Source organism: Streptomyces panaciradicis (assembly GCF_023516615.1).
GTDB lineage: Bacteria > Actinomycetota > Actinomycetes > Streptomycetales > Streptomycetaceae > Streptomyces > Streptomyces panaciradicis.
In genome coordinates this window covers 1-55526 of the sequence record NZ_JAMGBF010000059.1, presented here as the reverse complement: position 1 = coordinate 55526, position 55526 = coordinate 1, and the positions used below count along the sequence as shown (strand labels likewise).

General features: G+C 71.6%; 55 protein-coding genes and 1 pseudogene (1 of these 56 running past the window's edge). 28 read left to right on the top strand and 28 right to left on the bottom strand.

Annotated features, from left to right (window positions below):
- From M8J74_RS20825 to M8J74_RS20815, 3 genes are all read right to left on the bottom strand, one after another.
- On the bottom strand, positions 1–59 hold the 5' portion of the coding sequence (locus M8J74_RS20825; RefSeq protein ID WP_249837878.1) for a methyltransferase domain-containing protein. The gene continues 673 nt to the left of window position 1, outside the view; 59 of the gene's 732 nt are visible here — the first part of the coding sequence; it begins with the start codon at positions 57–59; the stop codon falls past the left edge of the window.
- 42 nt (positions 60–101) lie between these two features.
- Positions 102–1295 carry a lycopene cyclase family protein gene (locus tag M8J74_RS20820; RefSeq protein WP_249837877.1) on the bottom strand — a complete coding sequence of 398 codons (1194 nt, stop codon included), beginning with the start codon at positions 1293–1295 and terminating at the stop codon, positions 102–104.
- Positions 1296–1373: 78 nt separating this feature from the next.
- A complete protein-coding gene (locus M8J74_RS20815; protein WP_249837876.1) occupies positions 1374–1973 on the bottom strand; it encodes a sigma-70 family RNA polymerase sigma factor in 600 nt (199 codons plus the stop codon).
- A gap of 338 nt (positions 1974–2311) precedes the next feature.
- Here M8J74_RS20815 and M8J74_RS20810 point away from each other — a divergent pair, with 338 nt between their 5' ends.
- The 8 genes from M8J74_RS20810 to M8J74_RS20775 all read left to right on the top strand — a co-directional run bounded on the left by M8J74_RS20810 (position 2312) and on the right by M8J74_RS20775 (position 10567).
- Complete coding sequence (locus M8J74_RS20810) at positions 2312–3553, top strand: polyprenyl synthetase family protein (RefSeq protein ID WP_249837875.1); 1242 nt, start codon at positions 2312–2314, stop codon at positions 3551–3553.
- The gene (gene crtI, locus M8J74_RS20805; protein WP_249837874.1) at positions 3550–5094 is read left to right on the top strand and encodes a phytoene desaturase family protein; all 1545 of its coding nucleotides are present in this window, start codon (positions 3550–3552) and stop codon (positions 5092–5094) included. The genes M8J74_RS20810 and crtI overlap by 4 nt, the downstream gene beginning before the upstream one ends.
- Positions 5091–6122, top strand: a complete 1032-nt coding sequence (locus M8J74_RS20800) for a phytoene/squalene synthase family protein (protein WP_249837873.1) — start codon at positions 5091–5093, stop codon at positions 6120–6122. The genes crtI and M8J74_RS20800 overlap by 4 nt, the downstream gene beginning before the upstream one ends.
- Entirely contained in the window at positions 6119–7114 is a 996-nt protein-coding gene (locus M8J74_RS20795) for a Rieske (2Fe-2S) protein (protein ID WP_249837872.1), read from the top strand. Before M8J74_RS20800 ends, M8J74_RS20795 begins: the two co-directional genes overlap by 4 nt.
- Before the next feature lie 125 nt (positions 7115–7239).
- The gene (locus M8J74_RS20790) at positions 7240–7410 is read left to right on the top strand and encodes a DUF5670 family protein (RefSeq protein ID WP_058927432.1); all 171 of its coding nucleotides are present in this window, start codon (positions 7240–7242) and stop codon (positions 7408–7410) included.
- Between the two features lie 157 nt (positions 7411–7567).
- Positions 7568–8455, top strand: coding sequence for an oxygenase MpaB family protein (locus tag M8J74_RS20785; protein WP_249837871.1), 888 nt, complete (start codon positions 7568–7570; stop codon positions 8453–8455).
- Positions 8456–8534: 79 nt separating this feature from the next.
- Positions 8535–9404, top strand: a complete 870-nt coding sequence (locus M8J74_RS20780; RefSeq protein ID WP_249837870.1) for an alpha/beta fold hydrolase — start codon at positions 8535–8537, stop codon at positions 9402–9404.
- Positions 9405–9460: 56 nt separating this feature from the next.
- Positions 9461–10567, top strand: coding sequence for an AI-2E family transporter (locus M8J74_RS20775; protein WP_249837869.1), 1107 nt, complete (start codon positions 9461–9463; stop codon positions 10565–10567).
- A 14-nt stretch (positions 10568–10581) separates the two neighbouring features.
- Here M8J74_RS20775 and M8J74_RS20770 read toward each other — a convergent pair whose 3' ends face one another.
- Positions 10582–10965: a hypothetical protein gene (locus tag M8J74_RS20770; RefSeq protein WP_249837868.1), complete on the bottom strand. Its 384-nt coding sequence runs from the start codon at positions 10963–10965 to the stop codon at positions 10582–10584.
- A 9-nt stretch (positions 10966–10974) separates the two neighbouring features.
- On the bottom strand, positions 10975–11604 hold the full coding sequence (locus M8J74_RS20765; RefSeq protein ID WP_249837867.1) for a phosphatase PAP2 family protein: 630 nt from the start codon (positions 11602–11604) through the stop codon (positions 10975–10977).
- A 160-nt stretch (positions 11605–11764) separates the two neighbouring features.
- Between M8J74_RS20765 and M8J74_RS20760 the strand changes: the two genes are divergently transcribed.
- Positions 11765–12643, top strand: a complete 879-nt coding sequence (locus M8J74_RS20760; RefSeq protein WP_249837866.1) for an SDR family oxidoreductase — start codon at positions 11765–11767, stop codon at positions 12641–12643.
- 100 nt (positions 12644–12743) lie between these two features.
- On the top strand, positions 12744–13631 hold the full coding sequence (locus tag M8J74_RS20755) for an SCO4651 family lipoprotein (RefSeq protein ID WP_249837865.1): 888 nt from the start codon (positions 12744–12746) through the stop codon (positions 13629–13631).
- Positions 13632–13756: 125 nt separating this feature from the next.
- Here the strand turns inward: M8J74_RS20755 and M8J74_RS20750 are convergent, their stop codons facing one another.
- A complete protein-coding gene (locus M8J74_RS20750) occupies positions 13757–15298 on the bottom strand; it encodes a lysyl oxidase family protein (protein ID WP_249837864.1) in 1542 nt (513 codons plus the stop codon).
- Between the two features lie 420 nt (positions 15299–15718).
- Between M8J74_RS20750 and xynA the strand changes: the two genes are divergently transcribed.
- From xynA to M8J74_RS20730, 4 genes are all read left to right on the top strand, one after another.
- Positions 15719–16381, top strand: a complete 663-nt coding sequence (xynA, locus tag M8J74_RS20745) for an endo-1,4-beta-xylanase XynA (RefSeq protein WP_249837863.1) — start codon at positions 15719–15721, stop codon at positions 16379–16381.
- Positions 16378–17073 carry a polysaccharide deacetylase family protein gene (locus tag M8J74_RS20740; RefSeq protein WP_249837862.1) on the top strand — a complete coding sequence of 232 codons (696 nt, stop codon included), beginning with the start codon at positions 16378–16380 and terminating at the stop codon, positions 17071–17073. The genes xynA and M8J74_RS20740 overlap by 4 nt, the downstream gene beginning before the upstream one ends.
- Positions 17074–17273: 200 nt before the next feature.
- Positions 17274–18461: a T6SS phospholipase effector Tle1-like catalytic domain-containing protein gene (locus tag M8J74_RS20735; protein WP_249837861.1), complete on the top strand. Its 1188-nt coding sequence runs from the start codon at positions 17274–17276 to the stop codon at positions 18459–18461.
- A gap of 152 nt (positions 18462–18613) precedes the next feature.
- Entirely contained in the window at positions 18614–19546 is a 933-nt protein-coding gene (locus tag M8J74_RS20730; protein ID WP_249837881.1) for a L,D-transpeptidase, read from the top strand.
- A 39-nt stretch (positions 19547–19585) separates the two neighbouring features.
- Here M8J74_RS20730 and phoU read toward each other — a convergent pair whose 3' ends face one another.
- Positions 19586–20260 (bottom strand): phosphate signaling complex protein PhoU, encoded by a 675-nt coding sequence (phoU, locus tag M8J74_RS20725; RefSeq protein WP_249837860.1) that lies wholly within the window; start codon positions 20258–20260, stop codon positions 19586–19588.
- A gap of 174 nt (positions 20261–20434) precedes the next feature.
- On the bottom strand, positions 20435–21538 hold the full coding sequence (locus tag M8J74_RS20720) for an ABC transporter substrate-binding protein (RefSeq protein ID WP_249837859.1): 1104 nt from the start codon (positions 21536–21538) through the stop codon (positions 20435–20437).
- Between the two features lie 217 nt (positions 21539–21755).
- On the opposite strand from M8J74_RS20720, the gene M8J74_RS20715 reads away from it, so the two are divergent.
- Together M8J74_RS20715 and M8J74_RS20710 are read left to right on the top strand one after the other, a co-directional pair.
- The gene (locus M8J74_RS20715) at positions 21756–22535 is read left to right on the top strand and encodes a 2-phosphosulfolactate phosphatase (protein WP_249837858.1); all 780 of its coding nucleotides are present in this window, start codon (positions 21756–21758) and stop codon (positions 22533–22535) included.
- Between the two features lie 146 nt (positions 22536–22681).
- Entirely contained in the window at positions 22682–23947 is a 1266-nt protein-coding gene (locus M8J74_RS20710; RefSeq protein ID WP_249837857.1) for a cytochrome P450 family protein, read from the top strand.
- 36 nt (positions 23948–23983) lie between these two features.
- Here M8J74_RS20710 and M8J74_RS20705 read toward each other — a convergent pair whose 3' ends face one another.
- From M8J74_RS20705 to M8J74_RS20695, 3 genes are all read right to left on the bottom strand, one after another.
- On the bottom strand, positions 23984–24640 hold the full coding sequence (locus tag M8J74_RS20705) for a hypothetical protein (protein WP_249837856.1): 657 nt from the start codon (positions 24638–24640) through the stop codon (positions 23984–23986).
- A gap of 41 nt (positions 24641–24681) precedes the next feature.
- A complete protein-coding gene (locus tag M8J74_RS20700) occupies positions 24682–25056 on the bottom strand; it encodes a Het-E N-terminal domain-containing protein (RefSeq protein WP_249837855.1) in 375 nt (124 codons plus the stop codon).
- Between the two features lie 131 nt (positions 25057–25187).
- Complete coding sequence (locus M8J74_RS20695; RefSeq protein ID WP_249837854.1) at positions 25188–26042, bottom strand: alpha/beta fold hydrolase; 855 nt, start codon at positions 26040–26042, stop codon at positions 25188–25190.
- Between the two features lie 143 nt (positions 26043–26185).
- Between M8J74_RS20695 and M8J74_RS20690 the strand changes: the two genes are divergently transcribed.
- Positions 26186–27064, top strand: a complete 879-nt coding sequence (locus M8J74_RS20690; RefSeq protein WP_249837853.1) for an AraC family transcriptional regulator — start codon at positions 26186–26188, stop codon at positions 27062–27064.
- A gap of 160 nt (positions 27065–27224) precedes the next feature.
- Positions 27225–28094, top strand: coding sequence for a class II glutamine amidotransferase (locus M8J74_RS20685; RefSeq protein ID WP_249837852.1), 870 nt, complete (start codon positions 27225–27227; stop codon positions 28092–28094).
- 15 nt (positions 28095–28109) lie between these two features.
- On the opposite strand, the gene M8J74_RS20680 is transcribed toward M8J74_RS20685, so the two are convergent.
- Positions 28110–29087: a helix-turn-helix transcriptional regulator gene (locus M8J74_RS20680; protein ID WP_249837851.1), complete on the bottom strand. Its 978-nt coding sequence runs from the start codon at positions 29085–29087 to the stop codon at positions 28110–28112.
- A gap of 142 nt (positions 29088–29229) precedes the next feature.
- Here M8J74_RS20680 and M8J74_RS20675 point away from each other — a divergent pair, with 142 nt between their 5' ends.
- The gene (locus M8J74_RS20675) at positions 29230–29643 is read left to right on the top strand and encodes a VOC family protein (protein ID WP_249837850.1); all 414 of its coding nucleotides are present in this window, start codon (positions 29230–29232) and stop codon (positions 29641–29643) included.
- 758 nt (positions 29644–30401) lie between these two features.
- Here M8J74_RS20675 and M8J74_RS20670 read toward each other — a convergent pair.
- The 4 genes and pseudogenes from M8J74_RS20670 to M8J74_RS20660 form a co-directional block, all read right to left on the bottom strand.
- Positions 30402–30788 (bottom strand): DUF1214 domain-containing protein, encoded by a 387-nt coding sequence (locus M8J74_RS20670; RefSeq protein ID WP_249837849.1) that lies wholly within the window; start codon positions 30786–30788, stop codon positions 30402–30404.
- 176 nt (positions 30789–30964) lie between these two features.
- Positions 30965–31084 (bottom strand): annotated as a pseudogene (locus tag M8J74_RS45025) (DUF1254 domain-containing protein); the annotation flags it as partial.
- A gap of 81 nt (positions 31085–31165) precedes the next feature.
- Positions 31166–31831 (bottom strand): hypothetical protein, encoded by a 666-nt coding sequence (locus M8J74_RS20665; protein ID WP_249837848.1) that lies wholly within the window; start codon positions 31829–31831, stop codon positions 31166–31168.
- A gap of 140 nt (positions 31832–31971) precedes the next feature.
- Positions 31972–32988: a YihY/virulence factor BrkB family protein gene (locus M8J74_RS20660; protein WP_249837847.1), complete on the bottom strand. Its 1017-nt coding sequence runs from the start codon at positions 32986–32988 to the stop codon at positions 31972–31974.
- Positions 32989–33538: 550 nt separating this feature from the next.
- Between M8J74_RS20660 and M8J74_RS44850 the strand changes: the two genes are divergently transcribed.
- The 3 genes from M8J74_RS44850 to M8J74_RS20645 all read left to right on the top strand — a co-directional run bounded on the left by M8J74_RS44850 (position 33539) and on the right by M8J74_RS20645 (position 37082).
- Complete coding sequence (locus tag M8J74_RS44850) at positions 33539–34342, top strand: glycoside hydrolase family 15 protein (protein ID WP_249837846.1); 804 nt, start codon at positions 33539–33541, stop codon at positions 34340–34342.
- Between the two features lie 160 nt (positions 34343–34502).
- The gene (locus M8J74_RS20650) at positions 34503–36182 is read left to right on the top strand and encodes a chloride channel protein (protein WP_249837880.1); all 1680 of its coding nucleotides are present in this window, start codon (positions 34503–34505) and stop codon (positions 36180–36182) included.
- Positions 36183–36317: 135 nt separating this feature from the next.
- Positions 36318–37082 carry a DUF4142 domain-containing protein gene (locus M8J74_RS20645; RefSeq protein WP_249837845.1) on the top strand — a complete coding sequence of 255 codons (765 nt, stop codon included), beginning with the start codon at positions 36318–36320 and terminating at the stop codon, positions 37080–37082.
- A gap of 30 nt (positions 37083–37112) precedes the next feature.
- Here M8J74_RS20645 and M8J74_RS20640 read toward each other — a convergent pair whose 3' ends face one another.
- From M8J74_RS20640 to asnB, 5 genes are all read right to left on the bottom strand, one after another.
- Positions 37113–37652: a MarR family winged helix-turn-helix transcriptional regulator gene (locus M8J74_RS20640; RefSeq protein ID WP_249837844.1), complete on the bottom strand. Its 540-nt coding sequence runs from the start codon at positions 37650–37652 to the stop codon at positions 37113–37115.
- Positions 37653–37684: 32 nt separating this feature from the next.
- Positions 37685–38407: a flavodoxin family protein gene (locus M8J74_RS20635; RefSeq protein ID WP_249837843.1), complete on the bottom strand. Its 723-nt coding sequence runs from the start codon at positions 38405–38407 to the stop codon at positions 37685–37687.
- Between the two features lie 131 nt (positions 38408–38538).
- The gene (locus M8J74_RS20630) at positions 38539–39603 is read right to left on the bottom strand and encodes a YihY/virulence factor BrkB family protein (RefSeq protein ID WP_249837842.1); all 1065 of its coding nucleotides are present in this window, start codon (positions 39601–39603) and stop codon (positions 38539–38541) included.
- Positions 39604–39671: 68 nt separating this feature from the next.
- Positions 39672–40403, bottom strand: a complete 732-nt coding sequence (locus tag M8J74_RS20625) for a hypothetical protein (protein WP_249837841.1) — start codon at positions 40401–40403, stop codon at positions 39672–39674.
- Between the two features lie 107 nt (positions 40404–40510).
- Positions 40511–42352 (bottom strand): asparagine synthase (glutamine-hydrolyzing), encoded by a 1842-nt coding sequence (asnB, locus tag M8J74_RS20620; RefSeq protein WP_249837840.1) that lies wholly within the window; start codon positions 42350–42352, stop codon positions 40511–40513.
- A 412-nt stretch (positions 42353–42764) separates the two neighbouring features.
- Here asnB and M8J74_RS20615 point away from each other — a divergent pair, with 412 nt between their 5' ends.
- Positions 42765–43553 carry an SAM-dependent methyltransferase gene (locus M8J74_RS20615; RefSeq protein WP_249837839.1) on the top strand — a complete coding sequence of 263 codons (789 nt, stop codon included), beginning with the start codon at positions 42765–42767 and terminating at the stop codon, positions 43551–43553.
- A gap of 15 nt (positions 43554–43568) precedes the next feature.
- Here M8J74_RS20615 and M8J74_RS20610 read toward each other — a convergent pair whose 3' ends face one another.
- Positions 43569–44096 carry a hypothetical protein gene (locus tag M8J74_RS20610; protein ID WP_283948381.1) on the bottom strand — a complete coding sequence of 176 codons (528 nt, stop codon included), beginning with the start codon at positions 44094–44096 and terminating at the stop codon, positions 43569–43571.
- Between the two features lies 1 nt (position 44097).
- Positions 44098–44553, bottom strand: a complete 456-nt coding sequence (locus M8J74_RS20605; RefSeq protein WP_249837838.1) for an ATP-binding protein — start codon at positions 44551–44553, stop codon at positions 44098–44100.
- A 252-nt stretch (positions 44554–44805) separates the two neighbouring features.
- Between M8J74_RS20605 and M8J74_RS20600 the strand changes: the two genes are divergently transcribed.
- Together M8J74_RS20600 and M8J74_RS20595 are read left to right on the top strand one after the other, a co-directional pair.
- On the top strand, positions 44806–45027 hold the full coding sequence (locus M8J74_RS20600) for a DUF397 domain-containing protein (protein WP_058928632.1): 222 nt from the start codon (positions 44806–44808) through the stop codon (positions 45025–45027).
- 94 nt (positions 45028–45121) lie between these two features.
- Positions 45122–46042, top strand: coding sequence for a helix-turn-helix domain-containing protein (locus tag M8J74_RS20595; RefSeq protein ID WP_249837836.1), 921 nt, complete (start codon positions 45122–45124; stop codon positions 46040–46042).
- Positions 46043–46153: 111 nt separating this feature from the next.
- On the opposite strand, the gene M8J74_RS20590 is transcribed toward M8J74_RS20595, so the two are convergent.
- On the bottom strand, positions 46154–46972 hold the full coding sequence (locus M8J74_RS20590; protein WP_249837835.1) for an SAM-dependent methyltransferase: 819 nt from the start codon (positions 46970–46972) through the stop codon (positions 46154–46156).
- Between the two features lie 261 nt (positions 46973–47233).
- On the opposite strand from M8J74_RS20590, the gene M8J74_RS20585 reads away from it, so the two are divergent.
- Positions 47234–49426, top strand: a complete 2193-nt coding sequence (locus M8J74_RS20585; protein ID WP_249837834.1) for an MMPL family transporter — start codon at positions 47234–47236, stop codon at positions 49424–49426.
- 21 nt (positions 49427–49447) lie between these two features.
- Here M8J74_RS20585 and M8J74_RS20580 read toward each other — a convergent pair whose 3' ends face one another.
- The 4 genes from M8J74_RS20580 to M8J74_RS20565 form a co-directional block, all read right to left on the bottom strand.
- Positions 49448–52081 carry an alpha-L-rhamnosidase-related protein gene (locus M8J74_RS20580; RefSeq protein ID WP_249837833.1) on the bottom strand — a complete coding sequence of 878 codons (2634 nt, stop codon included), beginning with the start codon at positions 52079–52081 and terminating at the stop codon, positions 49448–49450.
- Between the two features lie 201 nt (positions 52082–52282).
- A complete protein-coding gene (locus M8J74_RS20575) occupies positions 52283–52456 on the bottom strand; it encodes a hypothetical protein (RefSeq protein WP_249837832.1) in 174 nt (57 codons plus the stop codon).
- A gap of 34 nt (positions 52457–52490) precedes the next feature.
- A complete protein-coding gene (locus tag M8J74_RS20570; protein WP_058928630.1) occupies positions 52491–52847 on the bottom strand; it encodes a PRC-barrel domain-containing protein in 357 nt (118 codons plus the stop codon).
- 132 nt (positions 52848–52979) lie between these two features.
- Complete coding sequence (locus M8J74_RS20565) at positions 52980–53297, bottom strand: hypothetical protein (RefSeq protein WP_058927397.1); 318 nt, start codon at positions 53295–53297, stop codon at positions 52980–52982.
- A gap of 298 nt (positions 53298–53595) precedes the next feature.
- On the opposite strand from M8J74_RS20565, the gene M8J74_RS20560 reads away from it, so the two are divergent.
- Positions 53596–54111 (top strand): GIY-YIG nuclease family protein, encoded by a 516-nt coding sequence (locus M8J74_RS20560; RefSeq protein WP_249837831.1) that lies wholly within the window; start codon positions 53596–53598, stop codon positions 54109–54111.
- Between the two features lie 170 nt (positions 54112–54281).
- On the top strand, positions 54282–55526 hold a 1245-nt coding region (locus tag M8J74_RS20555), incomplete at its 3' end, for a PAS domain-containing protein (protein WP_249837830.1).

The following is a 55526-nucleotide window of genomic DNA, read 5'->3' as shown; positions in this document are numbered from 1 at the left end:
TACGAGTGCGCCGCATGGTCGAACGCGGTGGCCAGGTCCGCGTCGCGCAGCAGGGTCATGCGTTCTCCCGGGTCGGTGGGGTGGGCGGGGCGCACCGCGGTTCAGGAACCGGTGAAGGGGCGCCGGGGCAGCCGCGGGACCTCCGCGGCCGCGCGGAGCATGGGCAGGACGGGGGTGTGCAGGCCGATGCCGAGGTCCTCGGGCAGCCGGGTGGTGCCGTCCAGGAAGCGCAGCAGTCGCGCCATGGGGACGCGGGCGAACAGGCCGGAGAAGAAGGCGGCGCCGTCGACCAGGCCGCTGTCGAGTGCGTGCAGCAGTACGGCGTCCATGGCGCGCGAGCGCGCCGAGTGGGGCTGCGGCGGCACGGGGCGGCGCCCGCGGCGCAGGGCTGCGGCGACGGCCGCGGTCTGGCGCTGGAGGCCGGCGAAGGTGTAGCCGGTCGAGGGGCGGGTGGCCCCGCCGGCCGCGCCGATACGGAAGACGGAGGGCGCCGTCTGGCGCGCGAACGGGGCGTCGGTCATGGGGATGACACCGGTCTCGGTCCCGACGATCTCGTAGTCCTTCAGGCCGAGGACGGCGTCGGTGTAGTGGCTCAGCGCGGCGTCGTAGGCGTCCTGGGACAGGACGGAAGGGGAGAACTCCGTGTACTCCACCAGGGCCTGCCGTGTGCCGGTGGGCAGGACGTAGCCGAAGGAGAGGCCTTTGGCGGGCTGGGCCGTGCGGAAGTCCATGAGGTCGGCGCGGGACGGGTCAAAGACCGGGCGGTGGGTGCGCAGGAACCAGCCGCGGAAGTGCTGGAGCAGGGTGGTGCGCGCCGCGGGCAGGCTGCCGGGCGGACGGGAGTCGAACACCCAGCGGGCCCGCACGGACCGTTCCCGGCCGTCCGCGGCGCGGGCGTGGATCTCGGCGCCCTGCGGAAGTGATTCGATGTGGTCGACCGCGGCCTCCAGGCGCTCCACTCGGCCGCTGCGCGCGAGGTCGCGGGCGACCAGGGCCTCGAAGTCCTCGGAGCGGATCATCTTGTAGCTCAAAGGCGAGATGTCGTCCTCGATGGGCTCACCGGTGGGCGGGTGCACGCGCAGGCGGCGCCAGGACGCGGTCAGGGCGGCGTCGTAGCGTCCGCGGCCGGCTTCCCAGAAGCACCAGGTGCGCTGGGTCGGCCGCAGCGGGCCGGGCGGGGCGTCCAGCAGGATCGCGGACGGGGGACGGCCGCCGGTGAGGGGTCGGGACAGCCGGTGGGCCAGGGACAGCCCCGCCGCTCCGGCTCCGATGATGGCGACCTCCGCCTCGAGCACGTCCGCCTCAGCCCCTCTCGTGTCACTGCTCGGCCTGTCGACAACATTTCGGGAGCGGTACCCGTGCGGATGCGTTGGTCACCTGCCCGTGCGGGGTGAATTTTCGGCGTCGTCCGTGTCGAGGCGGCGGGCGAGGCGGTGCAGCCCCCGCCGGACGTGGCTCTTGACGGTGCCCAGCGGCCATCCGGTGAGCTGGGCGATCTGGGTCTGGGTCAGGTCGTCGTGGAAGGCGAGGTTGAGCACGCGGCGTTGCGGGGCGGGCAGCCGTGACAGTTCGTCGTCCAGGAGCACGCGGTCGAGCGACGCCTCCGGCCGCACCGTCTCCTGGGGAGCCGTCACCATCAGTCTGGCACCGGCGGCGGCGACGAGTTCGGAGCGCCGGGTGCGCGCCGCGAGCGCGTCGGCGATCTTCCGGCGGGTGATGCCCACCAGCCAGCCCGGCAAGGTACCCCGGTCGGGTGCGAATCCGGCGCGGCCCCGCCACGCCGCGAGGAAGACCATCTGGGTGACGTCCTCCGCGTCCCTCGCGTCTCCCAGCGAGCGCATCGCGAGGCCGTACACGAGCGAGCGCCAGCGGTCGTGCACGACCTCCAGGCATGCCTCGTCGCCGGCGAGGAACCCGTCGACGAGTTCGGCGTCGTCGAGGAGGTCTGCGCTGATCTGGGGGGCGGTCGTCATGACTACTCCTCTGCATCGCCGGTTGCGCCGCCTGGAGCGACGGTGACTGCTCCACCCTCCGAAATCGATGCAGCGAGGACAACTTGCATCGTCTGTGCGTCGAAACCAGCGCCCTGCGATCGCCGCCCATCCGTGTCACATTCGCGAACAGAACCCGTGCACGCACCGACCCGACAGCTCACCGGCCAGAAGACGTGTTCGCGCAAGCACAGCGGCCGAAACCCTGCCCACCCACGTGTCGTTTTCCGGATCGCACCGCATCCGTCGTGCGCGCCCGGCCGGAACCCATGACGACGAAGCCAGCTCTGATCACGAGGATCTCGATGACGGGAACCGGCATGAGCCCCACCGCGGCACAGGAACACCGCCCCCACGGCACTCGACGGCACAGCGCACATCCGACCGGATCGGACGCTCTGCGCGCCGTCGACGCGGACGTGCCGGGCGCCGTACGCGGTGTGCTCGCCGAGCTGCTCGCCCGGCGGCTCACGGCGGCCGAAGCCGTCGATCCGCTCTTCGCGCGGGACCTGGCCGCCCGCGTCGCGCGCTTCACGGAGGACGGCGGCAAGTTCAGCCGCTCGAGCCTGGTGTGGTGGGGGATGCGCGCCTGCGGCGGCGATTCGTCGATGCTGCGGCCCGCCCTGCGCATCGGTGCCGCCCTGGAACTGATCCAGACCTGCGCCCTGGTCCACGACGACGTGATGGACGGCGCGCCCCTGCGCCGCGGACGCCCCTCGCTGCACGCCGAGATAGCGGACCGGTACGCGGGCGAGACCTCCGGTCCACGCGCCGCGCGCCTGGGGCAGGCGTCCGCGATCCTGGCCGGCGATCTCGCCCTGGCCTGGGCGGACGACGTCGTGGCGGACACCGAGCTGCCCCGGGCGACCGCCCGGGAGGTACGGGACCTGTGGCGCACCATGCGCATGGAGATGGTCGCCGGGCAGTACCTCGACATCCACGGTGAGGCGACCTCGGCGCGCTCACTCTCCCGGGCGATCCGCGCCGCCTGCCTCAAGAGCGCCCTGTACTCCGTGGAGCGCCCGCTCGCCCTGGGGGCCGCGCTGGCGGGAGCCACCCCCACCACGACGCGTGCCCTGTGTTCGGCCGGCCGCTGCGTCGGCATCGCCTTCCAGCTGCGCGACGACCTGCTCGACGTCTACGGCGACCCCCGCGACACCGGCAAACCCCCGGGCGGCGACATCCGCAGCGGCAAGCCCACCTACCTCGCCGCCGTCGCCGAGGCGCGGGCCGAGTCCGCGGGCGACCGGCACGCCCTCGCCGTCCTGCGGACGTCCCTCGGCCGGGCCGACCTCTCCGAGGACGAACTGGCCGCCGTGCGCGAGGTGTTCGAGGTCACCGGAGCACGCGACACGGTCGAGGCCAAGATCGACCGGCTCGTGGCCCAGGGCCTGCGCCATCTCGACGGCGCCCTGCTCGCGCCGCATGCCGGTAACCGGCTCCGCGCGCTGCTGCGCTCCGCGGCCGGCACCCCGCCGCCGCAGGCGCCCGACGCCACCCCGGACGACGTCGTCCCCGTATCCCTGTCGCTGACCACCGCGGAAGAAGGGGCCCGCCGATGACCCGAACCGTTCCCGGCCGCACCGACCACGTCGTCGTCGTGGGCGCCGGCCTGTCCGGACTGGCGGCGGCCCTGCACCTGCTCGGCGCCGGCCGCCGGGTCACCGTGGTGGAGCGCGACGACACACCCGGCGGCCGCGCCGGACGGCTGGTGCGCCACGGCTACCACATCGACACCGGCCCCACCGTGCTGACCATGCCCGACATCGCCGACGAGGCCTTCGCCGCCGTCGGCGAGAGCCTGCGCGACCGCGTCGACCTGGTGCCCCTGCACCCGGCCTACCGGGCGCGGTTCGCCGACGGCAGCACGCTGGACGTGCACACCGACGCCCAGGCGATGGAGGCGGAGGTCGAACGCTTCGCCGGAGCGCGCGAGGCCGCCGGCTACCGCAGACTGCGCGTCTGGCTGGAGAAGCTCTACCAGGCGCAGCTGCGGCGCTTCATCGACGTCAACTTCGACTCCCCGCTGCAACTGCTCACCCCCGACCTCGCCCGGCTGGCCGCACTGGGCGGATTCGGCCGCCTGGACGCGCGCATCGGCCGCTTCCTCGACGACGAGCGACTGCGCCGGGTGTTCTCCTTCCAGTCGCTGTACGCGGGCGTGGCGCCGGAACGCGCCCTCGCCGCCTACGCGGTCATCGCCTACATGGACACCGTGGCCGGCGTGTACTTCCCGCGCGGCGGCATGCACGCCCTCCCCCGGGCCATGGCGGACGCCGCCGAGGCGGCGGGAGCCGACCTGCGCTTCGGCCAGAACGTCACCCGTCTGGAGCGTTCCGGCGACCGCGTCACGGCCGTAGTCACCGAGGACGAGCGGATCCCCTGCGACGCCGTCGTCCTCACCCCCGACCTGCCCGTCACCTACCGCCTGCTCGGACAGGTCCCCCGGCGGCCGCTGTCCCTGCGCTTCTCCCCCTCCGCCGTGATCCTGCACGCCGGCACCGACCGCACCTGGCCGTGGCTCGCCCACCACACCATCTCCTTCGGCGCGGCCTGGCAGCGCACCTTCCGCGAACTCACCCAGACCGGACGCCTGATGAGCGACCCCTCGCTGCTCATCACCCGCCCCACCACCACCGACCCCACCCTCGCGCCACCCGGCCGGCACCTGCACTACATCCTCGCCCCCTGCCCGAACACCCAGCTGGGCCCGAGTGCCACCGCCTGGGGCGACCTCGCCGCCGACTACCGGCACGACCTGCTCACCGAACTCGAGCGGCGCGGCATGGACGGCATCGCGTCCTCCATCGAGGAGCAGTGCCTGGTCACCCCCGCCGACTGGCACGCGCAGGGACACGCGGCCGGCTCCCCCTTCTCCGCCGCCCACACCTTCGCCCAGACCGGGCCCTTCCGGCCGCGCAACCTGCTGCGCGGCACCGTCAACGCGGTCCTCGCCGGCTGCGGCACCACGCCGGGCGTCGGCGTGCCGACCGTGCTGCTGTCGGGCAAGCTGGCCGCGGCGCGGATCACCGGCGGCCCTGCCTCCCCTCGCGCCGGTGTCCGCCCGCGGCCTGCCGCCCGCCGGGAAGGGAGGCCCGCGTGACGGACCGCGAACTCGACGCAGCCGGCATCACCGACCCCGGCCTGCGCCAGGCGTACACCCAGTGCCGGCAGCTCAACGCCCGGCACGGCAAGACGTACTTCCTCGCCACCCGCCTCCTGCCGGTGCGGCGCAGGTCCGCCGTGCACGCCCTGTACGGATTCGCCCGCTGGGCCGACGACATCGTCGACACCCTCGACCCGGCCGCCACGGACCAGGACCGCCGGGCCCAGCTGACCCGTCTGCAGCAGGACCTGCTGGCCGGACTGCGCGACGGCGACAGCGCCGAACCCGTCGTCCGCGCCCTGGCCGACACCGCCCACCGGTACGCCATCGACCACCGGTACTTCACCGACTTCATGGCCGCCATGCGCGCCGACCTCGACGTCACCGACTACGCCACCTACGCGGACCTGCGCCGCTACACCTACGGCTCGGCCGAGGTGATCGGGCTGCAGATGCTTCCGGTCCTCGGCACGGTCGTACCGCGCGAGGAAGCGGCACCGCACGCGGCGGCGCTGGGCGTGGCCTTCCAGCTCACCAACTTCCTGCGGGACGTCGGTGAGGACCTCGACCGCGGCCGCGTCTACCTGCCCGCCGACCTGCTGTCCGCACACGGCGTGGACCGGCCGCTGCTGCGCTGGAGCCGCGACACCGGCCGGACCGACCGGCGCATCACCGCAGCCCTGCGGGAGTTCGCGGAACTGAACCGCCGGGTCTACGACGAGGCGGCCCCCGGCCTGGCCATGCTCGAACCGGTGTCACGCCCCTGCATCCGCACCGCGTTCGTCCTCTACGGCGGAATCCTGGACGCCGTCGCCGAGGACGGCTACCGCTCGGTGCAGCGCCGGGCGGTGGTCTCCCGCCGCCGGCGCGCCGCCGTGGCCCTCGACGGCCTGACCCGCGTCGTGGCGGCCCGGCTGCGCAGCCGGGCGGCCGCGGTCCCTGCCCCTCCCCCGCACCCCGCGCCGCCCGCACCGGTGGTCACGCCCACGCCCGAGCCGGTGCACGAGCACGAGAAGGTCACATGAAGCCGCGCCGCTACCCCCTCTCCCTGCGGCGGAACCCGCCGCGCTGGGAGAAGCAGCAGCCCACCTGGCGCCAGGCCCGTCCCGGTGCCATCGCCGAGGCCCTCAAGCGGGCCCAGGCCCGTCCGTCCGGCAACTGGTACGTCGTCGGCGCGACCCGTGACGTACGCGAGGACCGGCCGCTGTCCGGCACGGTGGCTGGACACGAGATCGTGGTCTGGCGGGCCGCCGACGGGCGCCTCGTCGCGGGCCCCGGCATCTGCCCGCACCTGGGCGCGCCGCTCGCCGAGAGCCCGGTGCGCTGCGGCACGCTGGTGTGCCACTGGCACGGCATGGCCCTGAAGGGCACGTCGTTCGCCGGCTGGGACCCGGTGCCGGTGCACGACGACGGGGTCCTCGTCTGGGTGCGCCTGGACGCGGTCGGCGGCGAGGAACCGCTGGATGCGCCCGTCGTCCCCGCCCGCCCCCGGCTGTCGGGTTCCGTCGCCGCCGTGTACAGCGGAATCGGGATCTGCGAACCCGAGGACATCGTCGCCAACCGGCTCGACCCCTGGCACGGAGCCTGGTTCCACCCGCACTCCTTCGTCGACCTGACCGTGGCCCACGCGCCCGACGCGGACACGCCGGACGACGACGGGTTCACCGTCGACGTCTCCTTCAAGGTCGCCGGACGGCTGGTCGTCCCGGTACGGGCGGTGTTCACCAGTCCCGAACCGCGCACGATCGTCATGCGCATCACCGAGGGCGAGGGCCGCGGATCCGTCGTCGAGACGCACGCCACGCCCCTCGGGCCGGACGAGCGGGGGCGGCCGCGCACCGCCGTCGTGGAGGCGGTCGTGGCCTCCTCGGAGCGTCCCGGCTTCGCCGTGGCCCGCACGGCGGCACCGGTGCTGCGCCGGTTCATGGTGTCGGCGGCCGGCCGGCTCTGGCGCGAGGACCTGGCCTACGCGGAGCGCCGCTGGCTGCTGCGCTCCACCGGCCGCTTTCCCGGCTGATCCGGCGAAGGAACGACGATGCGAAAACAGAGCGAATTCCCGGCCGAGCCCGGCTCAAACAACTGTGAATTCCCTGCTTAGGGCGCCTCTTCCGGGGCACATGAAGCGCCGGAGGTGGACAACAAATGGTTCCTTTGCTTCTTGTTCTGCTGCTTGCTCTGATTCTTTTCGGTGCCGGTTTCGCCCTCAAGGCACTGTGGTGGATCGCGGTCATCGTCCTGGTGCTGTGGCTGCTGGGATTCGTGGTCCGGCCGGCCGGGAACGGCGGCCGCAAGGGCCGCTGGTACCGCTGGTAGGGAAAGCGGTACGACAGAGCGGGTCCGCGGCTGCCCAGCCGACGGGCCCGCTTGTCCGTTCTCGGGCGTCCCCGCTGTTCCGCCCGGCCGGACCGCCCTCCGACACCGGAGGTCCCGCCTCATTTCCCCCAGCGACCGAGAGAAGGGCCCACCGCTGATGAGACTGCTTCCTTTCGGCGGCCCCGGACTGCGACAGCAGCTGGGCCACGGCCTCTTCACCCGTGTCGCCGGGCCCGACGGCCCCCGCAACCGCGCCCGCATCCACGGCACGCCCGGCCCGCGCTGGTTCGGGCCGGAGCGGCCCATCCGGCGGGTGCACGCGGACGCGTCGATGTTCATCGGCGGACTGTCCGCCCTGCTCCTGCAGTCCCTGCACCCGCACGCCATGGCGGCCGTCGCCGCCCACTCCGGCTACCGCGGCGACCCGTGGGGCCGGCTGCAGCGCACGAGCACCTTCCTCGCCACGACCACCTTCGGGACGGTCGAGCACGCGCAGGAGGCCTGCGCCCAGGTCCGGGCGGTGCACGAACGCGTCCGGGGCTTCACCCCCGACGGCGACGCCTACCACGCCGCCGATCCCCATCTGCTCGGCTGGGTGCACGCCGCCGAGGTCGACAGCTTCCTGCGCGCGCACCAGCGCTTCGGCACCGCGCCCCTCACCGACGACGGCTGCGACGGCTACATCGCCGACGCCGCGCGCATCGCCGCCGAGCTGGGCGTGCTCGACCCGCCCCGCGACCGCGCGGAACTCGCACGCCTCCTCGACGACTACCGCCCGGAGCTGCGGGCCTCCCCGCAGGCCAGGGAGGCCGCCCGCTTCCTGCTGCTCAACCCGCCCGTGCCGCTCGCCGCCCGGCTTCCCTACGGAGTGCTGGCCGCCAACGCCGTCTCCCTGCTGCCCGACTGGGCCGCCCGCGAACTGCGCCTGCCCAGGCTGCCGTTGGTCGACGAGTGGTGCGTCCGGCCGCTGGGGCAGGCCGTCACCTCGGCGGTCCGCTGGGCCATGGCGCCGTCGCGGCCGGTGACGGCGTCGACCGTGAGCTGACGGCCTCGCCGGCCCGTGTGCCGGACCGGCTGCGGGGTACCGGGGATGCTCGGTCGGCAGGAGGCGGGAGGGCACAGCCTTGTTCGAGGACTTCGAGACCAGGCAGGTGGACGTCGGCGAGGCGTCGGCGTTCGTCCGGTACGGCGGGCAGGGACCGGCGGTGGTGCTGCTCCACGGCCACCCCCGCACGTCCGCGACCTGGCACCGGGTCGCCCCGCGCCTCGTCCGGCGCGGCTTCACCGTCGTCTGCCCCGACCTGCGCGGATACGGCCGGTCGACCGGCCCGGCGCCCACCGCGGACCATGCCGCGCACTCCAAGCGGGCCGTCGCCGGGGACGTGGTCGCGGTGCTGCGCGCCCTGGGCCACGACCGGTTCGCGCTGGCCGGGCACGATCGCGGAGGCGCCGTCGCCCTGCGCCTGGTCCTCGACCATCCGGACGTCGTCTCGCGCGTGGCGCTGATCGACTGCCTGCCCATCACGGAGCACCTGTCCCGGATCACCGCCGAGTTCGCCACCCGGTGGTGGCACTGGTTCTTCTTCGCGCAGCCGGACATTCCCGAGCGCGTCATCAACGCCGATCCCGACAGCTGGTACCGCGGCGACCCGCACCGCATGGGACGCGAGAACCACGACGAGTGGCGGGCGGCCATGCGGAATCCCGACGTGGTGCGGGCCATGCTGGAGGACTACCGGGCGGGGCTGACCATCGACAGGCAGCACGAGGACAAGGACCGCGCCGCCGGAGTGCGCATCGGCTGCCCGGCCCTGATCCTGTGGTCGCTGCAGGACGATCTCGAGGACCTCTACGGCGACCCGCTGAAGATCTGGCAGCAGTGGGCGGCAGACGTCCGCGGCCACGGCATCGACTCCGGGCACCACGTCGCCGAACAGGCCCCTCAGGCCCTCGCGTCCGCACTGGCGGACTTCTTCACCGGGCGCACCGAGTGAGACGTACGACGGCGCACGACCCGTTTCCGCCGGCGGCTGCCGGGCACCCTGTGGCCATGGAAAGGCGCCCCGTTCCGGTACGCACCATTCTCGCCGCCATCGGTCTGGTGCTCACTGCCTACGTCGCACTGCAACTGGTGGTCCAGACCCGCCGGGTCCTGGTGTGGATCGTGATCGCGCTGTTCTTCGCCGTCGCCCTGTACCCGGCGGTCGACGCGCTGGAGCGACGGGTCACGCGCTGCCGGCGCTCGGTGGCCACGCTGCTGGTCTTCCTGCTCGCGGTCGTGGTCGTCGGCGGCCTGGTGGCGCTCTTCGTCACGCCGCTGGCTCAGGAGGGCTCCCGGCTCGCCGGCCGGCTGCCCCACCTCATCGAGGACGCCCGCGCCGGCCGCGGACCGGTCGGGGACCTGCTGGAGCGCACCCATGCCCTGCGCTACGTCCAGCAGCATCGCGGGCAGATCCGCTCCTTCGCCACCGGCCTCGGCACACCCGCCCTGGCGTTCGTCCGCAGCGCGGCCACCACCGTCGCGGGCGCCGTCACCATCTTCGTCCTGGCCTATCTGATGGTCCTCGAGGGACCCAAGGTCGTCGGCGGCGCGCTCGCCCTGACCGACGAGGCCCGCGCCGCGCGCATCCGCCGGGTGGGCGCCGAGTGCGCCCGGACCGTCAACGGCTACCTGACCGGAAACCTGCTGATCAGCGTCATCTGTGGCGTCCTGACCTATGTGATGCTGCTGATCGCCGGGGTGCCGTTCGCCGGACTGCTGGCCCTCTTCGTCGCCATCACCGACCTCATTCCGCTCGTGGGAGCCACGCTGGGCGCCGTCGTCGCCTCCGTCGCGGCGTTCGTCCATTCCCTTCCGGCCGGCATCGCCGCCATCGTCTTCTTCGTCGTCTACCAGCAGGTCGAAAACCACCTGCTGCAGCCGCTCATTCTCTCCCGGACCGTGAAACTGAATCCGCTGACCGTTCTGGTCGCGATTCTGCTGGCCGTCGAGATCGCGGGAATTCTCGGAGCCCTGCTCGCCATTCCCGTCACCGGAATGATTCAGGTGATCCTTCGTGACATCTGGTCCCACCGCGAAGGCCGGCCGCTGAAGCTGCCCATGCGGGGTGACGAGACCCGCGACAAGCCCGTCCGGGCCACCAGCGACGCCGACTAGAGCACGGTCTGCTGTCACCACAGGTGCAGGAAACTCCGGACATCGTCATGGCCGTCGAGGGCCCGACCGTCCACGTCCGACGGATCCGCCTCGGCTCGCGCAGCCAGTGACTCCACCAGGGCCCGGGCCTCCGCACTGAGACACCCGAAGCGACGAGCGGCATGGCCCAGGCACAACCCGGCCAGCCCGAGCAGCGGACTTCCCGGCACCGCCCGCGTCCCGACCTGCACGCACCAGTGCTCGACGAACTCCGCGTCGTCGTCGTGCAACGCGGTGCCGACGAGGACTCCAGCCGCCTCACCCTCTGCCGAACGGTCACGCAGCGCCCGCTCCAATGTCTCGGCCACCACCTCGTGAGGTAGCGCGGGAGGGTTGTGGAAGCTGCGATGCGAATGCATCCCGCGAGACTACGCGGACCGCGTCCAACGCCCGTATGCCACGGGTCGCTTGTCCGGTGGGCGAGGTGAACGTTGCCCGGTGCGGCACCAGCCGGTCAGCGAGCGTCGCAGCAGGCGCGGCGTGGAGCGCCCCAGAGCGGCACTGGCGAGACCGATGGCGGCGCCGGCCGCGACGTCGGTGGGGTAGTGCGCTCCGCTCCACACCCGCTCGACGGCCACCAGGGCAGCGGGCACGGCGCACAGGGCGCCGGCGACCGGCCAGGCGGGAACGACGGCGCCGGCGAAGGCGGCAGCGACGGCGGTGTGACCCGAGGGAAACGACGACGAGTCGGGGCGGTCCTCGACCTCGTCGTGCGGAAACCATTCCGCTGGGGGGCGGGGCCGGTCGTTGAGCCGTTTGCACAGACCGCTGCAGATCACCTGGGCCACCACGACGGCGCCCAGTCCGCCGGCCGCGGCCCGGCGACCGCGCCGACCGCCGAACAGGGCCATCGTCCCGGCGGCACAGCACCACAGCTTCGTTTTCTGCGCGGCCTTCTCCACCATCGTCAGCGCCTTGCCGACACGCGCCGGCATTCGAACGGCAACCCGCCGTGTCACGATCCGGTCGCCCTCGCGCAACTCCGTCAGCACCCTCATGAACTGCGGGTTTCCCCAAGACCGCGGTCCATGACGGAGTCCGGGCGCTCGGCGATCTCCGGTGTGGTCCGTGCCGGCTCGGGTACCTGGGGGCACCCCACCACGCACATCGCGCCGGGCGCCGTACCGGCGTCGCGGCGGCACACGAGGAGGACGCACCGTGGCCCAGCCACAGCACCCCACGCATCAGCACCCGCAGCCCGACTTCCCCTCCCAGGACCAGCAGCATCCCGGCTGGACCGGACCGATGGACCCGCCTCCGGACCACGGGGAGGAGTCCTACCGCGGCAGTGGCCGCCTGGCGGACCGCAAGGCCGTGGTCACCGGCGGGGATTCCGGGATCGGCCGGGCGGTGTGCCTGGCGTTCGCCCGGGAGGGCGCCGATGTCCTCTTCACCTACCTGGAGGAGGAGAAGGACGAGGCCCGGGAGACGGCACGGCTGGTGGAGGACGCCGGCCGGCGCGCGCTGCCGGTCGCCTGCGACATCCGCGAGGAGGACAACTGCCGGGCTCTCGTGGACCAGGCGGTCGCCGAGTTCGGCCGCATCGACGTGCTGGTGAACAACGCGGCCTACCAGATGTCCCAGCCGGACGGCATCGAGGCCATCTCCACCGAGCAGTTCGACCGTGTGCTGCGCACCAACCTATACGGCATGTTCTGGCTGACGAAGTTCGCCGTGCCGCACATCCCCGGGGGCGGCAGCGTCATCAACTCCACGTCCGTGCAGGCGTACAAGCCCAGCCCGCATCTGCTCGACTACGCCATGACCAAGGGCGCCATCGTCACCTTCACCCAGGGACTGGCCCAGATGCTGATCGACCGCGGTATCCGCGTCAACGCGGTGGCTCCGGGCCCGGTGTGGACCCCGCTGATCCCGGCGACGCTGCCGGACACCGCGGAGTTCGGCAAGCAGTCCCCGATCGGCCGCCCGGCGCAGCCGGCGGAGATGGCCCCGGCCTACGTGTTCCTCGCCTCTCAGGAGGCATCCTTCATCACGGCCGAGATCGTCAACGCCACCGGCGGCACCCCGCTGCCGTAGAACCGTCTCCGCGCCCTCGATCGGGGTTTCGCCGACGCCGGTCCTGGTACCGGAGGAACCCATGGAACAACGGCGTTGAAAGAAGCAGGAGTTGAACCGAATGAAACGGTCCTTACGCGCATCCCGCCCGGCCGTGTGGGGCACGAGCGGTCTGCTGTCCGTCGCGCTGCTGACGGGATGCGGCAACGACAGCGGCGGGAAAGGCGCGAGCGGCGCCGGCGGAACGGTGTCGGAAGGCAGGACGCAGCAGTCGTCGGCGAAGGTGGTCCAGGCGACCCACGCGAAGACCAGCCAGGCGAAGACCGCGCGGATCAAGCTGTCGACCACCGTCTCCGCCGGCTCCGACGAGCAGACGATCACCGGCTCGGGAGTGCTCGATCTCCGCGACGGCACCAGTCGCCTGCGCCTGGGCCAGGGCAACCGGCAGCTGGAGCAGCGCATCGTCGACCACGTCCTCTACGAGAAGGCCCCGGCGGCGGTCGGCCGGCTCCCCCACGGCAAGAGCTGGATGAAAGTCGACCTGCGCCGGCTCGACACCTCGCAGGGCAGCGGCGCCACGATGAGCGACCCGGCCGACTCCTTCGCCTACACCGAGTCCCTGTCCGGGAAGGACGTGCGCAAGGTGGGCGAGGAGACGGTGAACGGCGTGTCCACCACGCACTACCGCGTTCTGCTCGATCTCTCCAAGCTGGCCAAGGGCGACTCGGCACAGGAGCGGAAACTGCGCGCGCGGCTCGGAGACAGCGTGCCCGTGGACCTCTGGATCGACAAGGACGGGCGCACCCGCCGCCAGCAGATCCTGATGACGGTCAAGAACTCCGCGCGGACGGGCTCCAGTGCCACTCCGCGCCAGGCCCGCGCGAGGGTCGTCATGGACCTGAGCGGCTTCGGCACCGCCGTGGACGTCACCGCTCCCCCGGCCGGTCAGACCGTCGACGTCACCGCCAAGGTGTCGCAGCGGGCGGGGACGGACCCGTCGGCGAACTGACCGACCCGGGCGCCGGAACAACGTCACCGTCGTCGGCCGACGCGTATCCGGTCAGGTCGACGACGGCATGACGCAGGGTCGGGCGGTCCCGCCGGACCGCCCGACCCTGCGGTGCGGCTGTCGGATCAGGGCGCGTCGACGAGGCCGACCGCCGGCACGGTCACCGTGCGGGCGCCGGTCGTGCCGCCCAGGACGACCTTGCGCAGGGAGACGTTGTTCGTGGTGCTCGTCTCCTTCAGGCGGTGGTCGGGGTTGGCGATGACCTGGATGTAGTACGTGCCGTTCGGCAGGCCGGTGACGTCGAACGACTGACCGGGACGGATCTGGCTGTAGGTGTCGCCGTTGCCGACGTCCAGCACCTCCCGCACGGACACCGAGTTCTCCTCACCGCAGGCGGTGGCGAGGTCGGTGTTGTCCGGGTGCCAGTTGGCGTTCTTCACCGTGTAGTCGATGGCGTCCGTGTTGGCCAGGCAGAACGCCTCCTTGCCGCTGCGGACGATCTCCTTCTTGTCCGCACCCAGCAGCCGGTAACTGGCGAAGTCGTGGAAGTGCCAGTGCTGGTGACCCTCCCTGGGGTCCCATTCCATGCTGCCGGTGGGCGTGTACCCGACCTGCTTGCCGTTGGCGTCGTAGAAGTACTGGTAGGCGTCCATCGTGTCGGCGCCGGGCTTGCGGAAGCCGTCGACGACCAGCGGAGAGGGGCCGCCGTTCCACACGGTGGCGCCGAAGGCCAGGTAGTCCTTGCCCGCGGCCGCTCCCTCGCCGCCGTCGGAGCCGTCGTTGAGGGAGATGCCGTACGCCGGCAAGGCCCGCAGGTCGGGCTTGGGCAGGGCGGCCGCGTCGGTACGGGCGCCGGTCGGGCGGTGCTTGTTGGGCTTCAGCACGCGTGAGGCCGCCCCCGAGGAGGCCTTGCCCGTCACCGCGCCGTCGGCGGCAGGGGTGCGCGGGGCCGCGCCCGCGCCGCCCTCGCCGGCGTCCTGCACGGTCACCTTGATCGTCTGCGGTGCGTCGGTCATGCCGAAGAGGTCACGGTACTTCTTGGCCACCCGCACCGTCGCCGTGTACTGGCCGGCGGCCAGGTCCGCGGGTGCGCTGTCCCAGCTCTGGCCGACCCCGGCCGCCCAGCCCTGCTCGGTGCCCCAGACACCGCCGAGGGTGAAGGGGTTGTCCGAGCAGCCGCCGGGGTAGCGGGAGGTCGCCGGGGCGTCCGGGCGGATGCGTCCGGCCCGGTTGTTCGGGCAGAAGGCCTGTTTCGTGCTCAGCACCTTCGCGCCCGCGGCGTCGGTGACGGTGACCTCGAGGAACCCGGGCAGGCCCGTGAAGTCCTTGACCAGGCCGGCCGGAAGGGTCTTGGTGTGCGTGGTCCCGCCGCTGCGGGTGATCTGCTGGGCGACGACGGGGTCGTTGTAGGACTTGCGGGTCACCCGGAACTCCAGGGCCGCCTTGTCGACGGTGATGTAGGTCCCCAGGTCCAGGTAGACGCCCGGCTCCCCTCTCCACCGTTCGAGGGTCACGGACTTGGCCGCGGCGATCAGTTTGAGCTTCGGCGCGACGGGCGTCGCCGCCCCCGCGGTGGGAGCGACCCCGGCCGCGGTGGCGGCCATGGTGAGCGTCGCAGCGGTGACGATCGCCGAACGACCTAACGTGCTTCTGTGGTACGTGGTCATCGAATCCTCGTTCACAAGTGCCTGACGGCATCTGGCGGTTGGTGAGGCACGTCGGAATCTGTGTGCCATATGTGAACAGGGGTGAGGGAGCCTGTTGGTTGCCTCGCCGCAGGCGCGAACTGCGCGCTCTTCGGGCTTGGTTGACGGTGTTCTTCGGCGCGGGATCGCCCCTGTTCCCGACGTCATATGCATTCGGGTCGCCCTCTTCGAACCGGAAGAACTCCGAAACATTCGATTGATCAGTTCTCTCCAATTGATCTAGAACCGCGATTCCATTCTTGGCTAAAACTCATCTGACCGTGGCGAATCAATGGCGAATGTTTCGAAATAACTACCGAAACTATTGACGCTTGACGGGTGCAGGCCAAAACTGGCGGACCGAACCGCAACCCCGCCTCTCTGGACGAGGAGGACCCCCACATGACGCACGAGATCACCCGCAGGGGCGTCGGCGCCCTGCTGCTGGGCGGCGCGGCCGCGCTGGCACTGCCCGGTACCGCCCGCGCGGCCACCGTCGTGACGACCAACCAGACCGGCACGAACAACGGCTTCTACTACTCGTTCTGGACGGACGCCCAGGGCACGGTCTCCATGACCCTGAACTCCGGCGGCAACTACAGCACCAGCTGGCGCAACACCGGCAACTTCGTCGCCGGCAAGGGCTGGAGCACGGGCGCCCGCAGGAACGTCAGCTACTCGGGCAGCTTCAGCCCCTCCGGCAACGGCTACCTGTCGCTGTACGGCTGGACGTCCAACCCGCTGGTCGAGTACTACATCGTCGAGAACTGGGGCACCTACCGGCCCACGGGAACGTACAAAGGGACCGTCAGCAGCGACGGCGGCACCTACGACATCTACCAGACCACCCGCTACAACGCCCCGTCCGTCGAGGGCAACAAGACCTTCAACCAGTACTGGAGCGTGCGCCAGTCCAGGCGCACGGGCGGCACCATCACCACCGGCAACCACTTCGACGCCTGGGGCCGGGCCGGGATGCCGCTCGGCAGCTTCAAGTACTACATGATCCTGGCGACGGAGGGATACCAGAGCAGCGGCAGCTCCAACATCACGGTGTCGGGATGAGCAGCGCGACCCGGCGCTCGCACCGCCCCGTGACGACGGCCCTCACGGCCGTCACGCTGGCCGCCGCGGCCACCCTCGCCGTCCAGACCGCGCACGCCGGTCCCGCCCGGGCCGCCACGTGCAACGGCTATGTCGGCCTCACCTTCGACGACGGCCCGTCCGGGAACACACCCAACCTGCTGAACGCGCTCAGGCAGAGCGGGCTGCGGGCCACGATGTTCAACGAGGGGCAGTACGCGGCCGCCAACCCTGCCCAGGTCAGGGCCCAGGTCGCGGCAGGCATGTGGGTGGGCAACCACACCTACACGCACCCGCATCTGACCACGCTCGGCCAGGCCCAGATCGACTCGGAGATCTCCCGCACCCAGCAGGCCGTCTCCGCGGCGGGCGGGGGCACGCCCCAGCTGTTCCGGCCCCCGTACGGCGAGACCAACTCCACGGTCCGGACGGTGGCGGCCAAGTACGGCCTGACGCAGATCATCTGGGACGTGGACTCGCAGGACTGGAACGGCGCCGGCACGGACGCGATCGTGGCGGCCGCCGGACGCCTGACCAACGGCCAGGTGATCCTCATGCACGACTGGCCCGCCAACACGGTCGCCGCGATCCCGCGCATCGCGCAGGGGCTCGCCGCCCGCGGCCTGTGCGCGGGGCGGATCTCGCCCCAGACCGGCCGCGCCGTAGCACCCTGACCCTGACGGCACCCGTGGTCCGTAGCGACCGCGCATCGGGAGAGCAGCGGCGTCCGTCCCCGGCGTCTTCGATGCGCGGTCGCTCGGCTCGCCTCGGGCGACGGCGAAGTCCCGTACGGACGGTTCGCAAGGCCCGTCGGCGGTGCGACCATGAAAGCGGCACCCCTGTGCCGTGTGAGGCGCCCGAAAGGAGGCCCGACATGGCCAGACGTCTGGTCGTCTGCTGCGACGGGACATGGAATCTCGCCGACCAGCCCAGCAAGACCAATGTCACCAAGGTCGCCCTGGCCGTTCTCCCCCGCTCCGCCGACGGGACACCTCAGCGCGTGTACTACCACAGCGGCGTCGGCACCCGCCGGCGAGAACACCTGCGCGGCGGGGCGTTCGGCGTGGGCCTGTCCCACAACGTCCTGAGCGCCTACCGCTTCCTCGTCGAGAACTTCGAACCCGGCGACGACGTCTACCTGTTCGGCTTCAGCCGGGGCGCGTTCACCGCCCGCAGCCTGGCCGGGCTGATCAACAACAGCGGAATCCTGCGCCGCCGCAACGCCCACCGCACCAAGGAGGCGTGGGCGCTGTACCGCAGCCGGATCGAGAAGCCGAACGGCGCGGCCTCCACCCTCTTCCGGCGGGCCTACGCGCACGAGACGGACATCCACTTCATCGGAGAATGGGACACGGTCGGCGCCCTCGGCATCCCCGTACCGGGTCCCCCTTGGCTGGCTCCGGTCGTGCGCGTGGTCAACCGCCGCTGGGCGTTCCACGACACCGACCTCGGCCCTCGGGTCCGGGTGGCCCGGCACGCGCTGGCGATCGACGAGCGGCGCGAGGCGTTCCGGCCGACGCTGTGGAATCAGCGGCCCGAGGCCGCGGCGGGCGGCCAGACGCTGGAGCAGGTCTGGTTCACCGGCGTGCACTGCGACATAGGCGGCGGCGAGCGGGAGACCGGGCTGTCCGACATCGCCCTGCTGTGGATGGTGGACCAGGCGCGCCTTGCCGGCCTGGAGTTCGACGCGGAGGCGTTCAGCGCGCGCGGACCGGCCGTGATGAAGCCGGACCGGAGCATCGACTTCCGCGTGCAGGCGGACCCCATGGGCCCGGTGCACGAGTCCCGGACGGGCCTGTATCGCCTCTTCAGGCCGCTGCACCGGCCCATCGGCCATCGAGAGGACAGGCAGTACGTCTCGGCGACCGCCCGCCGACGCTACGACGACGATCCGGCCTACCGCGAGAGCTCCCCGGCACTGGCCCGGTACCTCACCGAGCCGACCCGCCTCGACATCGCCCAGGTCCCCCTGACGGCCGCCGCGGCGGGCCTCGTCCCGCAGCGCGTACCACGGCCCGCTACGCCGGCCCGATCCGGCAGCTCAAGTGACGTGGATCACTAAAGATCTGTGTGCCGCACGCAACTGCGCCCCCGTGCATCACTGTCTGACAGAAAGGCGGGCCCGTCAGGGCCGGGGAGCAAGAGAGAGCGGAGCACGGCGTGGGACGGCGCAAGGGCAGCATAGGGATCGCACTCGTCACGGTCGCGACGCTGATGGGCGCGAGTGCCTGCGGCGGGGGCAGCGGCGACAAGGCGAGCGCCAACGACGGGAAGGCCTCGGGCAAGGCCAGCGCGAGCAGCTCGCCCAAGCCGACGAAGCCCGCGGGCCCGCCGATGCTGCTGGACACCATCACCCCGCAGACGGGCAACACGGTCGGCGTGGCCATGCCGATCTCGGTGATCTTCAGCAACCCGGTGGCGGCGAAGGCGCGGGCCACGGTCGAGAAGCACATGAAGGTGAGCGCTTCCCAGCCGGTCGAGGGCGCCTGGCACTGGATGGGCGACAGGCGCGCCGACTGGCGGCCGAAGAACTACTGGCCCTCCGGTACGACCGTCAAGATCGACGCCGATCTCAAGGGCGTCGGCAACGGCAACGGACGCTACGGCGTGCACGGCTACACGCACACCTTCAAGATCGGCGACGACGTGCGCGCGGACGTCTCGGTCACCGGCCACACCATGAAGGTGACCCGCAACGGCAAGCTGGTGCGCACCCTGTCGATCAACGCGGGCAGCGCCGAGTACCCGACGTGGAACGGCACGATGGCCGTCATCGACAAGCAGGAGAAGGTCCACATGACCTCCTGCAGTGTCGGCATCAGCTGCGACAAGGGCAGTGCCAACTACTACGACCTCACGCTGCCCTGGGACGTCCACCTCACCCAGTCCGGCACGTATGTGCACTACTCGACGGGCGACCCGTACCCGGGCAGCGGCAGCGCCCGCGGCTCGCACGGCTGCGTCCACCTGTCCATGTCGGACGCCAAGTGGTTCTACGGCCAGGTCAAGCAGGGCGACCCGGTCACCATCACCGGCTCCCCCCGCGCCAAGGCGCCGGCCGACAACGGCTACGCCGACTTCAACCTGTCGTGGGACCAGTGGCTGACGGGCAGCGCGGCCGGGGAGCAGACGACCGCGACCCTGTGACGGGCGGCGGAGCCCGCCGGTCGCGCGGGCCCGCCGGGCTCAGTGGATGACGGGAGTCTCCGGGAGGTAGTCGTCGGCGTGTTCGCCGGTGACCAGGTACACCACCCGGCGGGCGATGGAGACGGCGTGGTCGGCGAAGCGCTCGTAGTAGCGGCCCACCAGGGTGACGTCGACGGCCGTCTCCACGCCGTGGTGCCAGCGTTCGTCCATCAGGTGCTGGAAGATCATGCGGTGCAGCTCGTCCATGCGGTCGTCGTCCCGCTCCAACTGCAGGGCGGCGTCGAGGTCCTGGGTGATGAGGACCTCGGCCGCCTGTGCCATGAGGCGCTGGGCGAGCTGGCCCATCTCCAGGATCGTCCGGCGCAGATCCCGGGGCACGGCGTGCTGCGGGTGGCGGCGCCGGGCCAGCTTGGCCACGTGCTGTGCGAGGACGCCGCAGCGCTCCAGGTCCGCGCTCATCCGCAGTGAGGTGACCACCACGCGCAGGTCCGTGGCGACCGGCTGCTGGCGTGCCAGTACCGCGATCGCCTGTTCCTCCAGATTCCGCTGCAGCTCCTCCACCTGGCCCTCGGTGTCGATCACGCTCTCCGCGAGCCGGAGATCGGTGTCGAGGAGGGCGCCGGTGGCGCGGCCCATGGCCGAGCCGACGAGGTTCGCCATCTCCACCAGCGCCTCGCTGATCGACTCCAGTTCCTTGTGATAGGCCTCCCGCATCGCCCTCATCCTCCACTCTCACGGCGCGTCTGCAACGCTGCCCAGACTCGCACACCCCCTCGACGCCCTCGGCGCCCGCCTCCACCCGTCGCTCGCGCGAACAGCGCCCGGAGGGGGAAGGAGGGTTGGTGTGCCGGGTGCGGTCGACGCCCCTGAGAGGGCCCACGAGGTGGGCTACCCGACGGTGTGCAGGACGCGGAAGCGGTCGGGCTGCGCCGGATCGCGGTCGACGACCTGAACCGGTGCCCAGGCCCACTGCCAGACGCCGATGCCGGGCCGGCGGGTGAACCGGACCCGTCCACGGGTGCCGTCGACGGCGACGCGCGGCCAGGACGCGGCCGTACGCGCCCGGTCCGTGCCGTGCGCTCGCAGCAGCTCGGCGAGGACGACGACGGTGTCGTAGCCCTCGAAGGCCACGAAGGAGGGCGCCCCGGCCAGCCGCTGGCGCAGCGCCGCGTCGACGCGGGCGCCCAGCGGGGTCATCCGCTCGGGCAGGTAGCGCAGGAACGGGACGCCGGCACCGGCGTCGCCGAGCAGTGCCGCCCACTCGGCCAGCTCCGGCTGCCCGGCGGGAGCGCCCAGCGTGATCCCGGCCAGGCGCGGGTCGTCGCGGACGCGTCTGACGATCGGCACGGCCGGTTCGGGGAAGCCGACCAGCAGCAGGAGGGCGGTCGCCCGATGGCCGGCGATTTCGTCGCACAGGGCGGCGGGGGTGAGCGTACGCGCATCGCATTCGGTCAAGGTCGCGCCGTGGGAGGCGAGTCGGTCGCGGAGGATGCCGACTCCCGAGGCCCAGTACACGCTCGGTTCGGTCGCCACGGCGACGCGGCGGTGGCCCGCGCCGAGGAGGAAGTCCGCGTAACCGCGCCAGCCGTACGACTGCGCCGGGGCAATGCGCGCGACCCAGTCCGTCGGCCGCTCGGTGAGCGCGTCGAGCACCGCCGACGAGCAGAGGAAGGGCAGACCGAGGGCGTCGGCGCGGGCGGCGGCGGCGCGGGCGACGACGCTGTGGTACTCCCCCGCCAGGGCGGCGACGCCCAGCTGAGCCAGTTCCTCCACGGCCGCCGTGGCCTTGCCCGGGTCGGCCGCGGTGTCACGGACGACCAGCTCCAGAGGTCTCCCGCCGATCCCTCCGGCCTCGTTGACCTCCTCGGCGGCCAGTTCGAGTCCGGCGAGCAGGTGCCGGCCGGACTCTACCCAGCCGGGCCGGGTGAGCGGAACGAGGACACCGATCCGGACGGCCCGCTCGGTACCGGACGGAGAGGGTGAGGTGTTCATGCGTCGGCAGCTCCCGCCTCGCGAGTCGTCCCCGGTCCGCCCCGGCCGCCGCGGACCAGGGCTGGCCGATGCGCGTCTCGGCCCTGTGGGCGCACCTGGGTGACCATGCGGTCATTGCATCCACGACCGCCGCCGGGAGACAAGCGATTATCCGCTCCGCTGCCTTGATCCGCGGCGGGAGGAGAATCCGGGATCTCCCTCCTCATGGATCGAGCCGATGTCAGACTCTGCCGCCATGAGCGACTGGTTCCTGCAAGGGCAGTCCGGGGTCCGGTTCGAGTGGGGCCCCGTCGGCGCCCGGCACCTCGCGTCCGACACCGGCTGCCTGGTGGTCGTCGACGTGCTGTCGTTCACGACATCGGTGACCGTCGCCGTCGAGGCGGGCACCCAGGTCTTTCCCTGTGCGTGGCGTGACGAGACGGCAGCCGCGTTCGCCCGGGACAAGGGGGCGGCACTGGCCGTGGGCCGGCGCGCCGCCACCCCTGCCTCGCCGTGGTCGCTGTCTCCCGCGGCCCTCCGGCGGGCGCCGTTCACGCCCCGTCTCGTGCTGCCCTCGCCCAACGGGTCGGCCATCTCCGCGGCGGCGGCCGGTTCGACGGTCGTGGCGGGCTGTCTGCGCAACGCCGCGGCGGTGGGCCGTCTGCTGGCGCGACAGGGGCACGGCACCGCGGAGCGTCCCCTCGTGGTGATCGCCGCGGGTGAGCGGTGGCCGGACGGAAGCCTGCGCCCAGCGCTGGAGGACCTGCTGGGCGCCGGGGCCGTCATCGACGCACTGGCGGCGCGAGGCGCCGGCCCCCTCTCCCCCGAGGCGGCCGCCGCCCGGGCCTGCTTCACCCAGGCGTCCGACGTCGCCGCCGCCGTGGCCTCGTGCGCCTCGGGCCTTGAGCTGGCCCGGAGCGGTTTCGCCGACGACGTGGCCGTCGCGACCGAACTCGACGCGTGCGCCGTGGTGCCGGTCCTCACCGGCGGAGCCTTCCACGACGGCACCGGGTGGTAGCGGCACCGGGCCTGTGCCGTTCGGCCGGATCGTGCCGGTCGCGGGCACGAATCGTGACGGTTCGTGCCGTGCGGTCTCGTGCGGCCACGCCACGGCGCCGTAACTTGCCGTCCGTACGGTGAGGTTCCTGATCCTCGGAGGCTGCGATGGCACACCCCGATCCCCTGGTCGTCGACCCGGACCCCTTGGTGATCGACCCGACCGGCGGCGACATCCACGGCGAGGCCGCCCGGATCCGTGACCGCGGCCCGGTGACGCCGGTCGCGCTCCCCGACGGCGTCGAGGCATGGGCCGTCAGCGACCCCGGCCTGCTCAAGCGCCTGCTCACCGACCCCCGCGTCTCGAAGGACGCCCGTCGGCACTGGTCCCGCTTCATCAAGGGCGACATCGCGCCGGATTGGCCCCTGTTCAGCTGGGTGTCCGTGCAGAACATGTTCACCGCGTACGGGGACGAGCACAAACGCCTGCGCGCCCTGGTCTCCAAGGCGTTCACCGCGCGCCGTACCGCGGCGCTCCGGCCGCGGGTCGAGGAGATCACCGAACTCCTGCTGGACGAGGTCGAGTCGGCGGGCGAGGGCGGACGAACCGTCGATCTGCGCGAGGAGTTCTGCTACCCCCTGCCGATCCGGGTGATCGGCGAACTGCTCGGCCTGCCCGAGGAACTGGGCGCCGAACTGCGGGCCGTCGTGGACGGTGTCTTCCACACCTCCGCCACGCCCGAGCAAGTCACCGACACGTACGCCCGGTTCTACGCCGTGCTCGCCGAACTCGTCGCGTTGCGGAGGGACTCGCCCGGTGACGACCTGACCACCGCCCTCATCGCGGCCCACGACGACGAGGACGGCACCCGCCTGAGCGAGCAGGAACTCCTCGACACGCTGATGCTCATGGTCAGCGCGGGTCACGAAACCACGGTCAACCTCCTCGACAAGGCCGTCCACGCCCTGCTCACCCACCCCGATCAACTCGCCCTGGTGCATGGCGGCGACGCCTCCTGGGACGACGTCGTCGAGGAGACCCTGCGCGTCGAGGCACCGGTCGCCAGCCTGCCCCTGCGGTACGCCGTGGAGGACCTGGCGATGGCGGAGTTCGGCGGTCCCGAAGGAGTCGTGATCGGCAAGGGCGAGGCCATTCTGGCCGCGTACGCCGCCGCCGGACGCCACCCGGGCCGCCACGGCGTCGACGCGGACCGTTTCGACGTCACCCGCCCGGACAAGGAGCACCTGGCCTTCGGCTACGGAGCGCACTTCTGCCTGGGCGCGCCGCTGGGACGGCTGGAGGCGCGGATCGCGCTGCCGGCGCTGTTCGGCCGTTTCCCGCAGCTGCGACTCGCGGTGGGCCAGGAGGAGTTGAAGCCGGTCGATTCCTTCATTTCGAACGGCCACCGTTCCCTTCCGGTCCGCCTGCGCTGATCGCGGCCGCCTCGCGAGCGGCGTCGGCGGGCCCGCTCATCGCAGATGAGCGGTGTCGACGATCGTGGACTCGCTGTCGGAACCGGTCACCTGGATGTACCCCGGGTTGCCGTCGCGGTCCACGTAGCAGGTGACGTCGAGAGAGTAGAGCACGGTCTGGCGGACCGGATGTCGGGCGACCGCCTTACGGCAGTCGGACGCCGTGGGCAGCTTCTTCGAATCCCAGTCGGCCAGCTTGCCGTTGGTGGCGTTCAGATAGCCGCCCGAGACATAGATCGCGTCGGTGTTCGTGCCCGCCCGCGAGGGCGGGGTGTGGGAGAAGTCGTACCCGACGGGTGCGCCCCCATTGCTGTCCTGCAGGTGGAAGCCGCGTACCAGTGCGGTCGACACGGCGGCGGGCGGGTCGGACAGGGCGGCCTTGGTGGCGAGGCCGCCGCCCCCGACGACCACGAGGGCCGTGGCGCCGGCGATCACTGGATGTGCGGCTGTCATGGACAGCAGAGGCCCGATCACGGGGATCGAGAATTTCAGGTGGGTGTTCTTCTGGTTGATCGTGGCGTGGTCGCCCGCGGTGACGGTCGCCGAGGAGTCGTGGACCCGCGAGCGGTGCCCGCCTCTCTGCGGGGGCAGGTAGGTGTTGTTCTGCACGTTCCCGTCGCCGACCTGGGCGCCCTTGATCCGGCTGTTCTTCATCAGCTGCGTGCTCTTTCGACTCTCCGGGTGCGGACGGCCGCTCAGTGGAAGGTGTTGTTCTGGGTGGTGCCGTTGCCGACCTGGACGCCCTTGGCCTCGCGGAGATCGATCCCGCCGGCCGAGGGGGGTGCCGCGGGCGGGGCGAGGAGGGCCAGCAGGCGCTGGGCGTGCTCCATCACCTCCGTGTCCACGGCCCCCGTCACCACGAGTTCGCGGACCAGCCCCTCGGCGGGCGCCCCCGGCCGCCGTTCCAGAGCGCTGAGCTGTTCCAGGGCTCCGGGGCGGCCGGAGAGTCGGCTGCTCAGCGCTTCCTTCAGCGCCCGGTAGGCATCCGTCACGGCGGCGGAAGCGGCGCCGCCGAGACCCGTCGTCGCGCCCGTGACCAGGGCCTGCACCACCAACGTCGCCGGATCCATCGGCGCACCTCCGTACGGCTTCCTCGGGATCGCACAGGGACGATCACCCGGTGTGACAACATGAGGAAGCTATCCGGCAGCCGGCCGCAAGGTCTGGGTTTGCCCGCAACCGCCGCCAATCGCCCGTTCGGTCACCTGATGCCGGCGCCCTTTGTCGTTTCTCCGCCGTCGGCCGCTGCCTCCGCTCGGCCCGTGATGTGGGCCAGGAAGTCATGGAGAGCCGCCGCGACGGCCTCCGGTGCTTCCAGGGGGAGGAGGTGCCCGACCCTCGGGACGGTGGTCAGGGTGGCGTGCGGGAGGTGCGGCAGAAGGCACTCGCGCAGCACCCGCGACGGTTCCACCACGTCCTTCTCCCCCGCCAGCACCGTCACCGGAACGTCGATGCCTCGTACGACCGTGGTGATGTCCTGTGCGATCCCCCGCAGGGGCCACTCCTGCCGGGCCGCGTCACCGGCGGCGAGACTGTCGTGCACCACGGCGCCCAACTCCGTCTCGGGCAGCGGGGTGGCGGCCAGCACATGCTCCACGGCGTGGCGCACCGTCTCCGGCGAGTCGTACGCGTGGGACAGACCCCGGCGGTACTCCTCCGTCACCATGGCGGGCGGCTGCGGCGGCGCCGGGGCGACGAGGACCAGTCCCGCCAGTCCGGTGGGCCGACGTGCCGCGAGAAGCTGGCTCACCTTGCCGCCCATCGAGTGCCCGACCAGGACGTACGGCCCCGACACGCACGTCTCGACGACGCGAGCGAGATCGTCGGCGAGCTGGTCGAGGTGGTAGGGGCCGGGCAGGGCCCGCGAGGCCCCCCAACCGCGCTGATCGAAGCGGACGGTCGCCTGCTCCGGTCGCAGCCGGCCGATCACACCGTTCCATGTCCCGGCGGAGCCGCCCCAGTAGTGGACGAACACCAGCGCCGGCCCGCTCGTGCCTCCGGCGCGTACCTCCATCGCTCCGCCCGCGACCGTCACCGGGATTGTCGTTTCCGTCATCTGCTCGCCTCTCACCGGCTCGGCGAAGCGCCTGCTCATCGCCCTGCCGTACGCTCGACCGCACTGTCCGACCTGTTCTTCAGGTCCCGTTCGACGGTATGCGGGGCGCTTCCCGGCCCTCGGTGAAAAGGGGCTCGACAATTGTGGAAAACGGACACGATGCGGTACGACAGCTGCGCTATCTGCCCGCCATCGGCTCACCTCATGGCGTGGAGGTGCTCGACTTCGCCGGGCTGCGCTCCATGGACCCCCGCCGCCGGCGCGCACTCCCCCAGCGCCCCGACTTCCACGTCTTCGCCCTCGTCCGCTCCGGCACCGGAAGCCACGAGGCGGACTTCCACGCCTTCACGCTGTCGGAGGGAAGCGCCGTCTGGATCCGGCCCGGGACGGTGCACCGCTGGAGCGACGTGGACGCCTGCGAAGGGCCGCTCGTCCTCTTCCGACCCGGTTTCCTCCCCGGCTTCACCAGCGCGGAGACCACCGCGCCGGTGAGCTGGCAGGTGGACGGGCAGCGCCTGGACCTCGCCCTGCTCGCGGCCGAGCACCTGGGCCGCGAGCACGAGACGGCGGCACACGCGCCGCACCTGGCCTCTCCCGCCCTGCTCTCCCACCTGCTGGCCGCGCTGCTCCTGCGCGCGCTGCCCGAGACACCGCCCGCGACCGACGCGCCGGAACCCGGCACACGGCACACGGCTGTCTTCCGCGCCTACCGAACCGCCGTCGAGGAGCACTTCACCGACTGGCACCAGGTGACCGACTACGCCCGGGCGCTCGGCTACGACGCGCGCACCCTCACCCGGGCGACACGCGCCGCCGCCGGCACGGGCGCCAAGGCCTTCCTCGACCAGCGCATCCTGCTGGAGGCGAAGAGGCTCCTCGCCCACACCGACCTCCCGGTCACCGGCTGCGCACGGCGCCTCGGCTTCCGCGACGTCGGCAACTTCACCACCTTCTTCCGACGCCAGGAGGCCATGCCTCCCGCCGCATGGCGCACGGCGTACGGTCAGGCCGGTTCCCCGTGAGGCGGGAACCGCCCAGGGGGACCCGGCGGCGAGTGCGGGATTCACACCGGGCCTGAGGGGACACTCCTGATAGAGCCCTCCCGTCGCCTCACCCACAGAAAGCGCCGTTCGCCGCCGACCCGCACACGGAACCACAGACCGGCTGTCCTGGAGGAACCTCATGTGCCGCCTCTTCGGCCTCACCAGCGCCCCGCTCCGCACCCACGCCACCTTCTGGCTCCTCGACGCCCCGGACAGCCTCAGCCGGCAGAGCCACCGCGACCCCGACGGCACCGGCCTCGGCCTCTTCGCCGCCGACGGCACCCCGCGCGTGGACAAGGCCCCCATCGCGGCCTACCGCGACCGCGCCTTCGCGCAGGAGGCCCGGCAGGAGGAGTCGGCGACCTTCGTCGCCCATGTCCGCTTCGCCTCCACGGGCAGCCTGGACGTCCGCAACACCCACCCCTTCGAACAGGACGGCCGGCTGTTCGCGCACAACGGAGTCATCGAGGGGCTCGACCGGCTCGACGAGCATCTGGGCGAGGACCGCTCCCTGGTCCGGGGCGACACCGACTCCGAGCGGTTCTTCGCGTTGATCACCCGGGAGACGCGCCGGCACGACGGTGACCTCACGCCCGGCCTGCGGGACGCCGCCCGCTGGATCGCCGCGCACGTGCCCCTCTTCGCCCTGAACCTGATCCTCATCACCCCCCGCGAGCTGTGGGCGCTGCGCTACCCGGACACCCACGACCTCTACGTCCTGGAGCGCCCGGCGGGCGGTCAGCACGGCAGCAGGCATCTGGACCACAGCGGCAGCCACGGCCGTATGCGCGTCCACTCGGCGCACCTGGCCGCGCACCCCGCGGTCGTCGTCGCAAGCGAGCGCATGGACGACAACCCGCACTGGCGCCCGCTGGAGCCCGGCGAACTGCTCCACGTCGGCCCCGACCTCCACGTCACCCGCCAGGTCGCCCTGCCGGATCCCCCGGCGCACCCGCTCACCCTGGACGACCTGCACCCCGACGCGGCCGCCTCCCAGCAGGCCGCCTGACCGCTCCACCGCATGTCAGCTCCGGTGGGCGAAGGACGCGAGCCGGGCCGCGAACTCGGCGACGCGGTCGCGCAGTTCGTCGGGGCGATCGATCACGAACGGGCGGTCCAGCGAGGCGAGCGTCGCGGGCAGCCAGTCGAGGCGCTCCGCCCGCAACTCGACACGCAGCCACCCTTCGCCCCCGCCTTCCGGCGGCTCGCACTCCGCCAGGGTGGCGACGCCGGCGGGCAGGCGGGCGCGGATCTGCTCGGCCGTCCCCTGGACCCGGACGGTCACCTCGTGCCGGTACTCAGCCGTGGCGAACCCCGACAGCAGGCGCTGCGCCGGCGTGGGCCCTTCGGGGACCTCGAACGTGCCGGGCAGGGTGCGGGCGTCCGCGATGCGGTCGAGGCGGAAGGTCCGGTCCTCGCCGATCCGGGCGTCCCGTCCCGTGACGTACCACCGGCCGGAGTGGGCGACCACCCCGTACGGGTGCAGGACACGTTCGCTGCCCCGTCCGTCGCGGTCGGTGTAGCGGACCGACACGGGCCGGAGGTGGCGCACCGCGTCGGTCACGGTGAGCAGGACTCCGGTGTCCGGGGCGGCGGCCGCTCCGGGCCCATCGGTGAAGTCGAGCGATTCCAGGAGTGCGTCGAGGCGGCGGGCGGTGTGCTTCGGCAGGACTCGCCGGATCTTGGCCGACGCGGTCTCGCTCGCCGTGTGCTCCGGTGTCAGTCCCGCCCGGCGGCCGGCGATCAGTCCGAGCAGTACGGCCAGTGCCTCGTCGTCGCTGAGCATGAGCGGGGGAAGCCGGTACCCGGGGGCGAGCCGGTAGCCGCCGTAGCGGCCGCGCACCGACTCCACCGGCACGTCGAGGTCGAGCAGCTGGTCCACGTAGCGGCGCACGGTCCGCCCCTCGACGCCGAGCCGGTCGGCGAGCTCGGCCACGGTCCGGGTGCCGCCCGACTGCAACAGTTCGAGGAGGGTCAGCACACGGCCGGTGGGTCCAGGCATGCGAACAGCCTAAGCGGATACAGGACGGATTCTGTCCTCTATTGCTCCTAGTCTGCGGAGTGCAGCGCTTCCGCGGCGGCCCGCTCGACGCGGTCCCCTCCGAGGAAGTCCACAGCAGGTTCACGCAGCCAGGGAGATCACCATGGAGTTCGTCTCGATCCGCATCATCACCGGCGACGTCGCCCGTCTCGTCGCCTTCTACGAACGGGCCACGGGGCTGCCGGCGGTCCGGGCCACCGAGGACTTCGCCGAGATCAGGACGGCATACGCCACCCTCGCGATCGCCGGTACCCGTACCGTCCCCCTGTTCGCCCCGGACTCCGCCCGCCCGGCGGCCAACCAGAGCGTGATCACCGAGTTCCTCGTCGACGACGTGGACCGGGTGCACCAGAACCTGGCCGAGTACGTCAGGGACTTCGTCACCGAACCCACCACGATGCCCTGGGGCAACCGGTCCCTGCTGTTCCGCGACCCCGACGGCAACCTCGTCAACTTCTTCACCCCGGTCACGCCCGCCGCCGTCGAGAAGTTCCGGCGGACGTCCGCGCCCGCCTGATCGCTACCGCCCGTGGCGCAGTACGGGGACTAACCGCCGCGCGGCCCGGTCGGCTACCAGGACGGGCAGGCGACCGGCGTGGCGGCGGGACGGCTGTGGGCGACCGGCGCCGCCACGGCGGTGGTCGCGGCTCTCGCCGCCGTCGTGGTCACGCTGCTGATCCGCGGCGTACTGGACGTGGCGGTCTTCGCGCCGCGCGGGGCGGGTGTGTGGGGCGACGCCACGTACGTTCTGGTTGGTTCGGCGGCATGCCCTCGGCCGGCCGGACGGCGTCCGTACTGGCCAGCAGGCTCCCAGGCAGGGCGATCGATGTGTGACAGGTGCCGTACACGCTGTCTTTGGCGAGAGCGGGACGCGCGGTTGGCTCTGTTTGCGAGAAGTTCCTCCCTCTGGGTACGCAGGTGCCGATGGCTGCGGCGGTCCGGCCTCGCGGGCGGCCGGCGTCCCTGTTCCGCAGAAGGCAGCTGACTCCGTCGACACGGGCCGTCGTGCCGCGCGAGGGCGTTCTCCCTCAGGTTCGGTTCCATGCGGAGTGTCCTGGTGAACCGTGTGCCGTAGCGGTCGCCCAGGATGGGAGCTGATGCCCCGTGGAGGACGATCGCACCCCCGGCGATCACGACGGCCCCGCCGGTTCACCACACTCCTCACGCCCGCCTCACGCCTCGCGCACAGAAGCGAAGCTCGACCCTGGGGCGGCCCCGGAACGATCTGGGGGAATCGTGTTCCGAACGTCTCCGGTCAGGGAATCGGGTGCATTCTCAGTCCGCGGGTTCCACGGTCGGGAAGGTCCAGGTGCCGTCGAGGATCTCGGGCCAGCCGTCCATGATGCGCAGGCAGTTGGGGCGCCCGTCGGCGCACCCTCCGAGGTTGATGACGACCGAGCCGTCCGGCTCCCTTCGCGCGTTGAACTGGTTGAGGACGCATCCGCCTTCGCTGCTGTCCTCGAAGTAGCCGTCAGCGTTGTAGAGGGAGATCGACCAGAAGCCGTCGACGGGTACGTCACCGACCACGATGCGGTACCGCCCGACGGGCAGGCCCGGCTCGACCAGCAGGTAGAACGCCTCGCTCTCGGGGAGGCCGGCCCAGCCCACCGCCGTACCGATGAGGTGCCGAACAGGGTCGACGTCCTCTCGGCGGCCGAACATCCGCTCAGTTCCGGGCAGGGTCCGGCCGAGCACCGCAAGCGCTGCCCGTACGGCGCCGAGGGAATCCTCGTCGTAGTCGGGTACGACGAGGGGTTCAGCCGACCCCGCGGACAGCCCCAGACCGTCCTGCAGGGCGTTGGCCTCGGCGACATCGGCGGGGCCGTAGCGCCTTCAGCCAAGTCCAGCACGGCGAAGCTGTACAGCGTGTCGCGGTTCATCCGGACCGATGTCTGCTGATCGAGCGGTGTCGGCACCCGGTTGTGATGCCACCGGTTGACGCCACCGCAGACCGCCATCAGCTTCGCCATCGCACGGTTGGATTCGGCCCGGACAAAGGTTTCGACCGTCACCTCGACCTTGTCACTCATGGCCGGTGTTCAGTCCCAGGGATCAAAGTTGTTCACCCCGTCGACGCAGCCCTGGTACATGTTGGCAAGGTTGTCGGAGACGATGTGCGCCAGGCCGTGGGTGGTGATGATCAGGTCCCGGTCTACCGTGCGCGCCTTGTACGTCCAACCCTCGGGCAGAGTGAGGCGCTCGGCCAGGCGGGGAAGCGCCGATTCTGTCAGGCTGTGATCCACATGATCGGTGAAGGTCTGCATCACCCAGGTGATCCCATCGGGCGATCTCAAGAGGAACACCGGACGCCCGCTCAGGAACTTGTACGTGTTGGCCCGGTGGATCTGCATCGGCCGGTAGGCCAGCGCCGACTGGTCCCGCTGCGGGTCGAAGTCGGCCGGCATCTTCATGTCAGCCAGGCAGTTGAACATCAGACCACCCAGCTCACGGGGATCGCCAGCGAGGCCGATGGTCAAGGTGTCCATCATCCAGAACCGTCTCGGGTTCTTCCACACCAGATCGCACCCGGTGTCCTTCGCCAGTTGCGCGGTGTCGATCGCCGCAAACGCATCGGCCGGGCACGGGCCGAACCCGCTGGTGTTGTAGACGAGGCCCTCGAACGCTTCACCCGCCCGGCTCAGCAGGAAGAGCTCTCCTTGGGCGTAGGCCCGAAGACCCTCCAGGTGCATCGGTGTGTCGGTCATACGGGCCACCCTTCTTCACAGGGGTGGCCACTGCACCTCATGACCCGCGACCGGGTGAAGCGGGCAGTACCCCGCGCAAGAACCGCACCGAGGTCACGTTCATCGGTGAAGAGGCAGCCCTGCGCGGCTGGAGCCGGGGCCTACGGCCCCTCCTCCCGGGGCAGGTCGTCGCCCGGCGTCCGGGTCGGCGGCTCGAAGCGTACGCGGACCTTCTGGAAGCCCTTGAAGGTCTCGGTCTCGGCGTACGACCGGTAGGCACGGCGGTCCCCCGGGCTGAGCAGCACCTGATCGGTGAACGGCGTGAGCAGGCTGCGCGGCCACAGGCGCATCACGCGCACCGAGCTCACCTCGGCCGTCGTCAGGAAGATCAGGGCCCCGAGATACAGCCAGGCCAGCAGACCGAGGACGATGCCGAACATGCCGTAGGTGGCCGTGGCGCCCCGCAGGACGTGCTCCACGTAGTACGAGCCGCCCCACTGCAGCACCTGCCAGGCGCAGGCGCCGCCGAGCGTGGCGCCGTAGAGCTTCCGCGCCGGGAGCCGGCGGTGGGTCAGCACCCGGTAGGCGAGCAGGAGCAGAGCGGCGTTGAGGACGGTCGCCCCCAGCGCGGCGGCGACCTGGATGCCGGTGGCGAGGCGGGTGCCGAAGACGCCGGCCGCGGCCTCGGCGGTGGTCAGCGCGGTGGCCACGCACAGGCCGACCGCGAGGATCGACAGGAACAGCAGGCCCTTGAGTCGTGAACGCAGGGGGTCCGGCCGCGCGTGCCGGGGCACCGCCCAGATCTTGTTGAGGGCGTACTGCGCGGCCTGGGCCACACCGAGCGCGCCGTAGAGGCTGCCCGCGATGCCCACCACGAGTGCGGCGCCGCTGGCGTGGAAGGAGTGGACGTTCTCGCCGATCTGGTCGCCGATGACGGGAAACTCGCTGAGCGCGGAGTCGATGACACGGTGCCGCAGTCCGGGGTCGCCGTGGAGCAGGGCTCCGAGGACTGCGACGAGGATCAGCAGCAGCGGGAAGAGGGAGAAGAAGGCGTAGTAGGCCAGCAGCGCGGCCAGGTAGGTGACCTGGTCGTCGTAGAACTTGTACACCACCCCGAGCGGCAGGCCCACCCAGCGGTGGCGTCGCTGGTAGGCATCCACGCGGGCCAGGAATCCCATGGGTCCGCCCAACGCGAGGTCAGCTCTTCTCCGTCAGGCCCGCACGGGCGGCGGCGAAGTGCTGCAAGACGGTGCCGGGCGCCCGGGCGAAGGTGACGTCGAGCGGCCCGAGGGCCCGAGGCTGTGCGCACACTTCCATGTTCCTCACCGTCCGGTCGCCGAGGTTGGCCGACACCTTTCAGTACCCGCATGAGTGCAGGTCAAGCGGTCGCGGGTCGGAAGAGTTCGCCCCACCGAGGTTTCCCGGCGGACGCGGCGGTGTGCGCGGGGCCGGCCGTCCGCGTGCGGGCGTTTCCGGCCACGGGACTCGGGTACCCCCCGGTCACCCAGTGGCCTCGGAGACGGAGCCGTGTACGTGACGGGCCGGGTCCGACGGCATGTGCGGATTCCTGGGCGGCGCGTCACCGACCGGAGCCGTGCTTCGCGAGGCCGCCGGGCGAGCAGGTTCCGGGCGCCGTCGGTCCGACCGGAGCACCCCGCCGGTCGGCACGAGCAGGGCGGCCTCGGGGCCGTCGTCGTCGGCGGCGGCCCGGCGCCACTACCCGCCGGGGTGCAGGCAGCGTCGCCGGAGCGGGTCGTACGGGGCGAGGCCAGGCTGCGGCTGAGCCTGGACGTGCGTCCGGGCTTCGGCGCGCACCGGATGGACGACCCTCGCTTCGAGGGCGGGACCTGGGTCGCCCGGGCCAAGGGGCTGCGGCTCCGGCTCCTCGGGGCACGGCACGCGTCGTGGGACCCCGGGCAGGGCCTGAGCGGCGAGTTCCACCTGCGCAGGGGCGAGGAGCACGATCTCGTGCTGGAGCTCACCCGCGGTGACGACGCTCCCCGTCTGGACGCCGGGGAGCTGTGGCGCGCGACGGAGCACGTGTGGGGGCACCGGATGCCGGACTGCTCAGGACTCGCGGCGCCTCGTGACGCCGGCCATGCCTACGCCGTGCAGCGCGGGCTGACCTCCGGCACGGACGCCATGGTCGCCGCCGCCACCACCTCCCTGCCCGAACGGGCCAACTCCGGACGCAGCTATGACTACCGGTACGCCTGGCTGCGCGACCAGTGCTACGCCGGCCTGGCCGTCGCCGCGCACGGACCGCACGAACTGCTCGACGAGGCGGTGCGCTTCACCACCGAACGCGTCCTGGCCGACGGGGACAGCCTGCGGCCCGCCTACACCGTCACCGGCGACCGTTCGTCAGCGGCAGCTGCGCGGCAACCTGCCCCAGGCCTTCGTCCACGCTCTGCTGCTGGAGTGCGCGGTCCGCCTGGCCTGCAACTCGGCGCCACCGGCACACCTGACGATCACGCGCTCACGCGATGGACAGACCCCTCGAAGCGGGCACTCTTGACACGTTTTGCATAATGCAAGGATAGGCGCTTTGCATTGTGCAAAGGTGAGAGAGGGAGCAATGAGTTCCACACCGGCGGCCAGGGACGGACAACGGCACGTGCCCAGCACCACGACGATCGGCTTCGCCCCCGCCCCGGCGCCCGGAGGTCTGCGCGCCGCTCCCTGGGGTCTGATGGCGCTCGCGGTCACCGTCGGCGCGGGGGCTGGGGTCGGCTCGATCGTCTTCCGCTGGTGCATCAAGACCTTCACCCACCTGCTCTCCGGCCATGCCGACTACGCCGCCTCCCCCGGCGCCGGCAATCCGCACCTGCCCTGGCTCGGCCCGTACTTCGTGGTGTTCGCCCCCGTCGTCGGCGGCCTGTTGTACGGCCCCCTGGTGAACCGGTTCGCCAGGGAGGCCCGCGGGCACGGCGTGCCGGAGGTGATGCTCGCCGTCGCCCAGCGCGGCGGGCGCATCAGCCCCAAGGTCGCCGTGGTCAAGACGCTGGCCTCCGCCCTGTGCATCGGCTCGGGCGGCTCCGTGGGCCGCGAGGGCCCGATCGTGCAGATCGGCTCGGCGCTGGGGTCCACGCTCGGCCGGGTCACGAAGGTGACCGAGGGCAGGATGAAGCTGCTCGTCGCCTGCGGCGCGGCGGGCGGCATCGCGGCCACGTTCAACGCTCCCCTGGCCGGCGTGTTCTTCGCCATGGAGCTCATCCTGAGCACCTTCAGCGCGGAAGCCTTCGGCGCCACCGTGCTCGCCAGCGTCACCGCGAGTGTCATCGGACGCGCAGCCTTCGGCGACAGCGCCTTTCTGAACCTGCCCGACTTCCATGTCGACCATCTCGCCCAGTACGGCCTGTTCGCGGCGCTCGGCGTCGGCGCCGCGGTCGTCGGGGTCGGCTTCTCCCGCTTCCTGTACCTGATCGAGGACGCCTGCGACTTCGCCTGGCGCGGCCCGGAGTGGCTGCGCCCGGCGGCCGGCGGCCTGCTCCTGGGACTGGTGCTGCTGGCCCTGCCGCAGATGTACGGCGTGGGCTACCCCGTCCTGCAGAACGCCACCGAGGGTCACTACGCGGTCGGCTTCCTGATCCTGCTGCTGCTCGGCAAGATGCTGGCGACCAGCCTGACCATCGGCATCGGCGGCTCGGGCGGGGTGTTCGCGCCCAGCCTGTTCATCGGCGCGATGCTCGGCTCGGCCTACGGCATCGGCGTCCACCACCTGCTCCCCCACTCCGCCGGCGCCGTGGGCGCCTACGCCCTGGTCGGCATGGGCGCCGTCTTCGCCGGCGCGGCGCGCGCGCCGATCACGGCCGTGGTCATCCTCTTCGAGCTGACCGGCGAGTACTCGATCATCCTTCCACTGATGCTCGCCATCGTCCTGGCCACCGCCACCAGCCGTCTGCTGACCCGCGACACCATCTACACCCTCAAACTGCGCCGCCGCGGCATCGACCTCGAAGGCCCCGCCCCCGGCGCCCCGATCGGCTCCCAGCACGTCGGCGCCGTCATGGAACCGCTGCCCTCACCCCTGCCGTCGTCCACGACCCTGGCGGACTCCGCCGACCTGCTGAGCCTGTCGGGCCACGGAGCGCTGCCGGTGGTCGACGACAGGGGCGCGTACGTCGGCGTCGTCACCGCACAGGCGGTCGCCGAGGCCCTGGCCGAACAGCCCGAGGCGGCACCGACCCGGGTCGGGCAGCTCGCCGAACCACCGTCCCCGATCACCGCCGACCAGCCCCTGGCCCAAGCCCTGCACACCTTGCTGTCCGCCGCCGGCACCGGCCTGCCCGTCCTCGACGACACACACGGCAGGCCGGTCGGATGGCTCAGCCACCAAAGCGCCCTCCGCGCGGTCCACGCGCCCGCCTGACGCAGCGACTCCGGACGGATCACCGACCCTCGGAGCCCAACATTGGCATAGTGCAAGCTTTACTCCGAGCAAAGGTTCTCTTTCCATGAAGGCTCGTACCAGTGGGCGTACGTCCCGTCCGCCCCAGGAGGCACGATGCCCAAGTCGCGCAGCACGATCGGAACCGTCTTCGTCGGCGGGGCACTCAGCGTGACCCTGGCCGCCCTGGCCTATCCGAGCATGCTCGGCGTCCAGACGACGTCCGCCAACCAGTCCCGCGTGATCACTCAGACCCAGTGGGGGCCGCTCACCGAGGCCGACCGGAACTTCGTCGTGTTCGTGCGCTCCGCCGGGCTGTGGGAGAGCCCCTCGGGAGAGCTGGCCCTGCGGAAGGGAACGACCGCGGCCGTACGCGAGGCCGGCCGGCACCTGGTCATCGGGCACGCCGCCCTCGACGCGAGCTGCCGCAGGATCGCCCCGATGCTGAACATCACCCTCCCCAACCAGCCGACACCGCAGCAGCAGGGCTTTCTGGACACCTTCAAGTCGGACACCGGCAAGCAGTTCGACAGCGACTTCGCGAACACCCTGCGCGTCACTCACGGCTCGATCTTCAACACCATCGCCAAGATCCGCTCCACCACGCAGAACACCCTCGTGCGCCGGCTCGCCGACCAGGCGAACGACGTGGTCCTCGACCACATCACCCAGATGGAGACGACCGGACTGGTCAACTTCAACCAGGTCAACGTCCAGGAGACGAGCCCGCCGACACTCCCCTCCAGCCAGGTCACACCCCCGGCACCGCAGCCCGGAGCACCGATGGTCGCGATCACCGTGCCCCCGGGAGTCCCCGCACAGGGCGTCACGACGGGTCCGGCCGACACCCCCGCGCCCGGCGCGTCACCGGCCGCCGGATGACCGGACCCACGTGGGGTCGCCGCGGCGTTCTCACACGTCGTGGGCGACCGTCTCGTCCATGCTCCAGCCGAGCGGGTGCAGTTCGGAGCTGTCGGCCGACGGCGCGGCCGGGGGCTCTCCGCCCGCCCTGTTGAAGGCGCCCAGCGCTTCGATCAGGGCCAGCCGCTGCGTGGGGCCGAGCCGGGCGACGATGGCCGCGATCTCTGAGCGGCGGCGGGCGGTGACGTCCTCGACGGTGCGCCGCCCCTCCTCGGTGAGCTGCAGCAGCGTCTCACGCCGGTTGTCCGGGTTGGTCTGCCGGTCCGCGAGCCCGGCCGCGATCAGCCGGTCGACCATGCGCATCGCCGTCGACGGCGCCACCTGCAACAGCTCGGCCAGCGACACCAGTTTGGTGGCACCCCGGGTGTGCAGCACGACCAGCATCCGGAACTGCGGGAGGGTCACCCGCTCCTCGACCTCGCCGAGGGAACGGGCCGAGACCGCCACCAGCAGGCGGGAGGCGGTCAGTACCGCCCTGGTGACAGCATCCACATCGTCCATGGCCCCCTCAGGGGTGTCGCGCTCCGGCATAGGTCCTTTCTACAGTGCCGGGCACGCAGACCTCAGCGGTAGTCGGGGTTGGGGGCGTCGAAGCGGCAGCCCGCGTCCCACTCCGAGCGCTGGTTGCCGTGGGCCGGGATGCCCTTGGCGCGCTTGAGCAGCGCGGCCAGGTGCATGAGGTTCCAGGTCATGAAGGTCGTGTTGCGGTTGGTGAAGTCGTTCTCCGGTCCGCCCGACCCGGGGTCCAGATACGAGGGTCCCGGCCCCGCCGGCCCGATCCAGCCGGCGTCGGCCTGCGGCGGGATGGTGTAGCCCAGGTGCTGGAGGCTGTAGAGGATGTTCATCGCGCAGTGCTTCACGCCGTCTTCGTTGCCGGTGATCAGGCAGCCGCCGACGCGGCCGTAGTAGGCGTACTGGCCCTCGGAGTTGAGCAGGCCGGAGCAGCTGTAGAGGCGTTCGATGACCTGCTTGGTGACCGAGCTGTTGTCGCCCAGCCAGATCGGTCCGGCGATCACCAGGATGTCGGCGGCCATGACCTTCTCGTACAGCGCCGGCCACTCGTCCGTCGCGAAGCCGTGTTCGGTCATGTCCGGATAGACACCGGGCGCGAGGTCGTGGTCGACGGCGCGGATCACGTCCGTCCGCACCCCCCGCGCCGTCATGATCGCCCGGCTCTTGTCGATCAGGCCCTGAGTGTGGCTCTGCTGGGGTGACGGCTTGAGTGTGCAGTTGATGAACAGGGCGGTGAGGTCGTCGAAGCGGTAGCTGTCGTCGGTCGCGTTCACGGTGACTCCTCGAGCAGGGGGCCGCGGTCCCTCCCGGGCAGGGACCGCTTCAGCCGCAGCTTCTCGTGCGGGTCTCCGTTTGTCGCGCTGTGCCGGTCATCCGTCATCATTCCGACCGATGTCGTGGACCGTCATTCGGTTTCCAGGCGGCGGACGTCCTCCTCGTCCCAGGTGCGGGTGTCGCGAGGCTGGGTGTAGGGCTCCCGCTCGGGCGGGAGGCCGCCGGCGATGGCCCGCTGCCGTACGGTCTCGGCGTCGAACTCCAGGCCCAGGAGGATCGCGAGGTTGCTGATCCACAGCCACACGAGGAAGACGATGACGCCGGCCATGGTGCCGTACGTCTTGTTGTACGAGGCGAAGTTGGCGACGTAGAACGCGAAGCCGGCGGAGGCGGCCAGCCAGATCAGCAGGGCCAGCAGGCTGCCCGGGGTGATCCACCGGAAGCCCTTGACCTTGGCGTTCGGGGTCGCCCAGTACAGCAGCGCGATCATCACGGTCACCAGCAGGACGAGGACGGGCCACTTGGCGATGGCCCACACCGTCAGCGCGGTGTCACCGATGCCGAGTGTCTGCCCGGCCTGGCGGGCCAGCCCACCGGTGAAGACCACGATCAGCGCGCTGATCACGGCCAGCACCATGAGCACCACCGTCACCCCGACCCGTACCGGCAGCACCTTCCACACCGGCCGGCCCTCCGGCATGTCGTACACGGCGTTCGCCGCGCGGATGAAGGCCGCCACGTAGCCGGACGCCGACCAGATCGCCAGCACGATGCCGACCAGGGCCATCACCGAGCCGACCCCGGAGTTGTTCTGCAGCTGTTCTACCGCGCGGGTGATGATGTCGCGCGCCGAGCCGGGGGCGAGTGTCTTGAGGTTGGACAGCACCTTGTCGGTGGCGGACTTGCCGGTGATGCCCAGCAGGGACACCAGCACCAGCAGAGCCGGGAACAGGGACAGCACCCCGTAGTAGGTCAGTGCCGCCGCCCGGTCCGTGAGTTCGTCGTCCTTGAACTCCTTCAGGCTGCCCTTGAAGACGGCACCCCAGGCGCCCTTCGGCATTTTGGCCGGGGTGTCGGGGGCGGCCCGTTCGACCTCCCCGTCCGGTCCTGCCTCCTGCGGCGAAGGCACCCGGGAGTCCGGGTGGTCGTCGCGGTGGTCCTGGTCTTTACGTCCCGGAAGATGCAGCTTCGCCATGCCTGACGGGTAACCCGCCGACGCCGCCTCAAGCAGGGGTATCCGAGCGGGCGGTGTTCCCGGCCTGCTCAGGGCCGTGACGTCTCCGGCGGATCCAGGGTGAACACCGTGATCCACTCGGCGTCCGCGGCGTGGTAGCCCAGGCCGACCAGGGCCTCGGCGACGGCGCGCATGTGCCCGGCGCCGTAGACGACGGCGATGGAGAAGGCTCCGGTGCGGCCCGCGTAGGCCCCGTCGAGGTCGGTCAGGGCCTGGGTCAGCAGCCGGTCGCGGCGTCGCAGCACCAGGTCGTCCAGGCCGGGCCAGAAGTCCGCCGCGGCCTCCTCCCCCTCGCTCATCAGGTCTTCCAGCTCGAGATGCCGGGCGAGCCAGCGGCGGGTGCCCAGCAGGCGCATCCCCGCGGTGAAGGCGGGGACGAGGGTCGCCACCATCGCGCGTTCCCTCCACGGCAGGCGCGCGTACCCCTCCTGGAACCGGGCGGCGCTCATGTCCGGGCACACCACCGGCAGTCCGAGCGCGTCGAAGTCGAGGTCCTGCACCACCAGACCCAGGCGTTCGTGACCGTCCAGCCGGCGGTACGAGGCGACCAGGGCGTCGGCACCGGGCGAGCCCTGCCCGACGCCCTCCGCGACCACCAGGTGGCAGGTGCGGCGCAGCCGTGCCGCCACTTCCCGGTAGAAGGCCGCCTCCGCCAGATGGACCATGGGGAAGAGCACGAAGACCAGGTCCGTCCCCGGCCGCGTGAACCGGATCACGGCCGATCGCACCCCGGCCAGCCCGGTCACCTCGATGAATTGCACGCCCGCCCCCTCCGGTGCCCGGCCCCTTTCCCTCCATCACGCGAAAGAGCCCTGCGGAAGTTGCCGGGCACCGGCCCGAACGCGCCCTGTGAGCGTGCGGCGAAGGGTCAGTCGAGCGTGATCTCGGGGCGGTACAGGTCCAGCCACAGCGCCAGGTCGAGTGCGCGTTCCAGGCCGCGCCGCCCGGCCTGCGAACTCACCGCGGTCTCCCGGTGTGCGACGCGGTGCAGACGGTCGCGGTCGACGAGGTCGAAGACCGGGTGGGTGGTCCGCGACAGCAGGTCCTTGGCCTGGTCCTGGAGCGCGACGGCGTACTTGGGGTCCTGGGTGGAGGGGTAGGGGCTCTTGACCCTGTCGTACACGGACCTCGGCAGCAGGTCGGCGGTCGCCTCGCGCAGCAGGCTCTTCTCCCTGCCGTCGAAGGACTTCAGCGCCCAGGGGGTGTTGTAGACGTAGTCGACGAGCCGGTGGTCGCAGAACGGGACGCGGACCTCCAGTCCGACGGCCATGCTGGCGCGGTCCTTGCGGTCGAGCAGGATGCGGACGAACCGGGTGAGGTGCAGGTGGCAGATCTGCCGCATGCGGTACTCGAAGTCGCTCTCCCCGTCGAGGCGGACGATGCCGGCGACGGCCGTGCGGTAGCCGTCGGCGATGTAGCCGTCGAGGTCGAGGGTGTCGAGAAGGCCGGGACGCAGGATCTCGGCGTCCTCGCCGAAGTGGCGGCCGAAGCGCACCAGCCAGGGGAAGGTGGCGGCGGCGCGGGCCTCCTCGTCGAAGAACTGCTGGTAGCCGCCGAAGACCTCGTCGGCGGACTCGCCGGACAGGGCGACCGTCGACTGGTCCCGGATGGCCCGGAACAGCAGGTACAGCGAGGCGTCCATGTCGCCGAGCCCGGCGGGCAGGTCGCGGGCCCGGACGACCTTGGCGCGGACGTCCGGGTCGGCGAGGGTCTGCGCGTCGAGGACGATGTCCTGGTGTTCGGTGTGGGCGGTGCGGGCCACGTCGTGGACGAACGGTGTGTCGGGGGTGCCGCGCAGGTCGTCGGCGACGAAGTGGTCGGCCTGGCCGACGAAGTCGACGGCGAAGCTGCGCACCTTCTCGCCCTGCTCGCCGAGCCGGCGGGCGGCGATCGCGGTCATGGCGGAGGAGTCGAGTCCGCCGGAGAGCAGGGTGCAGCGGGGCACGTCGGCGACGAGCTGACGGCGCACGATGTCGTCGAGGAGGGAGCGGACGGTGGCGATGGTGGTGTCGCGGTCGTCCGTGTGCGGCCTGGTCTCCAGCTGCCAGTAGGCGCGGCGGTCGATCCCCGCCCGGTCGACGGTGACGACGGTGCCGGGTTCGACCTCCGCCATGCCGTCCCAGACGGCGTGCCCGGGCGTCTTGACCATGGTGAACAGCTCCCGCAGGCCGTCCGCGGCGACGCGGGCGGTGGCCAGCGGGTGGGCGAGGATCGCCTTGGGTTCGGAGCCGAACAGCACTCCGTCGGGTGTCGGGTAGTAGTAGAAGGGCTTGATGCCCATGCGGTCGCGGATCATCACCAGCTTGTCGCGGCGGCCGTCCCAGACGGCGAACGCGTACATCCCGTTGAGCCGTTCCGCGATGTCCTCGCCCCACTCGAGGTAGCCGTGCAGGACCACTTCGGTGTCGGACTGGGTGGTGAGACGGTGGCCGCGGCCGGTGAGTTCACGGCGCAGCTCGGTGAAGTTGTACGTCTCCCCGGAATAGACGAGCGCCACGGTCCCGTGCGGGGTGTCCACACTCATGGGCTGCCTGCCGCCGGGAAGGTCGATGATCGCCAGCCTGCGGTGCCCGAGGGCCGCGTGGCCCTGGATCCAGGTGCCGCGGTCGTCGGGACCCCGGCAGGCCATCGTCTCCGTCATCGCATCCAATGCGGTTGTCTGCGCGCTCAGTTCGCGGTCGAAGGAGATCCAGCCGGTGATGCCGCACATGTGGTGCCTCCCGCTCCGGGTCCGCCCGGGCCGCCCTGCCACGTGGGGTTTTGCTCGCGCTACGACGGCTCACGGACAAACAAGTTGTATCTGCCATGCATTTCGAGCGTGCGCCGTGCGCACGAGGCGGTCAACACGGCTGTAACGTCACCCAGGCGCCGACCCCCTTGTTTTCGGCCCCACTTGGCGGACGCAAAACCCGTCGACGCCGGTGTCGCCGGAGCGGTCCCCACCGGAATCGGCCACAGGCAAAATCTTCTTCAGTTCCAGGCACGCTCCTCATCGCCCTTCTCAAAGGGCCCGACATCTGCCCTTCGGACGGCCCGACTCCCCTGCGGCCAGGGCGAGATGGCACGCGAGTACGATGATCGAGTACTCCGCCCTTTCTGACACCCGCCGCGATGGAGCTGCCATGACGACCGGCCCACAGTCCTCCGCCCGGATCGACACCGGCCGGCCGCACCCCGCGCGGGTCTACGACTGGCTGCTCGGCGGCAAGGACAACTACCCGGTCGACGAGGCCGTCGGGGAGCAGCTGCCTCCCCAGGCACGGGACGCGGCCCGGCAGAACCGGGAGTTCATGCACCGGGCGGCCGCGTGGCTCGCCGCGCAGGGCATCGACCAGTTCCTGGACATCGGCACGGGGATCCCCACCGAGCCGAACCTCCATCAGATCGTGCAGAAGATCGTGCCGGCGGCGAAGGTCGTCTACGCCGACAACGACCCGATCGTGCTGCGCCATGCCGAGGCACTGCTGATCAGCCACCCCGAAGGGATCACCGACTACATCGAGGCCGACGTACGGCATCCGGAAGGCATCGTCGAACACGCACGGCACGTCTTCGACTTCGACCGGCCCATCGCGTTGTCGCTCATCGCGCTGATGCACTTCATCACCGACGAGCAGGACGCCCACGGCATCGTCCGCAATCTGGTGGCCACGCTCCCGCCGGGCAGCTATCTGGTGCTGTCGCACGCCGCGTCGGACCTCTTCCCGGAACTCGCCGAACGCGTCACGGCCGAGTACGCCAAGGGCGGCATCCGGCTCGGCTTCCGCACGCGCCCGGAGGTGGAGCGCTTCTTCGACGGTCTGGAGTTCGTGCCGCCGGGCCTGGTCACCGCCACCGAGTGGGGACTCTCGACCGCGGCCACGGAGGCGGAGGACAGCGGCATCTACGCGGGCGTGGCCCGCCTCGGCTGAGATCCCGGCCGGGTCTCAGTCGGCCAGGGTCGCGGCGAGTTCCCTGGTGGCGTGGACGACTTCGGCGTCCCGATCGGCCAGGAGAAGCGGAATCACGCCGCGCTGGGCCCTCACCGCGCTGCGGGCCGCGCTCTCCCATTCGACGTGGTCGCCATGGAGACGGCGGAGCTTCGGATAGGCGGCGGCGATGGTCTCCCACTGCCGGGCGGCGGCGATGTTGCGCAGGAGCCGCAGGATCTGCGCCCGGCAGGCGGTCTGCGGGCGCTGCGCGAGGTCCCACAGGAAGGGAACGGTGACGGCGGTCGCCTGCCCGACGACGAATCCGTACTGGCAGATGCGGTGTTGCAGCCGCTCCAGCGCGTTGCGGGCGGCGGGCTCGTCGCCCGAGGCGACGGCGGCGAGTAAGAAGGGGATGGCCGCGGCGGATCCCGAGGCGTCCTCGATGTCGCGCCAGGAGATGAGGCCGACGTCCCGGAGCGCTACGGGAAGGCACTCCTCCCCCACCGGGCGCTGACCGCCGAGGACACCGGCTTGTGACGTCATGTCAGGCAGGCGCCTCTGTCGGCAGGATGGCCCAGACCGTCTTGCCGGCCGGGATGTAGCGGGTCCAGCCCCAGTGCTGGGCGAGTGCCTCCACCAGGAACAGGCCGCGGCCGTGCTCCTGGAAGGAGTCCGGGGTGTGCGGGCTGACGGGGACGGCGTCGCTCCGGTCGGTGACCGCGCACACCAGGTGGGCCCGCCGACGCGTGAGCCTCAGGCGCACGTCGGACCCTCTTTCGTCACCCGGCTCACAGGTACGGGCGTGCAGCATGGCGTTCGCCGTCAGTTCGGAGACGACCAGCAGGGCGTCGTCGAGACACCGGTCCAACCCCCAGTCGACGAGCGCGCGTTCGGTGAACGTGCGGGCCTGGCCGCATCCGGTGAGATCACCGGACAGGCAGAGCTGGACCGTCCTGGGTGCGGCGGACCGGGTGGTACCGGTGACTGCGGCCCGTCCCACCGGGAACGCAGTGGGGCCGGACCAGGGTGCTGGGTGCGCGGGGAGCGACACGGCATCTCCTGAAGTGACGTCAGGACGGGGCAGGCATGAAGGTCGGCGTCGTGGTTAGTATCCACCCTGAGAGCGACTCCGTGCAATTTCACGAGAAATTGCGCGCAGTTCCAGCCAGCCAGCGCCACTTGGGACAGGGCCGCCTCGAAAGCGGTGGCGACCGCGTGGCGCGACACATGCGAGGAGAGAGCGGTGTTTTCGATTCCGAACGGGGTGCGAGCCAGCTCACTGGACGTCCGCTGGCTCAAGAGCCGGCACAGCAACGCCGAGGGCAACTGTGTCGAGGTCGCGGCGCTGGCCGAGGGCGGCGTGGCGATGCGCAACTCCCGTGATCCGCACGGGCCTGCGCTGATCTACACGCCGGCCGAGGTGGCCGCGTTCCTCGCGGGCGTCCGGGACGGCGAGTTCGACCACCTGCTGTGACGGCACGGACGCAATCTCTTCGGCCGACGCCTACGGCAGGACGCGTACAGATGCGATAATGCATGCTGTTGCCCACTGCCCACTGGGAGTCAGGATGCCCTCGGAGTCACCCCGCGTCTCCCGCCTCGAACCGTACCTGGACCGCACCGAGCCCGCGCCGACTCTGCTGAAGATGCTGGTCGGCGTGCAGTTGGCGGGCTTCCGCGAGGACGCCGGGCTGTCGCAGGAACAGGCCGCCCGCTCCGTGGGGTTCAGCCCGGCGAAGCTGTCGCGCATCGAGGCGGGCAAGGGACGCAGGCCGCCCACCGAGGCCGATGTGCGCGCTCTGCTGGATTTGTACAAGACCGAGGAGTACGAGACCTCGGTGCTGCTGCAACTGCTGCGGCGCGCCGGGGAACCCGGGTGGTGGCAGCGCTTCGACAAGCGTCTGATGCCGGAGTGGTTCGACCGGCTCGTCGGCCTGCAGGAAGCGGCCGACTCCATCCGTACGTTCGAGATCCAGTACGTTCCCGGACTGCTGCAGACTCCGGCCTACACCCGTGTCGTGGTGCAGCGCGGGCTGCCCTCCGCACCGGTCCGTGAGGTGGAGCGGCGTGTCGAACTGCGCATGAAGCGTGCGGAGTTGCTGCGGCGTGCGGACCCGCCACAGCTGTGGGCCGTCGTCGACGAGTCCGTGCTGCTGCGCGTCCTGGGCAGCCGGGACATCATGCGCGAGCAGCTGGAGCACCTCATCGAGATGGCCCAACTGCCGCACGTGACGCTGCAGATCGTCCCGCTGGACGTGACCAACGCCTCCGCGCCGGCCATCCCCGTCACCTATCTGCGCTTCGGCGGACTCGACCTGCCGGACGTCGTCTACCTGGAGCACATCAAGAGCGCCACGTTCCTGGAGGACCGCGACGAGACGGAGCAGTACCGGGTGACGCTCGACCAACTGGCCGACGACGCCCTCGACCCGCGCCAGTCCCTGGCCCACCTGCGCGAGACGGCCGAACAGCGCTACCGCCTCGGGTGAGCCGAGGCCCGCGGCGCCATGGCGTCAGGTGATCCGCTCCACAGCGCCACGGCGTCAGGTGATCCTGCCCGCAGCGCTGCGGCGACGTGTGGATTCGCGGTCCGCTGACGGCTACCGGATCCGGCCCACTCCGCCGAACTCGATCCACTCCTGCGTGGCCTGGCGCGGGGCCACGTCGTTGTCGGGCCGCCAGGTGGAGACCTCCACCAGTCCCGGTTCGAGGATCTCCAGCCCTTCGAACCACTCCGCGACGTCCTTCTCCTCGCGCACCCGGCCCCAGTGGCCCTGCGTCGCCTGGTCCATGAACTCCGTGACGAACTTCCGGACCTCCGCGTCCTCGCTGACCAGCTGACACATCAGCAGACAGCTGCCCGGCACCAGCCGCTCGCGCACCCGGCGCACCACCGCGACGGGCCCGTCGGTCTCGCTGTCCGGAATGCAGTGGAACACCGAGTTGAACAGCACGGCCACCGGCTGCGAGAAGTCGATCAGCCGCTTGGTGTCCGGGTGGGAGAAGATCTCCTCGGTGTCGCGCAGGTCGGCCTGGATGACGGCGGTGCGGTCGTTCTGGTCCAGCAGGGCGCGGCCGTGCACCAGGACCATCGGGTCGTTGTCGACGTACACCACCCGCGAGTCCGGATCGATCCGCTGCGCCACCTGGTGCACGTTGTCCTGGGTGGGCAGACCTGATCCGTGGTCCAGGAACTGCCGGATGCCGTACTCCTTGGCCAGCACCGCGACCACCCGCTGCAGGAAACGCCGGTTGTTCAGGGCCAGCGCCCGTGTGCTGGGCACCACCTTGTCCAGTTCCTCGCAGGCGGCCCGGTCCACGGCGTAGTTGTCCTTGCCGCCCAGGTAGTGGTCGTACATGCGCGCGGCCGTCGGAACCGTGGCATCGATCTTGGTGGACAGCCGCTTCCCGGACTCCATCGTCTCCCCCAGCCGCAGGTCGCGCACCGAGGGCCCGGCGCGCCAGGCAACCCATCCTAGGGAGTGGGGACTTGACTCGGCCACCTCCTTGGCCCGGCTGCCCCCGCCGATGTGGGGGCAGCGCAACCGGCGTCCGGCCCTCCTCACGGGACCTTCGGCCCCCTGTGCGCGGCCGCGGCCGTCGCGAGGGTGGGGCGTGACGGGCACCGCGCGAGCGAACCCGGAGTGATCCCGTGCGGTGGAAGACCGCAGGGGGCTGCCATGACGCCTGGACACAATCTCGCCGCACGGCTCGGTGGCTTCAGCGCCCGTCACCGGGCCGTCGCCGTGGTCGGCTGGCTGGTCTTCGTCGTGGCGGCCACTTTGATCGGCTCCGCCGCGGGACAGCAGCGCATGACCGACCAGCAGTACGCCACCGGCGACACCGCCCGGGCTTGGCGCATCCTGGACCACCACGGGCTGCTGCCGCCCGCCCGCGAGATGGTGCTGGTGCACAGCGACACCGGCCTCGCCACCGCGGCCGGGTTCCGGACCGCCGTGCGGCAGTTGACGACCGGGCTGCGGGCCACCGGTGCGGTGACCGAACTGCGCGACCCGTACACGGCCGGTCTGGTCTCCCGCGACCGGCACAGCGTCCTGGTGGAGTTCTCCATGACCGGCCGGGCGAGCACCGCCTACGAGCGGGTCGATCCGGTCCTGCGCTCGGTCGACCGGGTACGGGCCGCCCACCCGGACCTGCGCGTCGAGCAGTACGGCGAGGCCAGCGGCGGCAAGTGGTTCCAGGACACCGTGCTCAAGGACTTCCACCGCGCGGAGTGGACGGCGATCCCGCTGGCCCTCGGCATCCTCCTCGCGGCCTTCGGCGCCCTGCTGGCCGCGACCCTGCCCGTGCTGCTGGCGATGACCGCCTTCTTCGCCGCCGACGGCCTGCTCGCCGTGATCAGCCACCGCATGCACGTCGACGACACGACCAGTTCGGTGGTGCTGCTCCTGGGCCTGGCGGTCGGCGTCGACTACTGCATGTTCTACCTGCGCCGGGAGCGCGAGGAACGGGCCAACGGGCGGGACCCGGCCACCGCCCTGCGGATCGCCGCCGCCACCTCGGGGCGGTCGGTACTGGTGTCCGGACTGACCGTGGTCGTGGCCATGTCGGGCATGTTCCTGTCCGGCATGCTGCTGTTCGACGGGTTCGCGGTGGGCACGATCCTGGTGGTGCTCGTCGCCATGCTGGGCTCGGTGACGGTCCTGCCCGCCCTGCTGTCGCTGCTCGGCGACCGGGTGGAGCTGGGCCGGATCCCCGGTCTGGGAAGGCTGCGCCGGCCGCAGGGCGGCAGCCGCGTGTGGGGCGCGATCCTGCGCCGCGTGCTGGCCCGTCCGGCCGTGTCGGCCGTGGCGGCCGGCGCGTTCCTCCTTCTGCTCGCCACCCCCGTGCTCGGCATGCACACCGAACGGCTCAGCCTGGACAAGCAGTTGCCGTCGGACACCTCCATCATCCGGACCTACCGGCACATCGGCGCCGCCTTCCCCGGCGGGGCCGGCCCGGCGCAGGTCGTGGTGGAGGCGCACGACGTGCGGGCCCCGGCGGTACGCGCGGCGCTCACCGACTTCACGGCGGCCGCCCTGCGCACGGGGCTGGTCAACCGGCCCGTCCAGACCACCGTCCACCAGCGGCAGAACGTCGTCGAGATCAGCGTGCCGCTGACGGGCAGCGGATCCGACGACACCTCACGCCGTGCCGTGCGGACCCTGCGCGCCGACGTGCTGCCGTCGACGCTCGGCACGGTGCCGGGGGTGCGCGCGCACGTCGCCGGTGACCTCGCCTTCTCCATGGACTTCAACGACCAGTTGCGGCGCAGCATCGCGCCGGTGGTCGCGTTCGTGATGACGGTCGCCTTCCTGGTCATGCTCATCTCGTTCCGGTCGGTCACCATCGCCGTGGTCTCGATCCTGCTCAACCTGCTGTCGGTGGCGGCCTCCTTCGGCGTCATGGTCGCCGTCTTCCAGCACGGCTGGGGCGCCGGCCTGTTCGGCACGCACGGCGTGGGCGCCATCGAGTCGTGGCTGCCGCTGTTCTCGTTCGTCATCCTCTTCGGGCTGTCGATGGACTACCACGTGTTCGTGGTGTCGCGGATCCGCGAGGCGCACGACTCCGGGCTGCCGACCCGGCAGGCGGTCACCCACGGCATCCGCAGCACGGCCGGCGTGGTGACCAGCGCGGCGGTCATCATGGTGGCGGTGTTCGCCGTACTGGCCACCCTGTCCATGCAGGACTTCAAGCAGATGGGCGTCGGGCTCGGCGTGGCCATCCTGCTCGACGCGACCGTCGTACGGGGCGTGCTGCTGCCGTCGGTGCTGTCACTGCTGGGCGAACGGACCTGGTACCTGCCCCGTCGGCTGCCGTGGTCGCGGACCGGCGGCCGCGAGACCGACGGCCCGGCCGCGCACACCTCCTGAGCGGCCGGGCCGGGAAGGCGGTCAGCTGTCGCGGCGGGCGGTGAACTCGTGTGTCCCCGGGCCCAGTCCGCGGATCGTGACGCTCGCGTCGACGACACCGACCCCGCCGGACGCGGCGTGGCGCCCGTCCCACAGGGTGCGGCCGCCGGACCGCACGCTCAGCCGTCGGCCCTCCCCCGGCAGGACCAGCGTGCCCCGCGTCCCCGTGGGGACGTCGAGTACGACGTGAAAGGTCCGTCCGGAGTTCTCCCAGGCGACCCGCAAAGGGCCGTGCGGAGTGGGCAGTTGGCCCTGCGCCCAGGCCACGTCCCCCGGATGCGGCCGCACCTGCCAGGTCGCGTATCCCGGTGAGGTCGGGACCGCTCCCAGCAACTGGTGGGTCAGGGCCGGCAGGACACCGGTGGACCAGCCGTGCGCCATGCTGGTGTAGGCGTCCTCGTACAGGGACCCACCGGGGCCGACGCCCTCCCAGTGCGTGATGCCGGGATCGTGCCCGTCCATCCACCCGTAGGTGCGCCGGATCTGGTCCAGCGCGGAGTCCGTGCGCCCGGTGAGGAAGCGGGCCACGATCTCCGGGTACGACGTGAAGGCGTAGACGCGCTGGGCGGCGCCGTCGAAGAGTGTGTCGTTGTCCATGAACGCGTTGCCGTACGGCAGTTGTGTCGTGGCGTCGAGATGGGCGAGGGCCGCCGCCGCGCGCCCGGCGTCGGCGACGCCCGCGGTGACGGCGAGGGCGTTGCCGTCCTGGGCGTGGCGTACCGGCCCGGTGGCGGAGTCGAGGTAGGCGCCCGCGTCGGCGTCCCACAGATGCGTGTTGATCGCGCCCGTGACCGCCTCGGCCCGCTGGGTCCAGCGGGCCGCGTCGGAGGCGTGGCCCAGCAGCCGGGCGAGCCGCGCGGCGTCCCTGAGGGCCTGGACGTACAGGACGTTGTCATAGGTGACCCGTCCGGTGCGGCCCAGGAAGGCGTAGTCGCCGTATCCGCCGGTGCCGTTGAGCCCCTTGCTGAGCAGCCCGGCCTCGTCGGTGACGCTCGGGTACCAGGTGTCCAGCACCTTCACCAGGTTCGGGTGGTAGCGCGCCGCGTAGGCACGGTCCCCGGTGTACAGCACGTAGTCCCAGCTGCAGGTGACCCACCACAGGGGATAGTCGAACAGCGGGAGGGTGTAGCCGGAGATGGACGCGGGGGGTATCCAGCCGTCGGCGCGCTCGTGGTCGGCCAGATCGGCGAGGACGTTGCGGGCGGCGGCGGCCGCGTCGTCGTGGGTGAGGTACAACGTCCGTGCCGACACGGCCAGATCACCGACGTAGGGGTCGCGGTCGCGTTTCGCCCCGTCGTGCAGGACGAGCCTGCCTTCGAGCGAGGCGCTCCAGGCGCCCCGCGGGTCGACGTCGTCCTGGCGGAAGGTGTCGGTGACGAGCTCGTTGGTGTACGCGGCGCCGTACCAGTAGCGGTTGAGGTCGTCGTCGGAGCAGAGGAACCAGCCGCGGTAGGTCGCGGGCGTGCCCCGGTAGGCGGTGAAGTCCAGGCTGACGGAGTCGATCTCGACCGTCCCCCACGGCTGCGCCGCCGGGGCGTCGGACGGCAGGGCGTCGAGGCTGATCCGCAGGTAGCGGAAGCCGTGCAGGCCGTCGGCGTAGACCTTGTCGCCCGCCTGGAAGCCCTTGTGGTCGGTCCAGTCGGCGCCCTGCGGCGGGACGGCGAACTGGTCGGTTCCCCGGCCCGCGCCGCCGGACTGGTCGGAGCGGGTGAAGTCGGAGCGGTCGGTGAGGAAGCGCAGGGTCTCGGAGAACGCGAGGCGTACCCCCGGCGCGTTGTCGGAGGCGGAGGTGAAGCGGATGCGCGGGTACCCGACGACGACCTTGCCGAAGTCGACCGTGACGGCGGGCGGCGGGGCCGGTGGTTCGACGGGCTCCGGCCACACCTCGTTGATCCTGGTGAACGCCCCGTGAGGAGTGTCCTGGACGGCGGTCACGGTGATGCGTACCCGGCTCGCCGGGACCGCGGTGCGGAAGGGCACCGCCCGCTGGATGACATCGTTGTCGGAGATCGTGGCAGCGGTCGTCCAGACTCCGTCCGCCCACACCTCGACCGTGAAAGCGGTGGGCACCCCGTCGCTGTTGGAGACCACCGTGATCCCGGACAGTTGCCGGGCCTCGGGCAGGGAGACGGTCAGGACGTCGGGGTAGGCGCCCAGGGTGTCGTCGTTCCAGAAGGTGTCGGGATCGCCGTCGACGGCGTTGGTGGCGTCGTAGGTGCGCGGTCGCCCGTCGTTGCCGTTGTTTCCGGCGTGCGTGGTCGACGCCTCGGCCGTGGTGCCCGCCGGCCAGCGGGGCGCGGGGGCGGGCTGCGGGCGGTGCAGCACGGTGCCGGTGCCGCCGGGTCTCAGCAGTGCGTCCGGGTGGCGTACGTCGCCGGTGGGGTCGAGGACCCGTTGGGGCCGTACGGTGCGGGAGGCGGGCCCGTGGACATAGCGCTGCCAGCCGCTCCCCGGGCGCGGGGCGCTGGTGGCGGTGTCCGCGCCGGGGAGCGCGGCGGCGGGCGTCGTACCCGGCGGACCGATGATCAGGGCTGCGGCCCCGGCACCCGCCGCGAGGACGGTGCGGCGGCGCGGGGCGGGCGGTTCGGCGTTCTCCGACGTGCTGATCGATGTCATGGCACCTCGTCCTGGAAAGCGGCTGCTGCCCCGGACCACGCATTGAAACGATTCAATCCGTTGGGGCAGGGCGACGCTATCCCATGACCCGCAGCACGTACAGACACCGCGCAGGCACTCGGTCCCGAGCAGTCCTCGTCGGTGCCGGGACCGTCGCCGGCCCGGCACGGGGACGACGACCCGTCCACCTCGCGCGATGATTCAGCGCGCGATGCGGTGCCTCCTGCCCCCGCGGCGGAAGCGCACGGCGACGTAGGCGAGATCGGCCAGCAGAACGACCACGCCGATGATCAGCAGGTAGAACAGGCCGTGTGCGGCGAATCCGATGATGCCCAGCACGAGGGCCACGAGGACGAGGAAGAGAAAGAGGCTCATCGGCGCTCCCTGCGGCTTCGGTGGATCACTGGCGTCAGCGGCGGGCGAGGCGGCGCTCGCCGCCGCTTCCCGGCACGTACTCGAGTTCGTAGTGGGCGAAGATGTCGGGCTCGTCCGAGGCGGGCAGCTCACCGTCGGTGTCGATCGTGGGGGCCTTCTTCACCACGTCCTTGGCATGGACGATCTTCAGATAGCCCGGACCCACGGTCGCGCCGGGCAGCGGCGCGAAGGCCAGGCGCCGGCGCGTGGGCAGCCCCACGGTCACCGTCGCGAAGAAGGGCTGGTCCGTCGCGGTGTCCACGTAGATCGCCTCCAGGACACCGATCTTGTGTCCGTTCGGGTCGACCACGTCGTGGCCACGCCATTCACGGATGTCGCTTGCCTCGAACATCATCAACCTCCGACTTGGGGGTACCCCCGACTGCGTTCCCGATGTCTTGCCGGACGGGACTCGCTCGACGTCCCGTCCGGCTTCTTGGACCCTCGTCGCCGCCGGCTGTGACGCCGACCGTACCTACGGGTCTCAGTCGCCGGAGTCGATGCCCGTGATCACCGCCGGTCCGAGCGGCGCGCTGCCCTCGTCGAGCCCGACGGAGTCCAGCGCCGCCTCCGCGTACCGGCGGGCCTCCCGTTCCGCCTCCGGGCCGCTGGCCGCGTCGACGGTGACGCGGACGGTGAAGGTGCCGTCGTCGTTGACGGTGAGGACGTCGAGATCCTCCTCGTTGCCCATGTGCGTGTGGTGCGGGTCCGCCGGGCGCAGGGCCCGGGCGAGTTCGTCCTGTGTCTGCTGCCCGGCGTCGCCGGTGAAGGTCCCCGGCACCGAGATGACGTACGTCGTCACTGTTCTCCTCCCTCGGTCCCTTTCCGTCTACCCCGCTCGGGCGTCAAGATCCCGGGCGTCTGCGCAGTCGCCGGCACCGCGGCGTCCGAGGCCGGGCGAACCGCACCGGGGTTTCGACCCCGATGGCCGGCATCCGCAGCCCACGAGCAGGGCATCCGACCCCGTGGCGGCGTCCCCCGATCAGCGCACCCCCACCCGCGGCCGAAGCCGGGTTCCGCCGTGCGACGGCCGTTGTCAGACCTCCGTGAGAGCGTGAGAGGACCGGCACCGTGCGCGTAGAGCCGAGGAGGGCCGCGTCATGGCCGACGTCGATGCGCAGTTCCTGCGCGGCCTGTTCGACGAGGAGGGCAGCCTGCACGCGGGCGGCCGGACGGCGCTGTACCGGCTGTACGGCCTGGAGGGCCTGCTGTACGTCGGGATCTCCGTGGCCCCGCTCACCCGGGTACGCACGCATCTGCGGGAACAGCCGTGGAGATCACTCGTCGTCGGGATACGGATCGACTACCCTGAGGACGCGGAGGCCGCCGAACGCGAGGCGGTGTGGACCGAGCGCCCCAAGCACAACGTGATCTTCAACGGCGTGCGACCACCCCCTCCCCCGGACCGCGTCGCCCGGCTGAGGACCGAACTCTCCCTCGAAGAGAGAAAGCTGGCGGAATTCGAGGCGGCCGTGCCCGAGTCGACGACCCACCTGCGGCTGATCGCTCGCGGAATCGAGGCGAAGCGGGCCAGGATCGCGAAGCTGCTCGCGCGGCTCGAGGAGGCCGTGGCCGCGCGAGCCGAGGTCCCGCAGCAGGTCAGGCGGGTGGAATGACGGGCGCGGACGGGGTGCCGGGCGGAGCGGTCGGCGACGGCCGGGACGGGCCGCGGTTTCGCCGTCCGCGGACCGGAGGCAGCATGGAAGTGCCGTAGGTCGGCATCCGGGAGTTTCGGCGTGGCCGGAAAGCAGCGCCTGATTCCGCGGTCGGTGGAGGTGGTGTCCGGATGACAGCCGAATCGTTCCCGCCGGAGGGGGATGCGTACGGCCTCGACACGCCCCCACCCACCCGGCTGCTGGACGTCCTGAGCGTGGCCGCGACGGTCGTCGACGCCGACGGACGGATCGTGTTCTGGACTCCGCAGGCCGAGGAGCTCTTCGGCTACAGCGCGCAGGAGGCGCTCGGGAAGTACGCGGCCCGGCTGTTCATCCACCCCGAGCACCTGAAGGCCGTGGTCAGACTGTTCACGGAGGTCCTGGAGACGGGCCGGAGCTGGGCGGGCGCCTTCCCCATCCGGCACAAGGACGGCAGCACCCGGCTGATGGAGTTCCGCAACATGCGGCTCCAGGACGATCTCGGGGACCTCTACGCCCTGGGCATCGCCGCCGACCACAACCTGCTCCAGCGTGTGGAGACCGATCTGGCGCTGTGCGAGAAGCTGATCGCCCAGTCGCCGATCGGCCTCGCCCTCCTCGACCCCGACCTGCGGCACGTCCTGGTCAACCCGGCGCTGGCGCGCATCGACGGCATGTCCGCCGAGGACCATGTCGGCCGCGGGCTGCGGGAGACCCTGCCGCTCCCCGACATCGACACCATCGAGTCGGCGCTGCGCCGGGTGCTGACCACCGGGATGCCGATGCTCGACCAGTACCACGTGGGCCGTCTCTCGGTCGACGCCGAGGACGACCGTGCCTGGTCGCTGTCCTTCTACCGGCTGGAGGACCCCGGCGGGCGGGTCCTGGGCGCGGCCATGTCGGTCGTCGACGTCACCGAACGGCACCGTGCGGCGGCCGAGGCCGACCGGGCCCGGCGGCGGCTCGCGCTGATCGCCGACGCCTCCGTGCGCGTCGGCACCACCCTGGAGGTGGAGGAGACGGCCCGGGAACTGGCCGAGATCACGGTGCCGCAGCTCGCGGACGTGGTCGCCGTGGACATCCTCGACTCCGCGCTGGCCTGCCGCCGCTCACGCGTGCCCGACGACGGCCCCGAGCTCTTCCGCGCCCTCGCGCTGAAGGCGGCCCATCCGTCCGAGGCGCTCCGCGCGGCCGACCCCCCGGGTGGGCTCGCCGCCTACGACGGGGACCGGCTGGTCACGCTGTGCGTGCACTCCGGCCGCCCGGTGCTGGTGCGGCACGTCGACGCCCAGGACCTGCCGCGCATCGCCCGGGACGCGGAGGCCGGGTCGCTGCTGGCCCGCGCCGGAGTCCACTCGTACCTCGCGGTGCCGCTGATCGCGCACGGCGAGGTGATC

Coding starts and splice junctions, on each gene's coding strand:
- M8J74_RS20815 (WP_249837876.1), bottom strand. CDS start 1,973: ATGACGACCGCCCCCCAGATCAGCGCAGACCTCCTCGACGACGCCGAA.
- M8J74_RS20810 (WP_249837875.1), top strand. CDS start 2,312: ATGAGCCCCACCGCGGCACAGGAACACCGCCCCCACGGCACTCGACGG.
- crtI (WP_249837874.1), top strand. CDS start 3,550: ATGACCCGAACCGTTCCCGGCCGCACCGACCACGTCGTCGTCGTGGGC.
- M8J74_RS20795 (WP_249837872.1), top strand. CDS start 6,119: ATGAAGCCGCGCCGCTACCCCCTCTCCCTGCGGCGGAACCCGCCGCGC.
- M8J74_RS20790 (WP_058927432.1), top strand. CDS start 7,240: ATGGTTCCTTTGCTTCTTGTTCTGCTGCTTGCTCTGATTCTTTTCGGT.
- M8J74_RS20785 (WP_249837871.1), top strand. CDS start 7,568: ATGAGACTGCTTCCTTTCGGCGGCCCCGGACTGCGACAGCAGCTGGGC.
- M8J74_RS20775 (WP_249837869.1), top strand. CDS start 9,461: ATGGAAAGGCGCCCCGTTCCGGTACGCACCATTCTCGCCGCCATCGGT.
- M8J74_RS20770 (WP_249837868.1), bottom strand. CDS start 10,965: ATGCATTCGCATCGCAGCTTCCACAACCCTCCCGCGCTACCTCACGAG.
- M8J74_RS20765 (WP_249837867.1), bottom strand. CDS start 11,604: ATGAGGGTGCTGACGGAGTTGCGCGAGGGCGACCGGATCGTGACACGG.
- M8J74_RS20755 (WP_249837865.1), top strand. CDS start 12,744: ATGAAACGGTCCTTACGCGCATCCCGCCCGGCCGTGTGGGGCACGAGC.
- M8J74_RS20750 (WP_249837864.1), bottom strand. CDS start 15,298: ATGACCACGTACCACAGAAGCACGTTAGGTCGTTCGGCGATCGTCACC.
- xynA (WP_249837863.1), top strand. CDS start 15,719: ATGACGCACGAGATCACCCGCAGGGGCGTCGGCGCCCTGCTGCTGGGC.
- M8J74_RS20740 (WP_249837862.1), top strand. CDS start 16,378: ATGAGCAGCGCGACCCGGCGCTCGCACCGCCCCGTGACGACGGCCCTC.
- M8J74_RS20735 (WP_249837861.1), top strand. CDS start 17,274: ATGGCCAGACGTCTGGTCGTCTGCTGCGACGGGACATGGAATCTCGCC.
- M8J74_RS20730 (WP_249837881.1), top strand. CDS start 18,614: ATGGGCGCGAGTGCCTGCGGCGGGGGCAGCGGCGACAAGGCGAGCGCC.
- phoU (WP_249837860.1), bottom strand. CDS start 20,260: ATGCGGGAGGCCTATCACAAGGAACTGGAGTCGATCAGCGAGGCGCTG.
- M8J74_RS20720 (WP_249837859.1), bottom strand. CDS start 21,538: ATGAACACCTCACCCTCTCCGTCCGGTACCGAGCGGGCCGTCCGGATC.
- M8J74_RS20715 (WP_249837858.1), top strand. CDS start 21,756: ATGTCAGACTCTGCCGCCATGAGCGACTGGTTCCTGCAAGGGCAGTCC.
- M8J74_RS20710 (WP_249837857.1), top strand. CDS start 22,682: ATGGCACACCCCGATCCCCTGGTCGTCGACCCGGACCCCTTGGTGATC.
- M8J74_RS20705 (WP_249837856.1), bottom strand. CDS start 24,640: ATGAAGAACAGCCGGATCAAGGGCGCCCAGGTCGGCGACGGGAACGTG.
- M8J74_RS20700 (WP_249837855.1), bottom strand. CDS start 25,056: ATGGATCCGGCGACGTTGGTGGTGCAGGCCCTGGTCACGGGCGCGACG.
- M8J74_RS20695 (WP_249837854.1), bottom strand. CDS start 26,042: ATGACGGAAACGACAATCCCGGTGACGGTCGCGGGCGGAGCGATGGAG.
- M8J74_RS20685 (WP_249837852.1), top strand. CDS start 27,225: ATGTGCCGCCTCTTCGGCCTCACCAGCGCCCCGCTCCGCACCCACGCC.
- M8J74_RS20680 (WP_249837851.1), bottom strand. CDS start 29,087: ATGCCTGGACCCACCGGCCGTGTGCTGACCCTCCTCGAACTGTTGCAG.
- M8J74_RS20675 (WP_249837850.1), top strand. CDS start 29,230: ATGGAGTTCGTCTCGATCCGCATCATCACCGGCGACGTCGCCCGTCTC.
- M8J74_RS20670 (WP_249837849.1), bottom strand. CDS start 30,788: ATGTTCGGCCGCCGAGAGGACGTCGACCCTGTTCGGCACCTCATCGGT.
- M8J74_RS20665 (WP_249837848.1), bottom strand. CDS start 31,831: ATGACCGACACACCGATGCACCTGGAGGGTCTTCGGGCCTACGCCCAA.
- M8J74_RS20660 (WP_249837847.1), bottom strand. CDS start 32,988: ATGGGATTCCTGGCCCGCGTGGATGCCTACCAGCGACGCCACCGCTGG.
- M8J74_RS20650 (WP_249837880.1), top strand. CDS start 34,503: ATGGCGCTCGCGGTCACCGTCGGCGCGGGGGCTGGGGTCGGCTCGATC.
- M8J74_RS20645 (WP_249837845.1), top strand. CDS start 36,318: ATGCCCAAGTCGCGCAGCACGATCGGAACCGTCTTCGTCGGCGGGGCA.
- M8J74_RS20640 (WP_249837844.1), bottom strand. CDS start 37,652: ATGCCGGAGCGCGACACCCCTGAGGGGGCCATGGACGATGTGGATGCT.
- M8J74_RS20630 (WP_249837842.1), bottom strand. CDS start 39,603: ATGGCGAAGCTGCATCTTCCGGGACGTAAAGACCAGGACCACCGCGAC.
- asnB (WP_249837840.1), bottom strand. CDS start 42,352: ATGTGCGGCATCACCGGCTGGATCTCCTTCGACCGCGAACTGAGCGCG.
- M8J74_RS20615 (WP_249837839.1), top strand. CDS start 42,765: ATGACGACCGGCCCACAGTCCTCCGCCCGGATCGACACCGGCCGGCCG.
- M8J74_RS20610 (WP_283948381.1), bottom strand. CDS start 44,096: ATGACGTCACAAGCCGGTGTCCTCGGCGGTCAGCGCCCGGTGGGGGAG.
- M8J74_RS20595 (WP_249837836.1), top strand. CDS start 45,122: ATGCCCTCGGAGTCACCCCGCGTCTCCCGCCTCGAACCGTACCTGGAC.
- M8J74_RS20590 (WP_249837835.1), bottom strand. CDS start 46,972: ATGGAGTCCGGGAAGCGGCTGTCCACCAAGATCGATGCCACGGTTCCG.
- M8J74_RS20585 (WP_249837834.1), top strand. CDS start 47,234: ATGACGCCTGGACACAATCTCGCCGCACGGCTCGGTGGCTTCAGCGCC.
- M8J74_RS20580 (WP_249837833.1), bottom strand. CDS start 52,081: ATGACATCGATCAGCACGTCGGAGAACGCCGAACCGCCCGCCCCGCGC.
- M8J74_RS20575 (WP_249837832.1), bottom strand. CDS start 52,456: ATGAGCCTCTTTCTCTTCCTCGTCCTCGTGGCCCTCGTGCTGGGCATC.
- M8J74_RS20570 (WP_058928630.1), bottom strand. CDS start 52,847: ATGTTCGAGGCAAGCGACATCCGTGAATGGCGTGGCCACGACGTGGTC.
- M8J74_RS20560 (WP_249837831.1), top strand. CDS start 53,596: ATGGCCGACGTCGATGCGCAGTTCCTGCGCGGCCTGTTCGACGAGGAG.